General features: G+C 61.9%; 49 protein-coding genes and 1 tRNA gene. 16 read left to right on the top strand and 34 right to left on the bottom strand.

Annotation, left to right across the window (positions count from 1 at the left end):
• Positions 1–78: 78 nt before the first annotated feature.
• The 4 genes from R8871_RS34840 to R8871_RS34825 all read right to left on the bottom strand — a co-directional run bounded on the left by R8871_RS34840 (position 79) and on the right by R8871_RS34825 (position 5,485).
• Complete coding sequence (locus tag R8871_RS34840) at positions 79–3,084, bottom strand: ribonucleoside-diphosphate reductase subunit alpha (protein ID WP_175054471.1); 3,006 nt, start codon at positions 3,082–3,084, stop codon at positions 79–81.
• A 529-nt stretch (positions 3,085–3,613) separates the two neighbouring features.
• Positions 3,614–4,210, bottom strand: a complete 597-nt coding sequence (gene ampD, locus R8871_RS34835) for a 1,6-anhydro-N-acetylmuramyl-L-alanine amidase AmpD (protein WP_175054470.1) — start codon at positions 4,208–4,210, stop codon at positions 3,614–3,616.
• A complete protein-coding gene (locus tag R8871_RS34830; RefSeq protein ID WP_154558133.1) occupies positions 4,207–4,548 on the bottom strand; it encodes a PP0621 family protein in 342 nt (113 codons plus the stop codon). Before R8871_RS34830 ends, ampD begins: the two co-directional genes overlap by 4 nt.
• Positions 4,549–4,558: 10 nt before the next feature.
• Positions 4,559–5,485 (bottom strand): cytochrome C assembly family protein, encoded by a 927-nt coding sequence (locus R8871_RS34825; RefSeq protein ID WP_175054469.1) that lies wholly within the window; start codon positions 5,483–5,485, stop codon positions 4,559–4,561.
• 81 nt (positions 5,486–5,566) lie between these two features.
• Between R8871_RS34825 and ffh the strand changes: the two genes are divergently transcribed.
• Complete coding sequence (ffh, locus tag R8871_RS34820; protein ID WP_175054468.1) at positions 5,567–6,934, top strand: signal recognition particle protein; 1,368 nt, start codon at positions 5,567–5,569, stop codon at positions 6,932–6,934.
• Between the two features lie 143 nt (positions 6,935–7,077).
• Complete coding sequence (locus R8871_RS34815) at positions 7,078–7,629, top strand: hypoxanthine-guanine phosphoribosyltransferase (protein ID WP_012434394.1); 552 nt, start codon at positions 7,078–7,080, stop codon at positions 7,627–7,629.
• A gap of 142 nt (positions 7,630–7,771) precedes the next feature.
• On the opposite strand, the gene R8871_RS34810 is transcribed toward R8871_RS34815, so the two are convergent.
• Positions 7,772–8,371, bottom strand: a complete 600-nt coding sequence (locus tag R8871_RS34810; RefSeq protein WP_175054467.1) for a MarC family protein — start codon at positions 8,369–8,371, stop codon at positions 7,772–7,774.
• A 12-nt stretch (positions 8,372–8,383) separates the two neighbouring features.
• Positions 8,384–10,120: a proline--tRNA ligase gene (locus R8871_RS34805; RefSeq protein WP_175054466.1), complete on the bottom strand. Its 1,737-nt coding sequence runs from the start codon at positions 10,118–10,120 to the stop codon at positions 8,384–8,386.
• Between the two features lie 372 nt (positions 10,121–10,492).
• Between R8871_RS34805 and R8871_RS34800 the strand changes: the two genes are divergently transcribed.
• Together R8871_RS34800 and R8871_RS34795 are read left to right on the top strand one after the other, a co-directional pair.
• A complete protein-coding gene (locus tag R8871_RS34800; RefSeq protein WP_175054522.1) occupies positions 10,493–11,236 on the top strand; it encodes an RNA pyrophosphohydrolase in 744 nt (247 codons plus the stop codon).
• Positions 11,237–11,312: 76 nt separating this feature from the next.
• Entirely contained in the window at positions 11,313–11,864 is a 552-nt protein-coding gene (locus tag R8871_RS34795) for a CNP1-like family protein (RefSeq protein WP_175054465.1), read from the top strand.
• Positions 11,865–11,978: 114 nt separating this feature from the next.
• On the opposite strand, the gene proB is transcribed toward R8871_RS34795, so the two are convergent.
• The 4 genes from proB to rplU form a co-directional block, all read right to left on the bottom strand.
• Positions 11,979–13,097 (bottom strand): glutamate 5-kinase, encoded by a 1,119-nt coding sequence (proB, locus tag R8871_RS34790; protein ID WP_175054464.1) that lies wholly within the window; start codon positions 13,095–13,097, stop codon positions 11,979–11,981.
• Between the two features lie 73 nt (positions 13,098–13,170).
• On the bottom strand, positions 13,171–14,292 hold the full coding sequence (gene cgtA, locus R8871_RS34785; protein WP_175054463.1) for an Obg family GTPase CgtA: 1,122 nt from the start codon (positions 14,290–14,292) through the stop codon (positions 13,171–13,173).
• 229 nt (positions 14,293–14,521) lie between these two features.
• Positions 14,522–14,785, bottom strand: a complete 264-nt coding sequence (gene rpmA / locus R8871_RS34780; protein WP_007180330.1) for a 50S ribosomal protein L27 — start codon at positions 14,783–14,785, stop codon at positions 14,522–14,524.
• Positions 14,786–14,810: 25 nt separating this feature from the next.
• The gene (gene rplU, locus R8871_RS34775) at positions 14,811–15,122 is read right to left on the bottom strand and encodes a 50S ribosomal protein L21 (protein ID WP_007180329.1); all 312 of its coding nucleotides are present in this window, start codon (positions 15,120–15,122) and stop codon (positions 14,811–14,813) included.
• 239 nt (positions 15,123–15,361) lie between these two features.
• On the opposite strand from rplU, the gene R8871_RS34770 reads away from it, so the two are divergent.
• The 9 genes from R8871_RS34770 (at position 15,362) to R8871_RS34730 (ending at position 23,478) form a co-directional block, all read left to right on the top strand.
• Positions 15,362–16,354 carry a polyprenyl synthetase family protein gene (locus R8871_RS34770; protein WP_054040757.1) on the top strand — a complete coding sequence of 331 codons (993 nt, stop codon included), beginning with the start codon at positions 15,362–15,364 and terminating at the stop codon, positions 16,352–16,354.
• Positions 16,355–16,392: 38 nt separating this feature from the next.
• A tRNA-Pro gene (locus tag R8871_RS34765) sits at positions 16,393–16,469 on the top strand.
• A gap of 203 nt (positions 16,470–16,672) precedes the next feature.
• Positions 16,673–17,977: an HlyC/CorC family transporter gene (locus R8871_RS34760; RefSeq protein ID WP_175054462.1), complete on the top strand. Its 1,305-nt coding sequence runs from the start codon at positions 16,673–16,675 to the stop codon at positions 17,975–17,977.
• A 132-nt stretch (positions 17,978–18,109) separates the two neighbouring features.
• Positions 18,110–19,423, top strand: coding sequence for a GspE/PulE family protein (locus R8871_RS34755; RefSeq protein WP_175054461.1), 1,314 nt, complete (start codon positions 18,110–18,112; stop codon positions 19,421–19,423).
• Positions 19,420–20,649 (top strand): type II secretion system F family protein, encoded by a 1,230-nt coding sequence (locus R8871_RS34750; protein ID WP_175054460.1) that lies wholly within the window; start codon positions 19,420–19,422, stop codon positions 20,647–20,649. Before R8871_RS34755 ends, R8871_RS34750 begins: the two co-directional genes overlap by 4 nt.
• 26 nt (positions 20,650–20,675) lie before the next feature.
• On the top strand, positions 20,676–21,617 hold the full coding sequence (locus R8871_RS34745) for a prepilin peptidase (RefSeq protein ID WP_175054459.1): 942 nt from the start codon (positions 20,676–20,678) through the stop codon (positions 21,615–21,617).
• 3 nt (positions 21,618–21,620) lie between these two features.
• Positions 21,621–22,223 carry a dephospho-CoA kinase gene (gene coaE / locus R8871_RS34740; protein ID WP_175054458.1) on the top strand — a complete coding sequence of 201 codons (603 nt, stop codon included), beginning with the start codon at positions 21,621–21,623 and terminating at the stop codon, positions 22,221–22,223.
• A gap of 199 nt (positions 22,224–22,422) precedes the next feature.
• Positions 22,423–23,178, top strand: a complete 756-nt coding sequence (gene zapD, locus R8871_RS34735) for a cell division protein ZapD (protein WP_030100922.1) — start codon at positions 22,423–22,425, stop codon at positions 23,176–23,178.
• A 102-nt stretch (positions 23,179–23,280) separates the two neighbouring features.
• Entirely contained in the window at positions 23,281–23,478 is a 198-nt protein-coding gene (locus tag R8871_RS34730; protein WP_093645243.1) for a DNA gyrase inhibitor YacG, read from the top strand.
• Positions 23,479–23,577: 99 nt separating this feature from the next.
• Here R8871_RS34730 and R8871_RS34725 read toward each other — a convergent pair whose 3' ends face one another.
• The 4 genes from R8871_RS34725 to secA form a co-directional block, all read right to left on the bottom strand.
• Entirely contained in the window at positions 23,578–24,003 is a 426-nt protein-coding gene (locus tag R8871_RS34725; RefSeq protein ID WP_175054457.1) for an NUDIX domain-containing protein, read from the bottom strand.
• Positions 24,000–24,869, bottom strand: a complete 870-nt coding sequence (locus R8871_RS34720) for an ATP-binding protein (RefSeq protein ID WP_175054456.1) — start codon at positions 24,867–24,869, stop codon at positions 24,000–24,002. Before R8871_RS34720 ends, R8871_RS34725 begins: the two co-directional genes overlap by 4 nt.
• A 43-nt stretch (positions 24,870–24,912) precedes the next feature.
• On the bottom strand, positions 24,913–26,154 hold the full coding sequence (argJ, locus tag R8871_RS34715) for a bifunctional glutamate N-acetyltransferase/amino-acid acetyltransferase ArgJ (protein WP_175054455.1): 1,242 nt from the start codon (positions 26,152–26,154) through the stop codon (positions 24,913–24,915).
• A gap of 151 nt (positions 26,155–26,305) precedes the next feature.
• On the bottom strand, positions 26,306–29,116 hold the full coding sequence (gene secA, locus R8871_RS34710) for a preprotein translocase subunit SecA (protein ID WP_175054454.1): 2,811 nt from the start codon (positions 29,114–29,116) through the stop codon (positions 26,306–26,308).
• Positions 29,117–29,407: 291 nt separating this feature from the next.
• Here secA and R8871_RS34705 point away from each other — a divergent pair, with 291 nt between their 5' ends.
• The gene (locus tag R8871_RS34705; RefSeq protein WP_054040773.1) at positions 29,408–29,893 is read left to right on the top strand and encodes a DciA family protein; all 486 of its coding nucleotides are present in this window, start codon (positions 29,408–29,410) and stop codon (positions 29,891–29,893) included.
• Between the two features lie 80 nt (positions 29,894–29,973).
• Here R8871_RS34705 and lpxC read toward each other — a convergent pair whose 3' ends face one another.
• The 18 genes from lpxC to coq7 all read right to left on the bottom strand — a co-directional run bounded on the left by lpxC (position 29,974) and on the right by coq7 (position 50,394).
• Positions 29,974–30,891, bottom strand: coding sequence for a UDP-3-O-acyl-N-acetylglucosamine deacetylase (gene lpxC / locus R8871_RS34700; RefSeq protein WP_175054453.1), 918 nt, complete (start codon positions 30,889–30,891; stop codon positions 29,974–29,976).
• A gap of 291 nt (positions 30,892–31,182) precedes the next feature.
• Entirely contained in the window at positions 31,183–31,686 is a 504-nt protein-coding gene (locus R8871_RS34695; RefSeq protein WP_175054452.1) for a peroxiredoxin, read from the bottom strand.
• Positions 31,687–31,947: 261 nt separating this feature from the next.
• Positions 31,948–33,144: a cell division protein FtsZ gene (gene ftsZ / locus R8871_RS34690; protein WP_054040778.1), complete on the bottom strand. Its 1,197-nt coding sequence runs from the start codon at positions 33,142–33,144 to the stop codon at positions 31,948–31,950.
• Positions 33,145–33,276: 132 nt separating this feature from the next.
• Positions 33,277–34,509, bottom strand: coding sequence for a cell division protein FtsA (ftsA, locus tag R8871_RS34685; protein WP_007180311.1), 1,233 nt, complete (start codon positions 34,507–34,509; stop codon positions 33,277–33,279).
• A gap of 27 nt (positions 34,510–34,536) precedes the next feature.
• Positions 34,537–35,289, bottom strand: coding sequence for a cell division protein FtsQ/DivIB (locus R8871_RS34680; RefSeq protein ID WP_054040781.1), 753 nt, complete (start codon positions 35,287–35,289; stop codon positions 34,537–34,539).
• Between the two features lie 35 nt (positions 35,290–35,324).
• Positions 35,325–36,266, bottom strand: coding sequence for a D-alanine--D-alanine ligase (locus R8871_RS34675; RefSeq protein WP_054040783.1), 942 nt, complete (start codon positions 36,264–36,266; stop codon positions 35,325–35,327).
• A gap of 1 nt (position 36,267) precedes the next feature.
• On the bottom strand, positions 36,268–37,671 hold the full coding sequence (gene murC / locus R8871_RS34670; RefSeq protein WP_175054451.1) for a UDP-N-acetylmuramate--L-alanine ligase: 1,404 nt from the start codon (positions 37,669–37,671) through the stop codon (positions 36,268–36,270).
• On the bottom strand, positions 37,668–38,786 hold the full coding sequence (gene murG, locus R8871_RS34665; protein WP_054040787.1) for an undecaprenyldiphospho-muramoylpentapeptide beta-N-acetylglucosaminyltransferase: 1,119 nt from the start codon (positions 38,784–38,786) through the stop codon (positions 37,668–37,670). Before murG ends, murC begins: the two co-directional genes overlap by 4 nt.
• A complete protein-coding gene (gene ftsW, locus R8871_RS34660) occupies positions 38,783–40,072 on the bottom strand; it encodes a putative lipid II flippase FtsW (RefSeq protein WP_175054450.1) in 1,290 nt (429 codons plus the stop codon). The genes murG and ftsW overlap by 4 nt, the downstream gene beginning before the upstream one ends.
• Positions 40,069–41,583: a UDP-N-acetylmuramoyl-L-alanine--D-glutamate ligase gene (gene murD, locus R8871_RS34655; RefSeq protein WP_175054449.1), complete on the bottom strand. Its 1,515-nt coding sequence runs from the start codon at positions 41,581–41,583 to the stop codon at positions 40,069–40,071. Before murD ends, ftsW begins: the two co-directional genes overlap by 4 nt.
• A gap of 23 nt (positions 41,584–41,606) precedes the next feature.
• Entirely contained in the window at positions 41,607–42,776 is a 1,170-nt protein-coding gene (gene mraY / locus R8871_RS34650; protein WP_175054448.1) for a phospho-N-acetylmuramoyl-pentapeptide-transferase, read from the bottom strand.
• Positions 42,777–42,793: 17 nt separating this feature from the next.
• Positions 42,794–44,206, bottom strand: coding sequence for a UDP-N-acetylmuramoyl-tripeptide--D-alanyl-D-alanine ligase (locus tag R8871_RS34645; RefSeq protein ID WP_175054447.1), 1,413 nt, complete (start codon positions 44,204–44,206; stop codon positions 42,794–42,796).
• Positions 44,203–45,750 (bottom strand): UDP-N-acetylmuramoyl-L-alanyl-D-glutamate--2,6-diaminopimelate ligase, encoded by a 1,548-nt coding sequence (locus tag R8871_RS34640; RefSeq protein ID WP_175054446.1) that lies wholly within the window; start codon positions 45,748–45,750, stop codon positions 44,203–44,205. The genes R8871_RS34645 and R8871_RS34640 overlap by 4 nt, the downstream gene beginning before the upstream one ends.
• Entirely contained in the window at positions 45,747–47,612 is a 1,866-nt protein-coding gene (locus R8871_RS34635) for a peptidoglycan D,D-transpeptidase FtsI family protein (protein WP_175054445.1), read from the bottom strand. The genes R8871_RS34640 and R8871_RS34635 overlap by 4 nt, the downstream gene beginning before the upstream one ends.
• Positions 47,609–47,959 carry a cell division protein FtsL gene (ftsL, locus tag R8871_RS34630; RefSeq protein ID WP_115781101.1) on the bottom strand — a complete coding sequence of 117 codons (351 nt, stop codon included), beginning with the start codon at positions 47,957–47,959 and terminating at the stop codon, positions 47,609–47,611. Before ftsL ends, R8871_RS34635 begins: the two co-directional genes overlap by 4 nt.
• Positions 47,956–48,909, bottom strand: coding sequence for a 16S rRNA (cytosine(1402)-N(4))-methyltransferase RsmH (gene rsmH, locus R8871_RS34625; protein ID WP_175054444.1), 954 nt, complete (start codon positions 48,907–48,909; stop codon positions 47,956–47,958). Before rsmH ends, ftsL begins: the two co-directional genes overlap by 4 nt.
• Positions 48,910–48,924: 15 nt before the next feature.
• Entirely contained in the window at positions 48,925–49,353 is a 429-nt protein-coding gene (gene mraZ, locus R8871_RS34620) for a division/cell wall cluster transcriptional repressor MraZ (RefSeq protein WP_025647927.1), read from the bottom strand.
• A gap of 408 nt (positions 49,354–49,761) precedes the next feature.
• A complete protein-coding gene (gene coq7, locus R8871_RS34615; protein ID WP_175054443.1) occupies positions 49,762–50,394 on the bottom strand; it encodes a 2-polyprenyl-3-methyl-6-methoxy-1,4-benzoquinone monooxygenase in 633 nt (210 codons plus the stop codon).
• A gap of 302 nt (positions 50,395–50,696) precedes the next feature.
• On the opposite strand from coq7, the gene R8871_RS34610 reads away from it, so the two are divergent.
• On the top strand, positions 50,697–51,881 hold the full coding sequence (locus R8871_RS34610) for a porin (RefSeq protein WP_175054442.1): 1,185 nt from the start codon (positions 50,697–50,699) through the stop codon (positions 51,879–51,881).
• A 224-nt stretch (positions 51,882–52,105) separates the two neighbouring features.
• Here R8871_RS34610 and R8871_RS34605 read toward each other — a convergent pair whose 3' ends face one another.
• Complete coding sequence (locus tag R8871_RS34605; RefSeq protein ID WP_175054441.1) at positions 52,106–53,779, bottom strand: long-chain fatty acid--CoA ligase; 1,674 nt, start codon at positions 53,777–53,779, stop codon at positions 52,106–52,108.
• A 147-nt stretch (positions 53,780–53,926) separates the two neighbouring features.
• A complete protein-coding gene (locus R8871_RS34600; protein ID WP_175054440.1) occupies positions 53,927–56,005 on the bottom strand; it encodes a molybdopterin-containing oxidoreductase family protein in 2,079 nt (692 codons plus the stop codon).
• Between the two features lie 178 nt (positions 56,006–56,183).
• Here R8871_RS34600 and R8871_RS34595 point away from each other — a divergent pair, with 178 nt between their 5' ends.
• Entirely contained in the window at positions 56,184–57,380 is a 1,197-nt protein-coding gene (locus tag R8871_RS34595) for a M20 aminoacylase family protein (protein ID WP_175054439.1), read from the top strand.
• The last annotated feature ends 291 nt before the right edge of the window (positions 57,381–57,671 follow it).

Raw genomic sequence — 57,671 nt, 5'->3', positions numbered from 1 at the left:
GGGTCTTTACCTACAACCCGTTTAGCAAGCAGCGATCCTGCCGCCTGCTTCATGCTTACCCGGTAGTTGCGAGGCTTCTTACTGGCAAGCTTCGCACTCGTCGAAACCAGCATCGCCCGGACGCATCATGCACACCGGACCATCTGCTTCCGGCGCTGCTTCGACCGCAATTGCCGGCGCTGCCGCCGCAACCTGGATGCCGCCCGAAGCTGCACCGCCGCTCGCGCCGAAGCCACCTGCCGCGCCGCCGCCGACACCACCCGCACCGCCCGATCCTTCGCCGCCACCCGAGCTCACCGCGTTCAGCGCGCCGTGCGCCACCGTCGACTTCTCGACGTGCGTCGCCGCCATCGTGCGGAGGTAGTAGGTCGTCTTCAGACCGCGCACCCATGCGAGCTTGTAGATCTCATCGAGCTTCTTGCCCGACGCGCCGCCCATGTAAATGTTCAGCGACTGCGCCTGGTCGATCCACTTCTGACGACGCGAAGCCGCCTCGACCAGCCACACCGGATCGAGTTCGAACGCGGTCGCGTAGATCGCGCGCAGGTCGGCCGGGATGCGGTCGATGCGCGAGAGCGTGCCGTCGAAGTACTTCAGGTCGGCGACCATCACTTCGTCCCACAGACCGCGTTCCTTCAGGTCGCGCACCAGGTAGTCGTTGACCACCGTGAATTCGCCCGACAGATTCGACTTCACATACAGGTTCTGGAACGTCGGTTCGATACAGGCCGACACGCCGATGATGTTCGAGATGGTCGCCGTCGGAGCGATGGCGACGCAGTTCGAGTTGCGCATGCCGTAGGTGGCGATACGCGAACGCAGTTCGGTCCAGTCCATCGATTCGCTCGAATCGACTTCGACATAACCGCCGCGCGCTTCGGCCAGCAGCTTCACCGAGTCTTGCGGGAGGATGCCGCGATCCCACAGCGAGCCGCGGTAGCTGGAATAACGGCCGCGTTCCTGCGCCAGTTCCGTCGACGCGTAGTAAGCGTAGTAGCAGACCGCTTCCATCGACGTATCGGCGAACGCAACCGCCTCTTGCGACGCGTACGGCGTGCGTAGCAGGTGCAGGCAGTCCTGGAAGCCCATGATGCCCATGCCGACCGGACGGTGCTTCAGGTTCGAGTTACGCGCCTTGGCGACTGCGTAGTAATTGATGTCGATCACGTTGTCGAGCATGCGCATCGCGACGCTGACGGTGCGCTTCAGCTTCTCGTGGTCGAGCGCCAGGGTGCCGTCGGCCTGTTCCTTCAGGTGAGCGACGAGGTTCACGGAGCCCAGGTTACAGACGGCGATTTCGGCGTCGCTGGTGTTCAGCGTGATTTCCGTGCACAGGTTCGACGAGTGGACGACACCGACGTGCTGTTGCGGCGAACGCACATTGCACGGATCCTTGAACGTGATCCACGGGTGGCCGGTTTCGAACAGCATGCCCAGCATCTTGCGCCACAGTTGCGCCGCCGGGATCTTCTTGAACAGCTTGATCTCGCCGCGCGCGACCTTGTCTTCGTAAGCCGTGTAAGCCGTTTCGAATTCCGCGCCGAACAGGTCGTGCAGGTCCGGGCAGGTGGACGGCGAGAACAGTGTCCAGTCGCCGCCTTCCATCACGCGCTTCATGAACAGGTCGGGAATCCAGTTCGCCGTGTTCATGTCGTGGGTGCGACGACGGTCGTCGCCCGTGTTCTTACGCAGCTCGAGGAATTCTTCGATGTCCAGGTGCCACGTTTCCAGGTACGCGCAGACCGCGCCCTTGCGCTTGCCGCCCTGGTTCACGGCGACAGCCGTGTCGTTGACGACCTTCAGGAACGGCACGACGCCTTGCGACTTGCCATTGGTGCCCTTGATGTGCGAACCCAGAGCACGCACGCGCGTCCAGTCGTTGCCCAGACCGCCGGCGAATTTCGACAGCAGCGCGTTTTCCTTCAGCGCTTCGTAGATGCCGTCGAGGTCGTCGTCGACCGTGGTCAGGTAGCACGACGACAGTTGCGAGCGATGCGTGCCCGAATTGAACAGCGTCGGCGTGGACGACATGAAGTCGAAGCTCGACAGGATGTTGTAGAACTCGATGGCGCGCGCTTCGCGATCGATCTCGTTCAGCGACAGGCCCATTGCGACACGCATAAAGAATGCCTGCGGCATTTCGATGCGCACGCCGTCGTGATGCAGGAAGTAGCGGTCATACAGCGTTTGCAGACCGAGGTAGCCGAACTGCAGGTCGCGGCTGTTGTCGAGCGCGGCGCCGAGGCGCTTCAGGTCGAACTGCTGGAGCTTGTCGTCGAGCAGGCCGGCGCCGATGCCGCGCTTGATGAACTGAGGGAAGTACTCGGCATAGCGGTCGGCCATTTCCGTTTGCGTGACTTCCTCTTCGAGGATCTCGCGGCGGATCGTGTGCAGCAGGATGCGTGCGGTGACCTGGCTGTATGCCGGGTCCTTTTCGATCATCGTGCGGGCAGCCAGAATTGCCGAGTCGTATACCTGGGCCATCGGCACGCCGTCGTACAGATTCTTGACCGTTTCCGCGATGATCGGATCGGCGCTCACGGCGTCGCCCAGGTTCGAGCAAGCCAGTTCGATGATGCCGCGCAGCGCAGCCATGTCGAGCGGACGCGTCACGCCGTTGTCGGTAACGTTCAGACCCGGCGTGCTGGCGACGATCTGGTCGTCATGACCGCGCGCCTGGGTGCGCTTCTCGCGGTACAGCACGTACGCACGCGCGACGTTGTGTTCGCCGCCGCGCATCAGCGCGAGTTCGACCTGATCCTGGATGTCTTCAATATGGAACGTGCCGCCGTTCGGACGGCTGCGCACGAGTGCGCGCACCACGTTCTGCGTGAGTTGCTCGACCAGTTCGCGCACGCGAGCCGACGCCGCGCCTTGACCACCGTTGACGGCCAGAAATGCCTTCGTCACGGCGATGGCGATTTTCGACGGCTCGAACGACACCACGCTGCCGTTACGACGGATCACCTTGTAGTCGGCGTAGGTCACTTGCGGCGCGAGCGCCTGGGCGCCTTGTGTCTGGCCGAAGGCCTGGCCAGCCGGTGAACCCTCGTACCGGGTCGTCGCGTTGTCGGTGGTTTGCATGTGCAAAGCTCCTGGTCTTGGAAATGTTGCGGAGGTAACCGCGGATTAAAACGAACGCTGCGCCGCCGCGTGCGCAAGCGATGGGGTGCAGGAAAAAGGCCGGCTGAGCCGGGTGGCGGGATGCGACAGCGGTGAAGCCTGGTTCGAATTGATAACGGTCTTCACCATGTGTGTCGCGATCACTTGCTATGCCCTTTTCCTGAATGCTTCTGGACGCTGCCGGTTCTCTCGACCGGCCACGCCGCAGGAATATTTTTCGCTGCCCGGAATGCTTGCGGCGCCGTGCTCAGGAAGCGGGGCGCCGCAGACTTATGCACTCAGTTATGCACAGAGTTATACACACTGGACACAAGATATAGTGCGAAACTGAATTTCTGGCACCAAGTATAGTGTAGTTTCAAGACAGGTCAAATCGTTTTATTTGCTTTCAAAGGCTTGACTTTTGCATAGCGCGACGCGAAGCCGACTCCCCGGAGAACAAGGCGGCGCCTTGTTCTCCTCGCATCACGCGAGGTTGCGCGAAGGGTCGTTACAGCGTTTTGGAAAACTTGAGATAGGGGAAGTACTGATCCGCCAACGCGGTGTCGCGTTGCAGACGCTGCCACTCGAAATGGGGCCCTGGATCGGTCTTGCGACCGGGGGCGATGTCAGAGTGACCTGCGAGCCCTTCGACCGGATAGCGAGCCTTGAGCGCCGTCACAAGTGTGCCGAGCGTGCGGTATTGCGCCGCTTCGAAAGCAGTCGTATCGCTGCCCTCAAGCTCGATGCCGATCGAGAAATCGTTGCAGCGCTCGCGGCCGAAAAAATTCGACGGCCCGGCGTGCCATGCCCGCTCGTTGCAGGACACGAATTGCTCGAGCGCGCCGTCGCGATGAATCACGAAATGCGCCGACACCCGCACGCCGCGCAGATGCGTGTCGTAGTACGGGTGAGCGTCGCAGTCGAGGGTATTCAGGAACAGTTCGGCGATCGCCGTGCCGCCGAACTCATTGGGCGGCAAGCTAATGTTGTGGACGACGATAAGCGTCGGCACGGCCCCTTCGGGCCGCGCTTCGAAATTCGGCGATGGCAGCTTGCGTGCGGCGGTGACCCAACCGTCTGCATCGACGGTGAACTCGACGCTCATCGGGCGTCGCGGCCCGAGGGACGCGCGCCATGACGCTGCGCGTGCGCGGCGCTGCAGAAAGGCTGCCCCGCCACCACCACGGAGTCGCTCTTCGGCGCGTGCACGCCGCACTCGGCACAACGGATCATCGGCTCGGCGAGCTGGGGCTGCGCTTGCGGCGCATTGGGCCCACGCGCGCCGCCATTCGGACCGCTCTGGCCTCTTGCACCGCCGGCACCCGCGGCGCCATTCGCACCGGCGCCGGTGCGTTGCGACGCTTGCGCGTCATGACGACGCAGCGCTTTGACCAGCCACTGGCCAACAATGAACAACAGGATCAGCAGAAAAATTTGTCGCATAGCAGGACACTCACACTACAGCACGGTGCAACAGCACCTCGAATACGAAACGGCTGCCAACGTACGCCAGCAACAGCGCGACGAACGACGCCAGCACCCAGCGCAATGCCGCACGGCCGCGCCAACCGGAAACCTTGCGCGCGGTCAGCAGCGCGCCGAACATCACCCACGAGAGAATCGCGAAGACGGTCTTGTGGTCGAGCCGCAAGGCGCGGTCGACCAGTTGCTCGCTGAACAGAATGCCCGATACCAGCGTCAGCGTGAGCAGCACGAAGCCGGCGCCGATCAGACGGAACAGCAGCTTTTCAAGTGTCAGCAGCGGCGGCAAGGTGTCGAGCCAGCTTGACAGCCAGCCGTTGCCCGCCGCAGCCGCATTGCGTTGCGACATGCCGCCGCGCATGGCATGCAGGCGCCGCTCGACCAGCAGCATCAGAACCGCGTGCAGCGCCGCGATCGCGAACAGACCGTACGCGATATTGGCGATCAGAAAATGCAGCTTGAACATCGGCGCGGCCGAATACGGCAGCACGCGCACGCCGTTGAACGCCAGCGGCAATAAAGAAGCGACGCAGGCGAGCGGCAACACCAGCAGGCGCAAGCCGTCGAGTGGAAAGAAAAAGCTCTCGATCCAGTAGATGCCGGCGCCGAGCCAGAACATCGCCGACAGCGCGAACGCGAAACCGAACACCATCGCGTTCTGGGGAAAGATGGTGGTGTGCAGCAGCACGCCGTGGGCCAGCAGCGCGACAAACAGCAGCGCGCGGCCCGAGGTGCTCATGCCCGAAGCGGCCGATGAGGCCGGGATGCCCGCGGAGACGGGCACCGGCGGCACGCTCTCGAGCATGGGGCGCAAGGCGGCGTGCCGGTGCGAGCGCCAGCCGGCCACGGCGAGACCGCCGTAGAGGAGCGCAGTGAGGGCATACAGTACAATATCCATATTCGAAGTTTACACTAGGCCCCTGCTCCGCGACGTCTCCCGCATCGCGCCCCGCTCCGGCCGCACTGTTCATCGCTCCCCATGCTCGACAATCTGACTCAACGGATGGCGCGCGTCGTCAAGACGCTGCGCGGCGAAGCCCGGCTCACCGAGGCGAACACCCAGGAAATGCTGCGCGAAGTGCGCCTCGCGCTTCTCGAGGCGGACGTGGCGCTGCCCGTCGTGCGCGAGTTCATCGCCAAGGTGAAGGAAAAAGCGCTCGGCGAAGAGGTGATCAGCAGCCTGTCCCCGGGCCAGGCGCTGGTCGGCGTGGTGCAACGCGAGCTGACCGCGATCATCGGTGGCGACTATGAAGGCAAGGCAGTCGAGCTGAATCTCGCCGTCACGCCGCCGGCCGTCATCCTGATGGCGGGTCTGCAAGGCGCCGGTAAGACGACCACGGTCGGCAAGCTCGCCAAGCTCCTGCGCGAGAAATACAAGAAGAAGGTCCTCACCGTTTCGTGCGACGTCTACCGCCCGGCTGCTATTGCGCAGTTGAAGACGGTGACCGAGCAGGTCGGCGCGGACTTCTTCCCGTCGGAACCGGATCAGAAGCCGGTGGATATCGCGATCGCCGCGGTGGATTGGGCCAAGCGCCACTACCACGACGTGCTGCTGGTCGACACGGCCGGCCGTCTCGGTATCGACGAAGCGATGATGGCCGAAATCGCCGCGCTGCACAGCACGCTGAAACCGGCGGAAACGCTGTTCGTCGTCGACGCGATGCTCGGCCAGGATGCGGTCAACACCGCGAAGGCCTTTAGCGACGCATTGCCGCTCACCGGCGTCGTCCTCACCAAGCTCGACGGCGATTCACGCGGTGGCGCGGCGCTCTCCGTGCGTCACGTGACGGGCAAGCCGATCAAGTTCGTCGGCGTCGCCGAAAAGCTCGATGGCCTCGAAATTTTCTATCCGGATCGCATGGCGAACCGGATTCTCGGCATGGGCGACATTCTCGCCCTCGTTGAAGAAGCGCAGAAAGGCGTAGACGTACAGGCCGCGCAGAAGCTCGCCGACAAGGTCAAGAAAGGCGGCGACTTCGACCTCAACGATTTCCGCGCGCAGCTAACCCAGATGAAGGGCATGGGTGGCCTGTCGTCGCTGATGGACAAACTGCCGGCCCAGTTCCAGCAAGCCGCCGCCGGCGCCGACATGGGCCAGGCCGAAAAGCAGATGCGCCGCATGGAAGGCATCATCAATTCGATGACACCGCTCGAGCGCGCCAAGCCCGATCTGATCAAGGCCACGCGCAAGCGCCGCATTGCCGCCGGCGCGGGCGTGCAGGTGCAGGAAGTCAACCGCATGCTGAATCAATACGACCAGATGCGCACCATGATGAAGAAGCTGAAGGGCGGCAATCTGCAGAAGATGATGCGCGGCATGAAGGGCATGATGCCCGGCATGCGCTAAGCTTTAGCAAGACGGCGGCGCGCGTGTCCCCGTGTGTGAATTACGGCACGCGTGGCTGACTCCGGATTTCTGCGGGTTTATTCTGTACCGCACGCCGCCGTTCTCACCCACACTATGTATACAGTTACCGCCCGTCAGACGTCATGAACCGCGAAGAAGCTCTCCATATTTTTAGCCACTCCGAAGAAATCGTTTCGGCCGACGACGTCAACGCGTCGATCAGCGGCATGGCTGCCGCCATCCGCAACGAGATGAGCGAGGACTTTCCGCTCGTACTTTCGGTGATGGGCGGGGCGGCGGTGTTCACCGGCATGCTGCTGCCGCACCTCGATTTCCCGCTCGAGTTCGACTACATCCACCTGACCCGCTATCGCAACACCACCAAGGGTGGCAACGAGATGCAGTGGCGCGTGGCGCCGGCCGAGTCGGTAAAGGATCGCGTCGTGCTGGTGCTCGACGACATCCTCGACGAAGGCGAGACGATGGCCGCGATCCGCGATCGCATCCTCGCGATGGGCGCTAAGCGCTTCCTGAGCGCGGTGCTGTGCGAAAAGATCATTCCGAAGGCGAAGCCGCTGCGCCCGGACTACTGTGGTTTCGAAGTGCCGGATCGCTACGTGTTCGGTTGCGGGATGGACGCCAAGGGCTACTGGCGCAACCTGCCGACCATTCGGGCGTTGACCGAGGGGGCTTAAAGCCTGGTTGTTCTGCCGGCGCCATTTACGGCGCGCATCGGCGTAAAAAAAGCGGCCTACGGCCGCTTTTTGTTTTTCAGGCTGGTGGTTGATAGCACTGCTGCGCCCACGTGGCCGTGCTGAACCCCGCACCAGACCTCACTCAAAGTTGATGCACAAAAGAGCGGATACCGCCGAGCATCATCTCAACTGAGATCGCCACCAGCACCAATCCCATCAGCCGTTCGAAGGCCATCATGGCACGCTCGCCGAGCCACGCCTGAATGCGCTCCGCCAGCATCAGCACGATCGCGCAGACGACCATCGTGACGGTCAGCGCGCCGATCCATTCGAACATCTTGCCGGGTGCCTGCGACGTCAGCAACATCACCGTCGCCAGCGCCGAGGGACCCGCCAATGCCGGAATGGCGAGCGGCACGATGAGCGGCTCGCCGCCTCGCGTGTCGCCACCGAACGGGCCGTCCGGATGCGGAAACACCATTCTGAGTGCAATCAGAAACAGCACAATCCCGCCGCCGATGCGCAAAGACTGGTCGGTCAGACTCATCATGCGCAGAAAGCGGTCGCCGACCACCATGAAGATCAGCAGGATCGCAAAGGCGATCGCCACCTCACGGAGAATGACGATCGTGCGCCGCTTGGGCGATACGCTCCGCAGACAACTGATAAAGAGCGGAATGTTGCCTAGCGGATCAGTGATCAGAATCAGCAGGACGGTCGCAGATACGAAGGTGTACTCCACCGTCCGCTCCGCTTATTGCGCCAATGCAGCGCGAACCTTGCCGATCACCGTTTGAGCGGCGTCTTCGACCGGCAGCAGCGTCGCTTCAGCGTCGCGGCGGCCTTGATACTCGAGCTTGCCGTCCTTGAGACCACGATCGCCGATCACCAGACGATGCGGCACGCCGATCAGCTCCCAGTCGGCGAACATCACGCCCGGACGCTCACCGCGATCATCGAGGATCACATCAATGCCCGCTTCGACGAGTTCCGCGTACAGCTTGTCGGCCTGCTCACGCACGGCTTCGCTGCGGTCGTAACCCATCGGGCACAGCACGACTTCGAACGGTGCGATCGACTCCGGCCAGATAATGCCCTTGTCGTCGAAATTCTGTTCGATCGCCGCGCCCAGAATACGCGTGATGCCGATGCCGTAGCAGCCCATTTCCATCGGCTGCGGCTTGCCGTTCTCGTCGAGACAGGTCGCGTTCATCGCTTCCGAGTATTTCTTCCCGAGCTGGAACACGTGGCCGACTTCGATGCCACGGCAGATGTCGATCACGCCCTTGCCGTCCGGCGACGGATCGCCCTTCTTCACATTGCGGATATCAGCGACGACCGGCTCCGGCAGATCGCGGCCCCAGTTCACGCCGGTGGTGTGGTAATCCACTTCGTTCGTGCCCACCACGAAGTCGCTCATGTTCGCGACCGTGCGATCCGCGATGACCTTGATCGGCTTCTTCGTGTTGATCGGGCCGAGGTAACCCGGCGGCGTGCCGAAGGTCTCGATGATCTCGGCTTCGGTCGCCATGCGGAAGTCCGCCAGACCCGGCAGCTTGCTTGCCTTGATCTCGTTCAGCTCGTGATCGCCGCGCAGCATCAGCAACCAGATGGTCGGTTCGGCGCCTTCGTTTTCCGTGGCGAGGATGATCGACTTGATCGTGCGCTCAAGCGGGATGTTCAGCAGCTCGGCGACGGCCTCGCACTTGGCTTTCCCCGGCGTTGCCGTCTTCTTCATCTCTTCGGTCGGCGCTGCGCGTTCCGCGTACAGCGGCAACGCTTCGGCCGCCTCAACGTTCGCGGCGAACTCCGAGGTCGGGCAATACGCGATCGCGTCTTCACCGGTGTCGGCGATCACGTGGAATTCATGCGAACCGCTGCCGCCGATCGAACCGTTGTCTGCTGCCACTGCGCGGAAATCCAGACCAAGGCGCGTGAAGATGCGCACGTACGCGTCGTACATCTTGCGATACGACTCGCGCAGGCCTTCCGCGTCTTTGTCGAACGAGTACGCGTCTTTCATGATGAATTCGCGGCCACGCATCACGCCGAAACGCGGACGAATCTCGTCGCGAAACTTCGTCTGGACCTGATAGAAGTTGACCGGCAACTGGCGGTAGCTCTTGATCTGGCCGCGCGCGATGTCCGTGACCACTTCTTCGTGCGTCGGTCCGAGCACGAAATCGGATTGCTTGCGATCCTTGAAGCGCAACAGTTCAGGGCCGTATTTTTCCCAACGGCCCGATTCCTGCCACAGTTCAGCCGGCTGCACCGAAGGCATCAACAGTTCGATCGCGCCTGCCCGGTTCATTTCTTCGCGCACGATGGCTTCCACCTTGCGGATCGAACGCAGGCCGACCGGCAGGTAGTTGTAGATGCCACCGGCAACGCGGCGGATCATGCCGGCGCGCACCATGAGCTTGTGGCTGACGATCTCGGCGTCGGCGGGCGCTTCTTTCAGTGTGCCGATAAAGAAACGGGAAGCTTTCATTCAGATTTTCCAAAAGCGGCGGCTCCGGAGGGACCGCCCGAAAGGTGAAAACGGTGGGGAAACCGACACAGACCCGGCCTCACGCCGGCACGGACGCGCCGCATATCCGGCCAAAGTCTGACCAGGAATTCGGCTCAGACCCGGCAAACAGCCTGCGCATACCAGGCAAAACCCCGGCAAAACCGGCCCGATCGCGGCGCCGAAGCCGCCGCGCAAAGCCTTTGCAGCAAGGGATAAGGCACGGAAAGACTGACAGGCTACCGCAAACGCGGGCCTTTTGCGGCGAATCGTTCCAATCTGGTGCGAATCGGTGCGTCGGGTCCGTTATCTGTTTATAATCAAAGCAATTTTAAAGGATTCGAAGGTGGTTGTATGCTGGATCGTGAAGGCTTTCGCCCGAACGTCGGCATCATCCTCTTGAACGCGCACAACGAGGTGTTTTGGGGCAAACGGCTCCGTGAACATTCCTGGCAGTTTCCGCAAGGGGGCATCAAGTACGGAGAGACCCCCGTGCAAGCGATGTATCGGGAGTTACACGAAGAAACCGGGCTGCTTCCTGAGCACGTCAAGGTGATCGGTCGCACGCGCGATTGGTTGCGTTATGAGGTGCCTGACAAGTTCATCAAGCGCGAAGTACGCGGTCATTACCGCGGCCAGAAACAAATCTGGTTTTTGCTCCGGATGGTTGGACGCGATTGCGACATTTGCTTGCGCGCCACCGACCACCCTGAGTTCGATGCGTGGCGTTGGAACGAGTACTGGGTGCCGCTCGACTGTGTGATCGAGTTCAAGCGGGATGTGTATCAGTTGGCGCTGACGGAGCTATCCCGTTTCATGCGCCGGGCTGCGCCGCGTGCGGAAAAACCTGGCGGGCACCATGGGCCGCGTTATCCCCGGATAGCGTCGTCAATGGAAAGTCCGCCGGATTCGACGATGATGACGGTCACCACCTCGGTGACCACACTCAGCATCGAAACGTCGATTCACACGACGATCGTGTCTGATTGCGGTCCGGGTTCCGGGTCGGTTGCCGAAGTTGGCTCCGCGTCGGAACACGAAGACGAATCGGAACGCGAAACCGCCGGCTCGCTGTTCCGACCTGGCGTGCGCAATTAACAATTCTGTGCGGCTGTCCACGCCGCCTCTGCTGGTGCGGTTCAATGAACCGCACCAGTGTTTCGAGGAAACCATATTGAAAGCACTTGCTCTCGTCGTGGCGTGCGTCGCCACCGGCGCCCTGCTGGCTGGTTGCGCCAGCAAACCCTCAAATAAAGACGACAGCGCGTTTGCCTATCTGCTGGACCGGCCGAGCACCTGGGTGGAAAACAAGGTGGACGCCTTGCCGCCGCTGCCGCAAGACTCGAATCTTCTACCCTTCGAGGTTTCGGGCAATACACCGCTGCATTTTGCTATCGATAGAAATTCGCTTACTGTCGGCACCGACGGCGTCGTGCGCTACACCGTCGTTGTAACGAGCCCGAGCGGCGCGCACAACGTGAACTACGAAGGCATTCGCTGCGACACATATGAATGGCGCCAGTATGCGGGGCTGAACGCCGATCACGACGGCTGGGACCAGACCGTCGCTAACGACTTCAGGCGCATTGAAAATGGCACGCTGAACGCCTATCAGGCAGCGCTGTATCAGGACTACCTGTGCGCGAACAAGATGCCCACGGGCAACGCCAAGCAGATTGTCGAGAACATCCGCTACAAGCGCACGCAGACTTCGTTGGTTCACTAAGGCAGTTTTCGCGCGCTGACTTCTTCGAAAGTGGAAGCCGTCGTGAATATGAAAAAGCCGTTCCAGCTTGCGCTGGAACGGCTTTTTTTCTGTCGTGCGAACCGTGCCCGGGAGTCAGACCAGCACAAGATTGTCGCGGTGAATCACCTCAGGCTCCAGCATATAGCCGAGCACCGATTCAATGTCGCCGCTCGGACGCCGCTGGATCAGCTTGGTTTCCGCGCTGCTGTAGTTCGTCAGGCCGCGCGCTACTTCACGCCCTGCCGCGCTCAGGCAAGCGATCACTTCGCCGCGCGCAAATGCGCCCTGCACACCGACGATACCGATCGGCAGCAAGCTCTTGCCGCCCTCGGTCAGCTTTTGGACTGCGCCGTCGTCGATCACCACGTGGCCACGCACCTGCAGGTGATCGGCCATCCATTGCTTGCGCGCCGCCATGCGTGCAGTGCGCGCGATCAACTGCGTGCCGATCGCCTCACCCGAGGCGAGCCGTGACAACACGTCAGCTTCACGCCCGCTCGCGATCACCGTATTGGCGCCGCTGTGCGCCGCGCGTTTAGCGGCAAGAATCTTGGTCAGCATGCCGCCTCGGCCCAAGCTCGAACCCGCGCCGCCTGCCATTGCCTCGAGCTCCGGCGCACCGGCATCGGCCTGCTGAACGAGCGTTGCGTTCGGGTCTTTGCGCGGGTCGGCGGTAAAAAGCCCCTGCTGATCGGTGAGGATGATGAGCGCGTCGCCTTCGATCAGATTGGCGACCAGGGCGCCTAGCGTGTCGTTGTCACCGAACTTGATCTCGTCCGTAACGACCGTGTCGTTCTCGTTGATGATCGGCACGACACCCAGACGCAGCAGCGTCAGCAACGTGGAACGCGCGTTCAGATAGCGTTCGCGGTCGGCCAGATCGGCGTGGGTCAGCAAAATCTGTGCGGTCTGGATCGAATGCTCGGCAAAGCGGCTTTCGTAGACTTGCGCGAGACCCATTTGACCGACAGCCGCGGCCGCCTGCAATTCGTCGATTTCGCGTGGCCGCTTGGTCCAGCCGAGCCGCTGCATCCCTTCGGCAATGGCGCCCGAACTGACCAGCACTACTTCTTTGCCCTGCGCGCGCAGCGCGGCAATCTGCGTGGCCCAGCGACCGATCGCAGCATGATCGAGGCCGCGCCCGTCATTCGTAACGAGGCTCGAACCGACTTTCACTACCAATCGCCGTGAATCTGCGATGACGGAACGCATTGTGCGCGGTCTCCCAAGATGACGCGTGATGCATGCCGGCAGCCCGTGCAGGCGCCGGCGCTCAGGCTTGTTTTTACTGCGGGTCGACGCTCGAGTCGTCCGACGCGGCGGCCGGTGCGTCCGGCTTTGCGCGGAAGCGCACGTCGGCAGCGAGATCTTCGGCTTCCGCCGCGCGCTGCGCGTCCGAATGCGCGGCGATGTGGTCATACACCGCGTAGCAAAGACTTTCGCAGCCCTGGCCGGTCAGCGCCGAGATTTCGAACACCGGGCCTTCCCAACCATAGCCCTCAAGGAATGCCGACACGCGCGCTTCGCGCTCGTCTTCAGGCACCATGTCGAGCTTGTTGAGCACGAGCCAGCGCGGCTTCTCATAGAGCAGCTCGTCGTACTTGCGCAGTTCGTTGACGATCGCCTTGGCTTCCGCGACGGGATCGACGGCTTCGTCGAACGGTGCGAGGTCGACGATATGCAACAGCAAGCCGGTCCGCTGCAAGTGGCGCAAGAACTGGTGACCAAGGCCTGCGCCTTCCGCCGCGCCTTCGATCAGGCCAGGAATGTCGGCAATCACGAAGCTGCGGCTCGGCCCGACACGCACCACGCCGAGATTCGGCGCGAGTGTTGTGAACGGGTAATCGGCGATCTTCGGCCGCGCGTTCGATACCGAGGAGATGAAGGTCGACTTGCCGGCGTTCGGCATGCCGAGCAGACCGACGTCGGCCAGCACCTTCAGTTCGAGGCGCACCATGCGGCGCTCGCCGGGCTTGCCGTCGGTTTTCTGACGCGGCGCGCGGTTCGTACTGGATTTGAAATGCAAGTTACCGAGACCGCCCGCGCCGCCTTGTGCGATCTGCACACTCTGGTTGTGCTCGGTCAGATCGGCGATCAACTCGCCGGTTTCCATATCGCTGATGGTCGTGCCGACCGGCATGCGCAGCGTGATGTCGTCGCCGCCCTTGCCGTAGCAGTCCGCGCCGCGGCCGTTTTCGCCGTTGCGCGCCAAATGTTTTTTCGCGTAGCGGTAGTCGATCAGCGTGTTGATGTTGCGGTCCGCGACCGCGATCACGCTGCCGCCCCGCCCGCCGTCGCCGCCATCCGGGCCGCCGAACGGAACGAATTTCTCGCGGCGCATCGACGCGCTGCCATCCCCTCCGTCGCCGGCGATGACTTCAATCCTCGCTTCGTCAATGAACTTCATGCGTAACTCCGTCCCGTGGTGTGCTGCTAGATGGTGCTGCTGGGTTGATGCTTTCAGATGCTGCTATTTTGCCGCGCTCGCCGTACGGTGGGCAATCAGCCGATCGGCTAACCGCGCCGATTTGGCCGTGCAATCCGCCGATTCTTCGGACAAAAAGCGCTGCAATAAAAAAAGCCCCGCGAACTTCGCGGGGCCTTTTTCCGGTCCTGAAGCCCGTGCCTGAGTAAACTCAGACTGCTGCCGGGACGACGTTGACCATGTGCTTCTTCGCTGCGCCCTTCGTCGAGAAATTGACGTGGCCGTCCGTCAGCGCGAACAAGGTGTGATCCTTGCCGATACCGACGTTTTCGCCCGGGTGCATACGCGTGCCACGTTGGCGAACGATGATGCCGCCAGCGTTGATGGCTTGACCGCCGTAGACCTTGACGCCGAGACGCTTCGATTCAGAGTCGCGGCCGTTGCGGGATGATCCGCCTGCCTTTTTGTGTGCCATTTGATTTGCTCCTTAACCGTTGCGCTTACGCGTTGATCGCGTCGATGCGCAGTTCGGTATAGTTCTGGCGGTGGCCGCCATGCTTCTGGTAGTGCTTCCGGCGACGCATCTTGAAGATGGTCACTTTTGCGTGACGACCTTGCGACACGACGGTAGCCTTGACGGAAGCCCCACTGACCAGCGGCGTACCGAACTTAATCGATTCGCCTTCGCCCACTGCGAGAACCTGGTCGAGCGTGATTTCAGCGTCAATGTCTGCCGGTATCTGTTCTACTTTAAGTTTTTCGCCGACGGCAACTTTATACTGCTTGCCACCGGTTTTTATGACCGCGTACATTGAGAACCTCACTCTGTGTTCATTTTTCCCACGCACCGCGCGCGGAAATCCGTGATTATACATAGAGTTAGCTGCTCGGTCAAAACTCATTGATAGTCGCCGCGCGCACCGCCCGGCGCCTTGCCGTCCAGCCCCGGCACACGGCGTGGCCGTTGCCTCCGTCGCGCCGTGCCGCAGCCTGCGACCCGGAACTGTCGCGATTCGCCTTATAATTCGCGGCACTACCCAATTCAGCCATCATGTCGTCGACTGCCACCCCCTCCTCCAACGCCGCCAGCCTGCTCGCTCCGATCGCCGAAGACATGCAGCAGGTCAATCGCGTCATACGGCACCGTCTGGCGTCCGACGTGATGCTGATCAATCAGATCTCCGAGTACATCATCAGCGCCGGGGGCAAGCGGCTACGGCCCGCTCTCCTGCTGCTGGTGGCGGGCGCGCTGGGCGAAACCACCGGGCATCGGCACGAACTCGCCGCGGTCGTGGAATTCATCCACACGGCCACGCTGCTGCACGACGACGTGGTCGACGAATCCGACCTGCGGCGCGGCCGCCAGACGGCCAACGCGCTGTTCGGCAACGCTGCGAGCGTGCTGGTCGGCGATTTTCTCTACTCCCGCTCGTTCCAGATGATGGTTGGCGTGGGCAAGATGCGCGTGATGGAAATCCTGTCGGAGGCGACCAACATCATCTCCGAGGGCGAAGTGCTGCAGTTGCTGAACATGCACGACGCCGACGTGGACGAAGCGCGCTACATGCAGGTGATCCGCTACAAAACGGCCAAGTTGTTCGAAGCCGCCGCTCAACTCGGCGCGGTGCTGGCCGGTTCAGACGCAAAGACGGAAGCCGCTGCCGCAGAATTCGGCCGCCGCATCGGCACAGCGTTCCAGATCATGGACGACTGGCTCGACTACACGGGCACGGCTGAATCGATGGGCAAGAACGCCGGTGACGATCTGCGCGAAGGCAAACCCACGCTCCCGCTGATTTATCTGATCGAACGCGGCACGCCCGAGCAGTCGGCGCTCGCGCGGGAAGCCATCGAGCAAGGCGGCACGGACCGTTTCGACACCATTTTCGAGGCGATCACGCGTTCCGGCGCGCTGGATCACACACTCGAGTGCGCGAAGCAGGAAGCGATGGCCGCAGCTGCAGCAATTTCTTCATTTCCGGATTCCATTTTCAAAGATAGCCTGCTAGAATTATGTTCTTACTCGACGGCAAGACAGTCTTGAACGGGACTGAAACACCGTATGAGTCCAGCAGTACAGATCGGGGTGTAGCTTAGCCTGGTAGAGCGCTACGTTCGGGACGTAGAGGCCGGAGGTTCGAATCCTCTCACCCCGACCAGATTTGCCTTGTTAGTTCAAGGCTCGAAAAACCGCCCAGCTTGCTTGGCGGTTTTTTGTTTTGGGCCGCGATTTTTTGTGTCCCGCTGACACGTTTGCCACTACGTACGATTTATCCCAAGCGTCATAGACCATCCGCGGAGGCGGCTCGCCTAGCCCCCTCTGCTATATTCTCTCCATCCCGTCCCCTATCCTTCACTACGCGTGGAACAACTTCCCTTATGGGCGCAGATCGGCGCCGTCTTTCTGCTGCTTATCTGCTCCAGCTTCTTTTCGATTTCCGAAACGGCGATGATGGCGATCAACCGCCATCGCCTGAAACACCTTGCCAACCAGAATGCGCTCGGCGCAAAGACCACTCAAGGCCTGCTCGCGCACACCGACCAGCTGTTGAGCGTGGTCCTGATCGGCAACAATCTGTTCAACACGATCATTCCGGTGCTCACCACCTCGATCGCGCTGCATACCTTCGGCCGTAACAATGTGGTGCTGTCGATCGCGACCGGCATCGTCGCGTTTCTGATTATCGTGTTCGCGGAAATCACGCCGAAAATCGTCGGCGCAACGTTCCCCGAGAAGATCGCCCTGCCGGCCAGCCTGCTCATCGCACCGATGATGCGCGTCGGCAGGCCGCTCGTCTGGTTCGTCAATCTGTTCGCGAACACAATCTTGCGCGTGCTGCATATCAATACCAAAGGCGCGCACGATCAACGGCTGTCCACTGAAGAACTGCGCACCATCGTGCTCGAATCAGGCAGCTTCATGCCGACCAAGCACCGAAGCATTCTGCTAAACCTGTTCGACCTCGAGAACATCTCAGTAGACGACGTGATGATCCCGCGCCGCCGCATCGAAGCGCTCGACTTCGACGCGCCGTTCGAACAAATCCTGCATCAGCTGGAAACCTGTTATCACAACAAGCTGATCGTCTATCAAGGCGACATCGACCGGGTGCTCGGCGTGCTCCACGTGCGAAAGACACTGGCCGCGCTGCACAACCAGGAACTCGAGCGCGAGACGCTGCGCGAATTGCTGGCCGAGCCGTACTTCGTGCCGAGCGGCACGCCGGTATTCCAGCAACTACAGTACTTCCAGGAAAGCCGTCACCGCACGGCGCTGGTCGTGAACGAATACGGCGAGTTGCAGGGGCTGGTCACGCCGGAAGACATCATCGAGGAGCTGATCGGCGAGTTCACCACCTCGATTCCGCGTAGCGCCAATTCGCGCGGCGGCTGGAACGAGAACGGCGAATGTATCGTGGCGGGCAGCATGCCGCTGCGCGAACTGAACCGTTGGCTCCATCTCACGCTACCGACCGACGGACCGAAAACGCTCAACGGTCTGATCCTCGAGATTCTCGAAGAGATTCCGGACGGCGACGTCTGCGTGCAGATTGGCGAGGTGAAACTCGAAGTGATGCGCAGCGACGACCAGGCGATCCGCACTGTCAAGCTGTTCAAACCGCCCGTTCGCGCGGGCGCGAAAGCCGTCAAGGCTGTCCGCGGTTAAGCCCTGCACGCCACACAGCGTCGCACATCGGCACGACGCGCACCATTAGCCGATTGGCTGAATGGCGGTGCCCGCGGCCTTACCGGATGATGAAGTCGTCGTGTTCTACAGGCGGCTCATCACCGGTCTCTCATGCAAGATTCTTTTCAACGCGCGGCCTCGTTGCGGCCTGTCGTCGTCGATGGCGAAAGCCCAGTCAAACCCAGGCATAACGCGTTTGCAGCGAACGCCAATGCAAGTGTTAGCAGCAACGCAAGCGCGAATCTCGCCGACTCTGACAATGCTCCTGCAGTACGCCTGCTGACCGACACCTTGCAGGAGGCAACCCGCCGCAATGCGTCGGACCTACACATCGAACCGGCGGAGCACGGCTGGCGCGTGCGCTTGCGTATCGACGGCGTATTGCATGAAATCCCTCAGCCCCCAGCGCATCTGCGCGACGCGTTCATCACGCGTGTGAAAGTGCTGGCGCGCATGGATATCGCCGAGCGGCGCGTGCCGCAGGACGGGCGGCTGCGGATTGCCACGTCGCCCGGCCGCGTCGAAGACTATCGTGTCAACTCGCTGCCTACGTTGTTCGGCGAAAAGCTGGTGTTGCGCAGGCTCGACGCACTACCCACCGACTTGTCGCTCGACTCGCTCGGCCTCGATTCACAGCAACGTGAAGCCGTCGATGCAGCGATTCGCGCGCCGCACGGCCTCGTGCTCGTCACCGGGCCTACCGGCAGCGGCAAGACGCTGTCGCTGTATTGCTTCCTGCACATGCTCAACGACGAGGCGCGCAATCTGTGCTCGGTAGAAGATCCGGCGGAGATTCAACTGGCGGGTATCAATCAGGTAAGCGTGCGCGAAAAGGCCGGCCTGACGTTCGCGGTGGCGCTGCGTGCATTTCTTCGTCAGGATCCCGATGTGATCATGGTCGGCGAAATCCGCGACGACGAAACCGCCGATGTTGCCGTGAAAGCCGCACAGACCGGCCACCTGGTGCTGTCCACGCTGCATACGAACGACGCGCCCGCTGCCGTCGCGCGCCTGATCGACATCGGTGTCGAACCGTACAACCTGGCCGCCGCGCTAAGAATGGTGACTGCACAGCGGTTAGTGCGGCGGCTCTGCGTGGCATGCCGCGCACCCGCGCAGCAATCTGCCGCGGCGCTGCGAGCAGCGGGTTTCGCCGACGATCATCTTGAGAGCTGGCAACCATTCGCCGCCACCGGATGCGAAGCCTGCCACGGCATCGGCTACCGCGGCCGCGTCGGGGTTCACCAGGTGATGCCTGTCTCCGACGCGATGCGCGAGTTGATCGTGGCGCGCGCGGGCACTCACGAGCTGGCCCGGCTCGCGCAAACCGAACGCGTGGGCACCTTGCGCGACGCAGCACTGGCGCGTGTACGCGACGGCACGACAAGCCTCGCCGAGGCGCTGGCCGCCACCGAGGTCGCATGAACACCGCGACGACTCACCCACCGCCAGCAGCCGAGATGCGCTTCAGATGGCGCGGCGTCGATGCCGACGGCGTACGGAAAACCGGTGCGCTCATTGCGCCGGACGTCAGCACCGCACGAGCCATACTCAAACGCGAAAAGCTGTTCATAGTCGAACTCGCTGCACGCGGCAATGCGCCAAGCCCTCACACTCGCACCACCGACGTCACTGTGTTCACCCGGCAGCTCGCCAGTCTCCTGCGCGCCGGTTTGCCCCTCGCGCCATCGCTGGAACTGCTGGCGCAAGCGGATGGTTCGCGCCGGCAAGGCATGCCGCGGATCGTCGGCGCGCTGGCACGCGACATTACCGGTGGCCTGCGCTTTTCCGCAGCATTGCAGCGGCATCCTGCGCAGTTCAACGCACTGTACTGTCAGCTTGTCGAAGTCGGCGAAGCAGCCGGCGCGCTGCCTGCCGTCCTTGCCCGAATCGCGGACGACCGCGAACGCGCCGCCGCACAGCGTGCCAAGGTGCGCGCGGCGCTCACCTATCCGGTCGCGATCCTGTTGCTTGCGATCGCAATAACCGCTGCGTTGCTGGTGTGGGTCGTGCCGACTTTCAAGCAGATCTTCGACGGCTTCGGCGCGAAACTACCCGCGCCCACGCAGTTCGTGCTGGCCTTATCGGCGGGTGCAGCGCGCTGGAGCATTCCTCTGGTCGTCATGGTTTTCGCTGCAAGCTCGGCTATGACGTTTCTGCTACGACGCTCCGAAGCAGCGCGCATCCGGTTCGCCCGCTTATCGCTGACAATGCCAGTCGCCGGTCCGTTGCTGCGCACCTTGTGCGCGGCGCGCTGGAGCCGCGCACTCGGTACCTTGCTGTCCGCCGGCACACCGCTCGCGGACGCGTTCGATTCACTGACTCACGCCACCGGCAACGCTTTCTTCGATCGCGCCACTGTGGAGATTGCCGCGCGGCTGCGGCGCGGCGAACGGCTTGCCGCCGCGATGCGCGCGGCCCACTGTTTTCCACCGGAGGTCGTGCAGCCGGTTGCGGTCGCCGAGGAGTCCGGGGCGCTCGACACAATGCTGATCGATGTGGCGTCGCTCGCCGATCGTCAGGTAGACGAAAAGATCGGCACGCTTTCGAGCTTGTGCGAACCGCTTGTGATCATTGTGCTGGGCACGCTGGTCGGGGGCCTGGTGATCGCGATGTATCTTCCCATTATTCAACTCGGCAACGTGGTGTAGCATCGCAGCCGAATCCCACCCTTTATATGCAGGCTACCCTTCCGCTCGTGTCAGATACCTATTCCAGCCTGTTTTCGGGCCTACTGTCCGGCCACGTCGCAACCGGTCTCGGCCTCGCATTCGGCAGCTTGCCCAGCGGCCTGCAAATTGCATTCGCGATCGTGTTCGGGCTGGTGATCGGCAGTTTCCTGAACGTGGTCGTGCATCGAGTGCCGATCATGCTGGAGCGTGCGTGGCGCGAGGAAATCAGCGAGGCCACCGAACAGGCGCCCGAAGACGACGGCTTGCCCGCCCGCTACAACCTGTGGGTGCCGCGCAGCGCGTGCCCTCATTGCGGCCATGTACTCAGCGCGTGGGAGAATCTGCCGGTGCTGAGCTATCTGCTGTTGCGCGGGCGCTGCTCCGCATGCAAGACACACGTAAGCCTGCGCTACCCGCTGCTCGAAATTGCCAGCGCCACCTTCGCGGCCGGGGCGCTCGCGCTGTACGGACCGACCGGCATGGCGCTCGCCGCCTTCGGACTCTGCGCCGCCTTGCTCGCAATGAGCGCGATCGATATCGACACGCATCTGCTCCCTGACTCCATGACACTGCCGCTCCTGTGGGCCGGCTTGATCGTCAACTTCAACGGCATGTTCGCGAGCCTGCACGATGCCGTGCTGGGCGCGATCTTCGGCTATCTGGTGTTGTGGGTAGTCCACTGGCTGTTCCGGCTGGTGCGCGGCGTCGAAGGTATGGGTTATGGCGATTTCAAACTGCTGGCAGCACTCGGCGCTTGGCTCGGCTGGGCGGCGTTGCCGCAAATCGTGTTGATCGCAGCAGTCGCCGGCGCGGTGGTCGGCCTCGCGGCGACGTGGCGCGGCCGTATGCGTTTCGAAGAACCGCTGCCGTTCGGGCCGTTTCTCGCTGCAGGCGGTGCTGTTACGCTATTCCTCGGCACACCGCTTTATCTGGCGTTGGGAGGCTGAAGCATGTTTGCTGTGGGACTGACCGGCGGCATCGGCAGCGGCAAATCGACCGTGGCTGACCTGTTCGCCGCGCACGGCGTGCCGCTTGTCGACACAGACCTGATTGCGCACCGCATCACGGCGCCGCACGGCATTGCGATGCCGCAGATTGCCGCAGAGTTCGGCGATTCGTTCGTCGCGGCAGACGGTTCGCTCGACCGCGCCCGCATGCGCACGCTGGTATTCAGCGACGACGGCGCGCGCAAACGCCTAGAAGGCATCACGCATCCATTGATTCGTGCGGAAACCGAACGCGAGCAGCGCGAGGCGCAAGGGCCGTACGTGATCATCGTGGTACCGCTGCTGGTGGAGTCGGGCAGCTGGAAGACTCGCGTCAATCGCGTGCTGACAGTCGATTGCAGCGTCGAGACACAAATCTCGCGCGTGATGAGCCGCAACGGCTTTAGCCGCGAACAGGTGCTCGCGATCATCGCCCGCCAGGCGACACGCGAAGCACGCCTCGCCGCAGCCGACGACATCATCGACAACGACAACGCGCCGCTCGACGCACTCAAGGCACAGGTCGACGCGCAGCATCGCGTCTATCTGTCGCTAGCGGCCACATGAGAACACGCTGACGCGGCTTGCTGCCTGCGTGGTTTGCTCAGCCATGCCGCGGCAAGCACGCAAGGCACGCGCCAAACCGCCTGAAACACGTGAAAAAAGTTGCGAAAGCGCGCTGAAAAAGTGCGTGATTGCTAGGGTAGTCTCACGGCATTAGAATGTTCTGCATTCCCGTCACCGACCACGCCCGAGGCGAGCCCGCTTGATCCTTTACGAGTATCCCTTCAACGAGCGAATCCGGACGCTATTGCGCCTCGAAGATCTGTTCGAGCGCTTCACGTTCTTTCTGACTCAGGAAGACGCCAGGGAACATCACGTCGCACTGACAACGTTGTTCGAAATCTCAGAGGTTGCGGGTCGCGCGGATCTGAAGTCCGATCTGATGAAGGAGCTCGAGCGCCAACGGCAAACTCTGGCTCCGTTTCGGGGCAATCCAGGGATCGAGCAGAACGCGCTGGAGGCTGTGCTGGGAGAAATCGAGCAGACCTTGTCCGGGCTTTCGCAGATGCAGGGCAAGACCGGCCAGCATCTGGCGGACAATGAGTGGCTCGCCAGCATCCGCAGCCGCGCAATCATCCCGGGCGGCACCTGCAAGTTCGATTTGCCTTCGTACTACGCGTGGCAGCAAATCCATCCAGATCAGCGCCGGCAGGATATCGCCAAATGGGTCACGCCGCTGCTGCCCTTGCGCGATGCGGCAACCATCGTGTTGCGCCTCGCGCGCGAATCGGGTCAGGCGTCCAAGGTCATGGCAATGCAGGGCAGCTATCAGCAGATGCTGTCAGGCCGTTCATACCAGTTGATGCAGGTACGGGTGGCACCAGAATTGCGGGTGATCCCCGAAGCCAGTGCCAACAAGTACATGCTATGGGTGCGATTCACGGTGCAGGATGGCGATTTGCGTCCGCGCGCGGTGGATGTCGACGTGCCGTTCCAGCTTACGCTTTGCAGCTTGTAACGCTTGCCCTGTAGAACTGAATCGCGGGGCCGCGCCTTTAAAGCGGCGAAAAATGCCCCTATATTCGTAACTTGTTCCGTTTCCGATTGACTGCCTGACCGTATGCCTACCGTCGTCAAATGCCCGACTTGCGGCAAGGATGTCCGCTGGACTCCAGAAAGCCGCTTCCGCCCGTTCTGCTCTGACCGCTGCAAGCAGACCGACCTCGGCGCCTGGGCCGCTGAGAAGTACAAGATAGGCGGCACGGAGGAAGAAACGCCGTCGGATGAATCGCCCGGCGGAGACTACAACCCGCATTGAGTGCTGCAGGCTATAGATGCACACCGTTTACGCGGCGTACTACAGCTACTCGGAACGGCGCCGCTCACGCAGCGCCGTTTAAAACCGCCGATCATTTCTCTAGTTTTTCTCAGCCGCGAGCCATTCCAGCACGGGAATCGTCGCCGGCAACAGTGGCGAGACATCCGCCGGCAGCGCCTGCCAGACAAATGCCTGGCCTTCGCGGCCGTGGGGTTCGCCCGACCACTGCGTCACCTTGCAGAAGAACAGCCGCACGTAGGCGTGCGGGTAGTCGTGTTCGAGCGTGTGCCAAAGATGGCTCGCCTTGACGTCGATACCCAGTTCCTCGTGTAGCTCGCGGGCTAGCGCGGCCTCGACCGACTCGCCCGCTTCCAGCTTGCCACCTGGAAACTCCCAGTACCCCTCGTACGGCTTGCCTGCCGGGCGCTGCGCCAGCAGATAGCGTCCGTCAGGCTGAATCAGCACGCCAACGGCGACTTCAGTCACCGGGCGGCCAGCTACGTTCTTCTGCGCATCGCCGCTCATGCCGGGGTCTTCCGTCCTGACCAGTCGCGAGCGAATTGCCACGCGACGCGCCCCGAGCGCGACCCGCGCTCCAGCGCCCACACCAGCGCATCGCCGCGCGCCGCTTCGACTTCCGCGTCGTCGCAGCCGAAATGGCGCAGCCAGTGGCCGATGATCGACAGGTAGTCGTCCTGCTTGAACGGATAGAAGCTGACCCACAGGCCGAAGCGCTCGGACAGCGAGATCTTTTCTTCGACCAGTTCGCCCGGATGAATCTCGCCGTCGGACGTGTGCTTGTACGTCTCGTTGTCGCTCATGTACTCGGGCAACAGATGCCGGCGATTGGACGTTGCGTAGATCAACACGTTGTCCGATTGCGCAGCGATCGAGCCGTCGAGCGCGACCTTCAGCGCCTTGTAGCCCGACTCGCCATCTTCGAACGACAGGTCGTCGCAGAACACCACGAAGCGCTCCGGCCGCTGCGCGATCAGATCGACGATGTCGCCGAGATCGTGCAGATCGTCCTTATCCACTTCGATCAGGCGCAGGCCGTCTTTCGCATAAGCGTTCAGGCAAGCCTTGATCAGCGACGACTTGCCGGTGCCGCGCGCGCCCGTCAGCAGCACGTTGTTGGCCGGCTGCTTGCGCACGAACTGAAGCGTGTTCTGCTCGATCAACCCTTTCTGGCGATCGATGTTTTGCAGGTCGCCGAGGGTGATCGAAGAAATGGCGGGCACCGGCTGCAGATAGCCGCGCCCCTGGCGCTTGCGCCAGCGAAAAGCGACCGCCGCCGACCAGTCGATCTCCGGCGCAGCAGGCGGAAGCATTGCTTCGAGGCGGACGAGCACGGCTTCGGCCCGGGTCAGAAACTGTTCGAGTTTGTCCATGGCTGTGAGATAGGCGGCCTTAAGCGCCGCGTAATAAACCTGGTTACGAACGATAGTCGGCGTTGATGCTCACGTAATCGTGCGACAGATCGCAAGTCCAGATCGTGGCTTGCGCATTACCGCGGCCGAGTACGACACGAATGCCGATCTCGCTCTTTTTCATGACGCGCTGACCGTCTTCCTCACGGTAGGCCGGATTGCGGCCACCGGCGGTGGCGACCAGCACGTCGTCCAGATACAGATCGATCTTGCCGACGTCGAGATCGTCCACGCCGGCATAGCCGATGGCCGCGAGAATGCGGCCGAGATTCGGATCCGATGCATAGAAGGCTGTCTTCACGAGCGGCGAGTGGCCGATCGCGTAAGCGATCTGGCGGCATTCGCCGACGCTCGAGCCGCCTTCAACATGCACGGTCATGAATTTGGTCGCGCCTTCACCGTCGCGCACGATCAGCTGTGCGAGGGTCTGGGCGACTTCGGTCACCGCGTCGCGCAGCGCTGCATAAGCGGGCGAATCGGTGGACGTGATCGCCGGCAGGCTCGATTTGCCCGAGGCGATCAGGATGAAGGAATCGTTGGTCGACGTATCGCCGTCGATCGTGATGCAGTTGAACGAGCGGTCAGCCACGTGCTTGACCAGCGCGTCGAGCACCGGTTGCGCGACGGTAGCGTCGAAAGCGAGGAAGCCGAGCATGGTCGCCATGTTCGGCTTGATCATGCCGGCGCCCTTGCTGATGCCGGTGAGCGTAACCGTGTGGCCGTCGATCGTAACCTGGCGCGAGGTGGCTTTCGGCAAGGTATCTGTGGTCATGATCGCCTGGGCGGCGTCGTACCAGTTGGCTTCCTTGCGGTTCGCCAGCGCGGCGGGCAGACCCGCCTTCAGACGATCGACTGGCAGGGGCTCCAGAATCACGCCCGTCGAAAACGGCAACACCTGTTCCGGCGCGATGTCCACGAGACGCGCGAGCTCGACGCAGGTTTCGCGCGCGGCCACGAGGCCCGGTTCTCCGGTACCTGCATTTGCGTTACCGGTGTTGATCACGAGCGCTCGAATCGGCTTGCCGCCCGCACGCACGCGCTCCAGATTCTCACGGCACACCGTGACAGGTGCGGCGCAAAAACGGTTCTGCGTGAACACGCCGCCTACCGTCGCACTTTCGTCGACGGAAATGACCAGCACGTCCTTGCGGTTCGGCTTGCGGATATTCGCCTCCGCCCAGCCCAGCGTGACGCCGGCGACAGGGTGAAGTTGAGCGGGATCGATCGAGGGGAAATTGACAGCCATGGTCGCGACCTGTCGAAGAAAATGCCGGCGTGGCGCCGGCATCGAGGGATCGGTAACTGATGGCTCGAGCCTGTAGCCGAACCACCGCGAAATCATCAACAAAACATCATCTAAAACGAAGCGGCGCGCTCAAAGCGCGCCGCTTTCGGCATTATGCGATCTTGCCGTGACACTGCTTGTACTTCTTGCCGCTACCGCACGGGCACGGGTCGTTGCGGCCGACCTTCGGCACGTTGTCCACGCTCACGTCCGACCCAATGGCGTGCGAGGCGCCGTGGCTCATCGCGTCGCCGATCATGGCGGCGGTTGCCGCTTCCGCAGCGGCAGGCGCTGCTGCTGCCGCTTCGGCGAATTCGGCGTGACGGAACTCGACGTTTTCGAGGTGGCTGCCTTGCTCTTCGAGTTGCTCGGCGGCCTGTTCCAGCTGTTCCGGCGACTGGATCTGCACGTTCATCACCACGCGGGTGACTTCGAGCTTCACAGCGTCGAGCATCGCGGCGAACAGTTCGAACGCCTCGCGCTTGTATTCCTGCTTCGGATTCTTCTGCGCATACCCGCGCAGATGGATACCCTGGCGCAAATGATCGAGCGCGGCCAGATGTTCGCGCCAGCTACGGTCCAGCGTTTGCAGCATGATCGAGCGTTCGAACGCGCTGAACGATTCGCGGCCGACCTGTTCGACCTTCGATTCGTACGCTTCGTCTGCGGCGGCTTCGACCGCTTCGAGAATCTCGTCCGCGCTGATCGAGTTCGACTCGTTGATCATTTCCTGGATCGCGAGGTCGAGCTGCCATTCGTTGCGCAGCACTTCCTCCAGCTCAGGCACGTCCCACTGCTCTTCGATACTGCCGGCCGGCACGAACTGGTGAACGATATCGGCGATCACGCCGCCGCGCATCGCGCCGATCGTTTCGGTGATGTCATTCGCTTCGAGCAATTCATTGCGCTGCTGGTAGATCACCTTGCGCTGATCGTTCGACACATCGTCGTATTCGAGCAATTGCTTGCGAACGTCGAAGTTGCGCGCTTCAACCTTGCGCTGCGCCGATTCGATCGAACGCGACACGATGCCCGCTTCGATCGCCTCGCCTTCCGGCATCTTCAGGCGGTCCATGATCGCGCGCACACGGTCGCCCGCGAAAATGCGCAGCAGCGGATCTTCCAGCGACAGATAGAAGCGCGACGACCCCGGGTCGCCCTGACGGCCAGCACGGCCGCGCAACTGATTGTCGATCCGGCGTGATTCGTGACGCTCGGTGCCGATGATGTGCAGACCGCCCGCGGCCTTCACCTGATCGTGCAGCGCCTGCCATTCGTCGTGCAGCTTCTGGATTCGGGTTTGCTTCTCTGCGTCAGAAAGCGTTTCGTCCTTTTCGATGAAGGACGCCTGCTTTTCAGCGTTACCGCCGAGCACGATGTCAGTACCGCGACCGGCCATGTTGGTGGCGATCGTGACGCGCTTCGGACGGCCCGCTTCGGCGACGATTTCAGCTTCACGCGCGTGTTGCTTGGCGTTCAGCACTTCGTGCGGCAACCCGGCCTGCTTCAGCAGATGCGACAGCAACTCCGAGTTTTCGATCGAGGTCGTGCCGACCAGCACCGGCTGGCCACGCTCATGGCAATCGCGGATGTCGCGGATCACCGCGTCATAGCGTTCCTTCGCGGTCTTGTAGATCTGATCCTGCTTGTCGATCCGTTTCGGCGGACGGTTGGTCGGGATCACGACCGTTTCGAGACCATAGATCTCGTTGAACTCATACGCTTCGGTATCGGCCGTGCCGGTCATGCCGGACAGCTTCGCGTACATACGGAAGTAGTTCTGGAACGTGATCGACGCGAGCGTCTGGTTCTCGCTCTGGATCTTGACGTGTTCCTTCGCCTCGACGGCCTGGTGCAAGCCGTCCGACCAGCGGCGGCCCGACATCAGACGGCCGGTGAATTCGTCGACGATCACGACTTCGCCGTTCTGCACGACGTAGTGCTGATCCTTGAAAAACAGCGTGTGCGCGCGCAGTGCAGCGTACACGTGGTGCATCAGCGTGATGTTCTGCGGCGCGTACAGGCTTTCGCCCTCGCCGATCAGGCCCCACTCGGCGAGCAGACGCTCGGCCTTTTCGTGGCCCGATTCCGTCAGGAAGACCTGGCGGCCTTTTTCGTCCAGCGTGTAGTCGCCCGGCTTTTCGACGCCGGTGCCGTCCGCTTTCTCTTCGCCGATCTGGCGTTCGAGCAGCGGCGGCAGCGCATTCATGCGCACGTAGAGTTCGGTGTGATCTTCGGCCTGGCCGGAGATGATCAGCGGCGTACGGGCTTCGTCGATCAGGATCGAGTCGACCTCGTCGACCACCGCGAAATTCAGGGCTCGCTGCACGCGCGCGTCGGTCTCGTAGACCATGTTGTCGCGCAGGTAGTCGAAGCCGAATTCATTGTTGGTGCCGTAGGTGATGTCAGCGGCGTACGCTTCCTGCTTCGCGCCATGATCCATCTGCGACAGGTTGATGCCGACCGAAAGACCCAGGAAGTTGTACAGACGCGCCATCCATTCGGCGTCGCGCTGTGCGAGGTAGTCGTTGACCGTGACGACGTGCACGCCGCGGCCGGACAGCGCATTCAGGTACACCGGCAGCGTAGCGACGAGCGTCTTGCCTTCGCCGGTGCGCATTTCGCCGATCTTGCCGTAATGCAGGACCATGCCGCCAATCAGCTGCACGTCGAAGTGGCGCATTTTCAGCGTCCGCTTGCTGGCCTCGCGGCACACCGCGAAGGCCTCCGGCAGGAGCTTGTCGAGCGACTCGCCACTCGCGACGCGCTGGCGGAATTCACCCGTTTTGGCGCGCAGTTGGTCGTCCGTCAATTGCTCGATCTGCGGCTCGAGCGCATTGATCGCCGTGACGGTCTTTTGATATTGCTTGACTAGCCGCTGGTTGCGGCTGCCAAAAATCTTCTGTAGAAAACCGGTGGTCATCGGATCGGTGTCTGCGTCGCGGCTTCGGCTGGTTCGCGGCGTGCAAGTTCATGCACGTGCGCTCCGGGGTCGGAAGGGCCTCGGCGGCTTAGTCCAAGAGTGAATTCGAATCGGGCATTTTAGCACGCGCCCCCGGCCGCGCCTGTGTCAGCCGTGCGACGTTGGCAGGGCACAGAAAGCCCGCCGCAGCGACGTCCGACGGTACGCATTGAGGCGGGTCCACGTGCATCCCGCGCGGTACAATCGCGGCGTGAACGCGCATAGGGTGCGAACACGCCGTCACTATCGAACATGAGCCGTATTCCGTCCTTTTCAAGGCCGCCGCCCAAGCAGTTCAAAGCTCGCCGCCCGCAGCCCGTCGCCGAAGTGCTCAATCGCACCGACGCATTCGTGGCCCTGCGCGCGGGCGTCGAGCAGATTGCGGCGCTGGAAAAGGATCTGCGTGAACTGCTGCCGGACTATCTGGCCACGAGCGTTGAACCCAGCTTCATCAAGGAAGGCGTGCTGGCCCTATTTGCCGCGCACAATGCGCTGGCCGCCCGCCTGCGCCAGATCGAGCCGAGGTTGCTGTCGGATCTGCAGCAGCGCGGCTGGCCGGTCAATGCGCTGAGAATTCGCGTGCGGCCGCAGCCTTTGAAGGAGCCGCCGCCGGTCAAGCAGGCGCGCATGACGCCGGTCGGCGCGGATGCGCTGCACGCGCTCTCCCAATCGCTTGCGCCCTCGCCGTTGCAGGAAGCTTTGGCGAAAATGGCAGCGCGGCATCGGAGAAATCGCTGAACAAAAAATAAGCGGCCCAGATGGGCCGCTTATTTTTCATCCATTCGTTTCGGACGTTTCATCCGAAGGCGCTATACCGATCAGGCAAACGCCGTCTGCGTTTCGTACGCGAAGCCGCGCGGCGCCTTCTGCGTGTCGTCGAACGTGACGATTTCGTATGCATCTTCATGCGCCAGCAACTCGCGCAGCAGCGCGTTGTTCAGGCCGTGGCCCGACTTGTATGCCGTGTAAGAAGCCAGCAACGGATGGCCGATCACGTACAGATCGCCGATCGCGTCGAGCATCTTGTGCTTCACGAATTCGTCGTCGTAACGCAGGCCGTCGTTGTTCAGAATGCGGTATTCGTCCAGCACGATGGCGTTATCCATGCTGCCGCCGCGTGCCAAACCGAGTTCGCGCATCATTTCCACTTCATGCGCAAAGCCGAACGTGCGCGCGCGGGCAATTTCCCGCACATAGGACGTATTGGCAAAATCCACTTCCAGCGCCTGGCCGGTTTTATCCACAGCCGGGTGACGGAAATCGATGGTGAATTTGAGTTTGAAACCGAAAAACGGATCGAGACGCGCGAATTTATCGCCGTCACGAATTTCCACGGGCTTGGTGACCTTGATGAATTTCTTCGGCGCGTTCTGTTCTTCAATACCGGCCGACTGAATCAGAAACACGAACGAACCCGCACTACCGTCCATGATCGGAATTTCTTCAGCGGTGACGTCGATATAAAGATTGTCGATGCCGAGGCCTGCGCATGCGGACATCAAATGCTCGATGGTCGACACGCGCGCGCCGTCTTTCTGCAGTACCGAAGCCAGACGCGTATCACCAATCGCCATTGCCGACGCAGGGATATCCACCGGCGTGGGCAAATCCACCCGCGAAAACACAATGCCGGTGTTCGCCGCCGCCGGGCGGAGCGTCAGTTCGACTTTGCGGCCGGAGTGCAGGCCGATGCCGACTGTCTTGACGATTGATTTGATAGTGCGCTGCTTCAACATGGTGATCTTCTATTCGATTGAAAATCCCAATCGGGACTTTTTATTCCATAGCGCGAAGTATACTCCAATACCCTAAGGAGCGTCGTTACACGGAACGTATCAATCTGTTTCGCTGCATTACCCGAAGCGCGCCCGTCAGGGAAAGCGTGACGGGCCGATGTCCGGAACGGAGGCGTTTCCGGTCATCGGCCCGAGTAACGGCCCGTCACAAAAGCGTCTTATACGCCGTTGCCCTGATACAACGCGGTAACCGCGCCGGCCCGAGGCAAAGTGCATTGAACGCGATCGCGCCTAGCTCAACGTAGCGAGGATACTCCCTGCATCGCTGACTTCGAATTTGCCGGCAGCCTCGACGTTCAACGTCTTGACCACGCCGTCGTCGACAACCATCGCGTAGCGCTGGGAACGGATTCCCATGCCGCGCGCCGACAAATCCTGCTCAAGACCGAGCGCCCGCGTGAAAACCGCACTGCCATCCGCCATCATGCGCACCTTGCCCGAGGCGTGCTGATCGCGTCCCCACGCGCCCATTACGAACGCGTCGTTGACGGACACGCACCAGATCTCGTCGATGCCAAGCGCGCGCAACTGCTCGGCGTGCTCGACGTAACCCGGTACATGTTTGGCTGAACAGGTCGGCGTGAACGCACCGGGCAACCCGAAGATCACCACGCGCTTACCCGCCGTCTGCTCGCGCACGTCGAAGCTGTTAGGCCCCAGCGTGCAACCCGCCCGCGTGTCTTCAACGAATTCGAAGAGCGTCGCGTCGGGTAGCTTTTCACCTACTTGAATCATGCTCAGTCCTTTGCATCGATGCGAAGCACACTCGCACGCCATCGTGTCGTAGTGAATTTCAGCGTCTGCCTAACTGCAGGCTCCGCCATCCGGCGACAGTTGCCCCATCCGCTTCGCGAATCCGAAGAGGGCACTTGTCCTTGCCGCGAATCAGACGATACGCGGCTTGTTCGCCGTTCACCCGCCACGCTCGTGCATTCGTCCGCCAGCGCTGCGCTGTTGTATAACCAGCAACGCGGCAACGAAAGCCTGCTCGTGCGCTCAGTCCGCCTGCTTGCGCAGGAATGCCGGAATGTCGTACGTGTCGACGCCCTTTTCCTGCAGCGCCTGCACATGCGAAGCCGCCGTATCGCGCGACGTGCGCCACACAGCCGGCGTATCCAGCGCGCCGTAGTCGGCCGTGCTTGCATGCGACTGCGACGGTGCGTAAGCAGCGTGCGCGCTGATCGGCTGATTGTCCGTGCCGGTGCGCAGCAGCGTCATCGGTGCCGATTGCTGCTTCTTCGCCGCACGGCCCAGACCCGTTGCCACGACCGTCACGCGCAGCGCGTCGCCCATTGCATCGTCGTACACCGCACCGAAGATCACGGTTGCGTCTTCAGCAGCATAGCTCTTGATGGTGTTCATCACTTCGCGCGTTTCCGACAGACGCAGCGAACGGCTCGACGTGATGTTGACCAGCACGCCACGCGCGCCCGACAGATCCACCCCTTCCAGCAGCGGGCTGGCCACAGCCTGCTCGGCAGCCAGACGCGCGCGATCGACGCCGGCAACCGTCGCCGTGCCCATCATCGCCTTGCCCTGCTCGCCCATCACCGTCTTCACGTCTTCGAAGTCGACGTTCACCAGACCGTCAACATTGATTATTTCCGCAATGCCGGCAACTGCGTTGTTGAGAACGTCGTCTGCGCACTGGAAGCACTTGTCCATCTCGGCGTCATCGCCCATCACCTCGAACAGCTTGTCGTTCAGAACGACGATCAGCGAGTCGACGTGATCCTCCAGTTGCTGCGATCCTGCTTCTGCTACACGCATGCGCTTGCCGCCTTCGAATTCGAACGGCTTGCTGACCACGCCAACAGTCAAGATACCCATTTCCTTGGCGATCTGCGCGACCACCGGTGCTGCACCCGTACCCGTGCCGCCCCCCATGCCTGCCGTGATGAACACCATGTGCGCGCCGCGCAATGCGTCGGCGATGCGCTCACGTGCTTCTTCTGCTGCGGCGCGGCCCATTTCCGGCTTGGCGCCAGCGCCCAGACCCGTGTTGCCGAGCTGGATCACCGCGGAAGCGCGCGAACGCGACAGAGCCTGTGCGTCCGTGTTCATCACGATGAAGTCGACGCCTTGCACGCCTTTGTTGATCATGTGCTGAACGGCATTGCCGCCAGCGCCACCTACTCCGATCACCTTGATGATGGTGCCGTTCGTTTCGGTTTCCAGCATCTGGAATTCCATGTTGCCTCCGTCAAGATAAAAAATTGCAGCCACTTCGGCCGTTATTCGGCAGGAGATCGGGCAACCCCCTGTCGCGCGCCGGCCGCCGGCACCAGCGCGTGTTTAAGTAAAACCGTTCAAAACCAGAATTCGTTAGAAGTTGCCGAGGAACCAGTCTTTCATTCGCGTGAAGACCTGACCCATCGACCCCGACTGCACTGCGACCTTGCGGCCGCGCATTCTTTGCGAGCGTCCTTCGACGAGCAGACCCATCGCCGTCGAATAACGCGGGTTACGCACGACGTCCGCAAGGCCGCCCGCGTATTCCGGCACGCCAATACGCACCGGCTTCAGGAAAATGTCCTCGCCGAGTTCGACCATGCCGAGCATCATCGACGCGCCGCCGGTCAGCACCACGCCGGAGCTCAGCAGTTCCTCATAACCCGACTCGCGCACCACCTGCTGCACGAGCGAAAACAGCTCTTCGACACGCGGCTCAACCACTGCCGCCAGCGCCTGGCGCGACAGCGTGCGCGGACCGCGCTCACCGAGACCCGGCACTTCGATCATTTCGTCCGGATCGGCCAAGGCTTGCTTTGCAATGCCGTAGTCGACCTTGATGTCTTCCGCGTCCGGCGTCGGCGTGCGCAAAGCCATCGCGATGTCGCTCGTGATCTGGTCGCCGGCAATCGGAATCACCGCCGTGTGCCGAATCGCGCCTTCGCTGAAAATCGCAATATCCGTCGTGCCGCCGCCGATATCGACCAACACCACGCCGAGTTCTTTTTCGTCTTCCGTCAGCACCGCAAGCGACGAAGCGAGCGGCTGCAGGATCAGATCGTTCACTTCGAGCCCGCAGCGGCGCACGCACTTCACAATGTTCTGCGCCGCGCTCACCGCGCCGGTGACGATATGCACCTTCACTTCCAGGCGGATGCCGCTCATGCCGATCGGCTCGCGCACATCTTCCTGACCGTCGATGATGAATTCCTGCGTCAGGATGTGCAGCACCTGCTGATCGGTCGGGATGTTGATTGCTTTCGCCGTCTCGATCACGCGCGCAACGTCCGTCTGCGTAACTTCCTTTTCCTTGATCGCCACCATGCCGCTCGAATTGAAGCTGCGGATATGGCTGCCGGCGATCCCGGTAAACACGTTCGTGATCTTGCAGTCGGCCATCAGCTCGGCTTCCTCGAGCGCGCGCTGAATGGACTGCACGGTGGCTTCGATGTTCACCACCACGCCCTTCTTGAGCCCCTTCGATTCGCTCTGGCCGAGGCCGATCACCTCGTAGTGGCCCTCGCCCTTCAACTCGGCGACGATAGCCACTACCTTCGACGTCCCAATGTCGAGGGCGACCAGCAGATCTTTATAGTCTTTACTCATAGCGTGCTCATTGCGTGTGATGTCCGTTTACTTCTTGCCCTTGTCGGGTTCGCTGATGAAGCGCATGCCAGCGGCACGAATCGCGAAACCGTTCGGATAGCGCAAGTCCGCATACTCGATATCCTTTCCCCAACGTTGCGTCACCGCGTTCCACGCCGCGGTCAGGCGCTTGCTCCGATCGAGCAATGTGTCCTGATTGCGTTCGCGCCCAAGTTCCACCTGCATGCCGTTCGACAGCTTCACCGTCCACGCGTAACGCGGCGACAGCGTGACCTCTTCGGGCGTCGCGCCTAAGGGCGCAAACCACTTCTTGAAATCGCTATAACGCGCGACGACTTCTTTTGCCGTTCCGTCCGGACCGTCGAACGCGGGCAGTTCCTCTTCGAGCTCGCCCTGGTTCGCGGTGAACAGTTCGCCGTCCACGCTCACCAGTTGATCGCTGCCCCACGTTCCAAGCGGTTTGTACTCTTCAAGCGTGACAGCCAATGCATTCGGCCAAACCCGCCGCACACTCGCGTGACGCACCCATGGCATCTGCTCGAACGCCTGCCGCGCGACGTCGAGATCCACCGTAAAAAAGTTGCCTTTCAAGCGCCCTACTACACCCGCGCGCACCGTCGGCGAATTGATGTGCTCGGTGTCGCCGTCGATCTGGATTTCGCGCAACGCGAAATTCGGACGCTGGATGAGCCAGTAACCGCCTGCCGCCAGCAGCACGAGCACCAGCAACGCATGCAATGCGTTGGCGGCGAGATTGAGCTGGCGAACGTTGTTCCACATGGAGTTGCTTTCGGGTTGCCCCGGTTAGTCCTTTGTTAATCCTTGAGCGTCAGCGCCAACACGCCGACCACCAGTTCCTGATAACTGATGCCCACCGCACGCGCCGCTTTCGGCGGCAACGAGTGATCGGTCATCCCAGGCGCCGTGTTCACTTCCAGGAAGTACGGGTTGCCGTCGGCGTCGAGCATGAAATCGGCGCGACCCCAATCGGTGCAGCCGAGTACATCAAACGCGCGGCGCGCCAGAACTTTCAGGCGTGACTCTTCGTCAGCCGCCAGACCGCACGGAATCAGATACTGCGTGTCGTTCGCGATGTACTTCGCGTGGTAGTCGTAGAACTCGCCGGCCGGAATGATGCGGATCACCGGCAGATCCAGATCGCCGGCAATGCACGCCGTAAATTCGCCGCCGCCCTCAATGCTCTTTTCGACCACGACGATCTTGTCGTACTTGACCGCTTCGAGCAGCGCTGCCGGCAATGCGTCGGCGCTCTTCACCTTGATCACCGCGACGCTCGAGCCTTCACTCGCCGGCTTAACGAACAGCGGCAAGCCGAGCTTCGCGACGATGTCTTTTGCGCGTGCTTCGTAGTCGTCGCCGCGCAGAACAGCCTCGAACGGCGGCGTCGGAATGCCGAGTTGCTGCCACACGAGCTTGGTGCGGAACTTGTCCAGACCCAGCGCCGAGCCGAGCACGCCGCTACCCGTGTAACGAATGCCGTAGAAATCGAGCGCGCCCTGAATCTGGCCGTTCTCGCCATAGCCGCCGTGCAGTGCGTTGAACGCGCGCACAAAGCCTTCGTCTTTCAATGCGGCGAGCGGACGCTCGGCCGGATCGAACGGATGCGCGTCGATACCGGCGTCGCGCAGACCTTGCAGCACGAGGCGCCCGGAATTGAGCGACACCTCGCGCTCGGCGGAATCCCCACCGAGCAGCACTGCTACTTTGCCGAATTGTTTTGGATCGATGCTGCTCATCTCACACCTTCGTCTCTTGCGCGAGGCGTCCCGGCACACCGCCGATCGAACCCGCGCCCATCGTGATCACCACATCGCCGTCGCGCACCACTGCTGAGAGCGCGTCCGGCACTTCATCCACCGTATCGACAAACACCGGTTCGACCTTGCCCGCCACGCGCAGTGCTCGCGCGAGAGCGCGGCCGTCCGCGGCGACGATCGGCGCTTCGCCGGCCGAATAAACTTCGGTCAGCACGAGCGCGTCGACGGTCGACAACACCTTCACAAAATCTTCGAAGCAATCGCGCGTGCGCGTGAAGCGATGCGGCTGGAAGGCCAGCACCAGGCGCCGCCCAGGAAACGCACCGCGCGCCGCCGCCACCGTCGCTGCCATTTCAACCGGGTGATGACCGTAGTCGTCGACCAGCGTGTACGCGCCCGCCGGTTTGCCTTCCGACACGACCGGGACTTCGCCGTAGCGTTGAAAGCGTCGGCCCACGCCGTTGAAATCCGCCAGCGCTCGCTGGATATCGGCATCTTTCACTTCAAGTTCAGTCGCAATTGCAATTGCGGCCAAAGCGTTTTGCACGTTGTGCTCGCCCGGCAGGTTCAAAACGATGTCGATCGGCGCCGCGTCTTCACGCATTGCCGTGAAATGCATCTTGCCGCCGCGCGCTTCGACATTGACCGCGCGCACTTGCGCGTCCGGCGCAAAACCGTAGCGGATGATCGGCTTCGACACGAACGGCAGGATCTCCTTCACGTTCGGATCGTCGACGCACAGCACCGCTATCCCATAGAACGGCAGACGATGCGTGAATTCAATGAACGCCTGCTTGAGCCGCGCGAAGTCGTGCCCATAGGTGTCCATGTGATCGGCGTCGATGTTCGTGATGACTTCGATCACCGGGAACAGATTCAGGAACGAGGCATCCGACTCATCCGCTTCGGCGACGATGAAATCGCCCGTACCCAACCGCGCATTCGCACCCGCGCTGATCAGGCGGCCGCCGATCACAAACGTCGGGTCGAGCCCGCCCGCCGCCAGCACGCTCGCCACCAACGAGGTGGTCGTGGTCTTGCCGTGCGTGCCGGCAATCGCGATGCCCTGCTTCAGGCGCATCAATTCCGCGAGCATCACCGCGCGCGGCACGATCGGAATGCGGCGATGACGCGCGGCCAGCACTTCCGGGTTGTCGCTGCGCACTGCCGTGGAAACAACCACAGCGTTCGCACCTTCGATGTTCTCTGCCGCGTGACCGATCGCGATGCGCGCGCCGAGCGCAGCGAGACGATCGGTAATCGGGTTGCTCGTGAGATCCGAGCCGCTCACCTGATAGCCGAGGTTGACCAGCACCTCCGCGATGCCGCTCATGCCGACACCGCCGATGCCGACAAAGTGAATATGTTTGACGATGTGTTTCATTGCTTTCCTTCTGGGCTCGCGCCCGAAATCGAACCCGCCACAGTCGCGCAAATCTGCGCGACCTGTTCCGTGGCGTCGGGTTTCGCGAGCGAGCGCGAACGCTCTGCCATCTCTGCGAGGGTCTCTCGCGTCTGGCTGCGCAACCAGTCGGCGAGCATTTCCGCCGACAGATCGCGTTGCTGCACGACCAGCGCCGCGCCGTTATCGGCGAGGAACGCTGCATTAGTGGTTTGGTGATCGTCTACTGCAAATGGGAACGGCACGAAGAATGCCGCCACCCCTACTGCTGAAATCTCCGACACCGTCATCGCACCCGACCGGCAGATCACCAGATCCGCGTTCGCGTACGCGCTCGTCATGTCGTCGATGAAAGGCACAAGTTCTACATCGGCACCGGCCTGCAGGCCCGCTGCCGCATAGTTCTCACGCAGTGCTTCAATATGCTTCGCGCCCGCCTGATGCACGATGCGCGGACGTTCATTCGGCGCCAGCAGCGCAACCGCGCGCGGCACCACTTCATTCAACGCCGCCGCGCCCAGACTGCCGCCCACCACCAGCACATTCAGCGGACCGCTGCGCGCTGCGTAGCGTGCTTTGGGTGCAATTGCGCCCGCAAGTTCCGCACGAATCGGGTTTCCAGTCCATTCGCCGTGCGGCAGCGCATTGGGGAATGCAACCAGCACGCGTTTCGCGACTTTCGCGAGCACCTTGTTGGCGAGACCCGCAATCGAATTCTGTTCATGCAGCACCAGCGGACGGCCGCTCAACGCGGTCATCAAACCGGCCGGAAACGTGATGTAACCGCCCATGCCCAGCACGACGTCCGGCTTCACGCGACGCAGCACACTCAAACTCTGCGAGCAGGCGCGCAGCAGATTCAGCGGCAACATCAGCTTGGTCTTCAGACCCTTGCCGCGCAGTCCGCCAAAGCGCACGTATTCCATCGGGATGCCGTGCTTTGGCACCAGCGTGGCTTCCATGCCCGCAGGATTGCCGAGCCATACGACCTTCCAGCCCCACGCCTGCATCAGGTGCGCGACCGCGAGCCCCGGGAACACATGTCCCCCGGTGCCACCGGCCATCACCATCAGCGTGCGTTGCGGGAGAGCGGTCATACCTTCCCTCCACGCATCAACACCCGGTTCTCGTAATCCACGCGCATCAACACCGCCACCGCCACGCAGTTCAGCACGATGCCCGAGCCGCCGTAGCTAACGAGCGGCAACGTGAGGCCTTTCGTCGGCAGCAGGCCGAGGTTCACGCCCATGTTGATAAAGGTCTGCGCGCCGAACCAGATGCCGATACCCTTCGCGACCAGCCCGGCAAAGGTGCGGTCAAGTGCGAGCGCCTGACGGCCGATCTCGAACGAACGGCGCACGATCCAGTAGAACATCAGGATCACGACGAGCACACCGACAAAACCTAGCTCCTCGCCGATCACCGCGAGGATGAAGTCGGTATGCGCTTCCGGCAGGTAGTTGAGCTTCTCGACACTGCCGCCCAATCCCACGCCAAACCACTCGCCGCGCCCGAACGCGATCAGCGAGTGCGTCAGTTGATAGGCCTTGCCTTGCGCGTAACGGTCGTCCCATGGATCGAGGTAAGCGAAGATCCGCTCGCGACGCCACGGCGACGCCCACACCAGCAAGCTGAAAGTACCAACCGCAGTCGCCACAAGACCGCCGAACAGCTTGCCGTTCACGCCGCCGAGGAACAGCACGCCCATCGCAATCGCGGCGATCACCATGAACGCGCCCATGTCCGGCTCGAGCAGCAGCAACGCGCCGACGAGACCCACGGCAACCGCCATCGGCAGAAAGCCCTTGGCGAAGCTGTGCATGTATTCCTGCTTGCGCACCGTGTAGTTCGCCGCGTAAATCGTCACGGCGAGCTTCATGATTTCCGACGGCTGCATGTTCGTGATGCCGAGCGGAATCCAGCGACGCGCGCCGTTCACGCCCTTGCCGACATGCGGGATCAGCACGATCACCAGCGCGGCCAGCGAAATCAGGAACAGCTTCGGCGCGTACTTATCCCACGTCGAGATCGGAATACGGAACGACACGACGCCGATCACCGAGCCCATCACCACGAAAATGATCTGGCGCACGAGGAAAGCGTAGTCGCGATACGACGCGTACTTCGGCGAATCGGGCATCGCGATCGACGCCGAATACACCATCACGACGCCGAGCCCAAGCAAGGCGACGACCACCCACAGCAGCGAGTGATCGTAGTCGAGCATCCGCGAGCGCAGCGGACGCACGCCGTTCACGGCGCTCGCAAGACCACTGCCGCCCGAGCGACCGGAGGCGCGACCCGTGCTACCCGCGCCGCTTGTATCACCATTGCCGGCACGGGAGCCGGCCAGGCGCGAACCGAAGCGTTCCGACCAGCTCATATCATCGTCCCCCGTTCAGCCGCGATGTCTTCCACCGTGCTGCGAAACACCTGCGCGCGATGGGCGTAACCCTTGAACATGTCAAAGCTCGCGCAAGCCGGCGACAGCAACACGGCGTCCCCGGGTTGCGCCAATGCGGTGGCGGCCCGCGTCGCTTCTTCGAGCGTCGCGTGGTCGGTCATCGCGATACCGGTGTCTTCCAGCGCGGCGCGGATCTGCGGCGCGTCGCGGCCGATCAGCATCACGGCGCGGCACCATCGCATCACCGGCTCGGCGAGCGGCTCGAAATCCTGACCCTTGCCGTCGCCACCGGCGATCAGGACCGCACGTTGAGCGAGGCCGTCGAGCGCGGCAACCGTTGCGCCGACATTGGTGCCCTTGCTGTCGTCGACATAATCGACGCCTTCGATCGACGCAATCAATTCCACCCGATGCGGCTCGCCACGGTATTCGCGCAGGCCGTGCAGGAGCGGCGCGCCAGGCAGACCGATCGCGCGCGCCAATGCATACGCGGCCAATGCGTTGGCGGCGTTGTGCAGGCCGCGGATACGCAATGCATCCGCCGGCATCAGGCGTTTGAGCGCGATGTTCTTCGGTGCCGCCACTTCGTTCTTGCGACGGCGCGTCGGCACGGGTTCGTCGCTCACGTCGCGATCGTGCGCTTCGACCAGCCAGATCATGCCGTTGTCGCGCAGCAGACCATAGTCGCCGTCGTTCTTCGGCTCGGTCACGCCGAAGGTGACCATCGCGGCATCGTTATCGGCCGAGGGCGCGAGCGCCATCACGCGGGCGTCGTCACGATTCAGCACGCGCACGGTTTGTGTACCGAAGATGCGACCCTTCGCGGCAGCGTATGCATCGAGGCCGCCGTGCCAGTCCAGGTGATCTTGCGTGATGTTCAGAACGACCGCCGCATCCGGCGCAAACGTGTGTGCGGTTTCCAGCTGGAAGCTCGACAGTTCCAGCACCCACACGTCGGGCAACGCGGTGTTGTCGATCGCTTCGCTGAGCTTGTCGAGCGCGGCCGGGCTGATGTTGCCTGCCACCGCGACCTTCTTGCCGGCGCGTTCGCACAAGAGGCCGGTGAGGCTCGTCGTCGTGGTCTTGCCGTTGGTGCCGGTGATCGCAATCACCTTCGGCGCGTAACCGCTTTCGCCAAGCGTCTTCAATGCTTGCGCGAAGAATTCGAGTTCGCCCCAGACAGGGATGTCCCGCTCACGCGCCGCCGTGATGAGCGGCAGCAAGTCAGCGGCGAGCGGCGACAAGCCCGGGCTGATCGCCACGAGTTCGACACCTTCGAGCAACGAAAGCGAGAACGGGCCGCCGACGAATTCAGCATCGACGCTGTGCGCTTCCAAGGCGGACAGGTTCGGCGGCACCTCGCGCGTATCGGCCACACGCAGCCGACAGCCGTGCCGCGCGCACCAGCGCGCCATCGCGAGACCGGATTCACCGAGTCCCAGCACGAGCACCATCGGCTTTTGCCGATCCCGAAACTTCTCGCCAAACATCGCCTGCTTCCCCTAAATACGACTTAACGCAACTTGAGCGTGGACAAACCGAACAGACACAACATCAAGGTGATGATCCAGAAACGCACCACCACCTGCGTTTCCTTCCAGCCCGACAATTCAAAATGGTGATGCAGCGGCGCCATCTTGAAGAGACGCCGGCCTTCGCCGTAACGGCGCTTGGTAAATTTGAACCACGTCACCTGCAACATCACGGAGAGTGTCTCCGCGACGAAAATGCCGCCCATGATGAAGAGCACAATTTCCTGACGCACGATCACGGCGACCGTGCCAAGCGCGCCGCCGAGCGCGAGCGCCCCGACGTCGCCCATGAACATCTGCGCCGGGTGAGTGTTGAACCAGAGGAACGCGAGCCCTGCCCCACCCATCGCAGAACAGAAGATCAGCAACTCGCCGGCACCGGCGATATGCGGAAACAGCAGGTATTTCGAATAGACCGAACTACCCATGACATAAGCGAACACACCGAGCGATGCCCCGACCAGCACGACCGGCATGATCACGAGGCCGTCGAGGCCGTCGGTGAGGTTCACCGCGTTACTCGCGCCGACGATCACCAGATACGTCAGTACGATGAAGCCCCACACACCGAGCGGATAGCTGATCGATTTGACGAACGGCAGCATCAGGTCGGCGCGCGCCGGCAAGCCCATCGACAAACCGCTGCGCACCCACGCCATGAACAGGTCGAACACGCGCACGTTGCTCGCTTCGGACACGCTGAACGCGAGGTACACCGCTGCGAACAGTCCGATCACCGACTGCCAGAAATACTTTTCGCGCGACGACATCCCGCGCGGGTCCTTGTAGACCACCTTGCGGTAATCGTCGACCCAGCCGATCACGCCAAAACCGAACGTGACGAGAATCACGATCCAGATGAAACGGTTGGTCAGATCGGCCCACAGCAACGTTGCCACGGCGATACCGAGCAGAATCAACACGCCGCCCATCGTCGGCGTGCCGGATTTGACGAGGTGCGTTTGCGGCCCGTCTTTACGAACGGCCTGACCGACCTTCATCGCGGTCAGCTTACGGATCACGGCCGGGCCACAGAAGAGCCCGATCAACAGCGCAGTGATGGTGGCCATCACTGCACGGAAAGTCAGATAACTGAACACGCGCAAGAAGCTTGCGTCATTCTGCAGCCATTGCGCCAGCGCCAGTAGCATGCTTCGGTCCTTCTATTTCAATGTGCAGCGGGCGCATTGCCCGCTGCGTTGGGTTGTGGACTCGTTACGGCGTCCACCACGCGTTCCATTTGCATGAAGCGCGAGCCTTTCACGAGAAGCGTTGCAGCGGCGCCAAAACCCGCCTGCTGCAATTGCGCGACCAGCGTGCCGACATCGGCCACGTGATGCGCGCCCGTGCCATACGCCGTGCAGGCGTCGCGCGAGGCGTCGCCCATGGCGTACAACACGTCGATACCGCGTTCTTTGGCGTAGGCACCGATTTCACGGTGAAACGCTGGGCCGTTGTCGCCGACTTCGCCCATGTCGCCCATCACCAGCACGCGCGGCGATGCGCGCGACGCGAGCACGTCGATCGCTGCGCGCATCGAATCAGGGTTGGCGTTGTAGGTGTCGTCGATCACGGTTGCGCCGGCGAGTGTGCCGAGCGCAGCGCGCTTCACCTGCAGACGGCCTTTCACGGCGCCGAACGATTCGAGGCCGCGCTTGATCGCGTCGAGCGATACGCCTGCGGCGAGCGCAGCCGATGTCGCGGCCAACGCGTTGTGCGCGTTGTGATCGCCGAGCACTTGCAGCGTGACGTCGACGTGGCCTTCCGCTGTGTCGATGCTCAGAACATTGCCGGTGAACGTGCCGGTTACTGCGGCTTCGGTCACGCGCTCGGCGGTGTTCAAAGCGAAGTCGATGATCCGATTGCCGGTTGCCGCGACACGCCAGATGCTCGCGTAGGCATCATCGGCCGGGAACACGGCGACGCCTTCCGGCGAGAGCGCGTGAATCACGCTGGCGTGTTCGAGCGCAACGGCTTCGACTGTCGCCATGAATTCCTGGTGCTCGCGCTGTGCGTTGTTCACCACCGAGACCGTCGGCTCGGCGATCTTCGCTAGCAGCGAGGTTTCGCCCGGATGGTTCATGCCGAGTTCGACCACCGCCAGCTGATGCCCGGCGTGCAGACGGAACAGCGTGAGCGGCAAGCCGATATCGTTGTTGAAGTTGCCAGCAGTTGCGAGGCGTGCGTCGGCGCCGACCGCGGCAGCGAAGATCGACGCGGTCATTTCCTTGACCGTCGTCTTGCCGTTGCTGCCCGTCACGGCGACGAGCGGCATGCTGAATGTGCGTCGCCAGCCGCGCGCAAGTGCGCCGAGCGCGACACGCGTATCGGCTACGCGCAAAGCAGGCACATGCCAGTCTTGCGGCGTGCGCGTCACCAGTGCCGCCGTGACGTTGCGCGATGCGACGTCCGGCAGGAAATCGTGCGCGTCGAAACGCTCACCCTTGATCGCGACGAACAGATCGCCCGGACCGGCGCTGCGGCTATCGGTCGAAACGCGGTCGAACGTGACGCTGTCGTCACCCAGCACGGTGGCGCCGGGGATCAGTGCAGCAGCTTCACGCAGCGAGAACATGGTCATTCGCCACCTCCGCGTACGTGCGTTGCCCGTGCGGCGAGCGCAAGGCGAGCATGGTCCTGATCGGAGAAAGCGCGCTTCTTACCCATGATTTCCTGTGTTGCTTCATGCCCCTTGCCGGCCAGCACGATGACATCTTCGCGCGCGGCGCCGCGGATCGCTTGCAGGATCGCGCTCGCGCGGTCCTCGATACGACGAGCCTTCGACGCGTCTTTCATTCCTGCGGCGATCTGCTCGATGATCGACTGCGGATCTTCGCTGCGCGGGTTGTCGCTGGTTACGACCACGCCGTCGGCGAGCTTCTCGGCGATGGCGCCCATCAACGGACGCTTGGTCGCGTCGCGATCGCCACCGCAGCCGAACATGCAGATCAGTTCGCCGCCGCGTGCGGCCGCCATCGGGCGTAGTGCTTCCAACGTCTTTTCCAATGCGTCCGGCGTGTGCGCGTAATCGATCACGACGAGCGGCTCGTCGTTCTGCAAGCGGCCGCCGAGACGTTGCATGCGGCCATTTACCGGTTCGAGTTTCGCCAGTTCGGCAAGCGCGGCGTCGAACGGCACATCGGCTGCAAGCAATGCGCCGAGTACGCCAAGCAGATTGCTGACGTTGAAAGCGCCGAGCGTTTGCACTTCGACGTCGGCGTTGCCCCAGTCGGATGTGGTCAGGTGAAACGCGGTGCCGGTGGCGGTGGCGCGCACGTTCGAGGCGAGCAGCAGCGCGTCGGCTTGCGGCGCGTCTTTGAGCGTTTCGTCGAGACCGTAGGCGATCGTGCGAGCATGGCCCTTCGTGCTCGCGAGCAGCCGACGACCGGTGGCATCGTCACGGTTGATCACCGCCGCGCGCAGCTCCGGCCATGCGAACAGGCGCGCCTTGGCAGTTTCATAGGCTTCGAACGTGCCGTGGTAGTCGAGGTGGTCTTGCGTGAGATTCGTGAACACGGCGATGTCGAACGCCGTGCCGTTCACGCGGCCTTGATGCAGCGCGTGGGACGACACTTCCATCGCCACCGCCTGGGCGCCGGCGTCGCGCAACTGCGCAAGACTGCGCTGCAATTGCGGCGCATCGGGCGTCGTGAAGCCGGTGTGCACGAGTTGCCCCGGCAGACCGGTGCCAAGCGTGCCGATGATTGCGCAACGCTTGCCGAGCGCGGTCAAGGCCGCCGAGATCCATTGGCTGCAGGAGGTCTTGCCGTTAGTGCCGGTGATGCCGACCGCCAGCATGCCGTCGCTCGGATCGTTATACCAGGCGCTCGCAATCGAACCGGCGAGTTCGTTCAACGCCGGCACGGCCAGCGTAGTGGACGAGTCGATCGCACCGCCAAAACCTTCGGGCTGAACCAGCACGGCCGCCGCGCCACGCTCGATCGCGCCATCGATGAACGGACGGTTGTCCGCACCATCAACCGCATAGGCGAAAAACGCGTCACCCGCCGCAAGCGAACGCGTGTCGGCGTGCAGATGCGCGCCTGGCTGCACGCGAGCGTGCAGCCAGTTGAGTGCGTCGGCAATTTGCCGGTGCGCTGGGTGCTTCTTACGCAGCGCGCTCATCGCACAACTCCGGGATGGCTTTTCGCGTTGGCGGCAATCGTCATTTTCTTCGCGCCTGCGCTGGTGGAAAGTTTCTTGACCGTTGCGGGCGAGGGCGGTGCGCTTGGCGCGGCAGGCGCCGAGTCGTCCGACACGACCATCTGTTTGACCGGCATATCCGGCGGCACATTCAGCGAACGCAGCGTATCGCCGACAATCGACGAGAACACCGGACCGGACACCTGACCGCCGAAGTGGCTGCCCGCTGTCGGTTCGTCGACCGACACGGCGACGACGATGCGCGGATTCGGCATCGGCGCCATGCCGACGAACGAAGCGCGGTACTTGGAGTGGTCGTAGCCGTGAGCACCATGCTTGTACGCGGTACCGCTCTTGCCGCCGACGCGATAGCCCGGCACGGCCGCATCCGGCGACGTACCGCCCGGCGCCGTGACGGTTTCGAGCATCGCGCGCACTTCGCGAGCGGTGGTGGGTGCAAAAATTTGCGGCCCCGTTGCCGGCTGATCGCCAGGCGTGCGGAAAATCGACACCGGCATGATCTCGCCGTCATGCGCGATTGCGGTGTAAGCACGGCCCAACTGGAACAGCGACACCGACAGGCCGTAGCCGTACGACATGGTCGCCTGTTCGATGCGGCGCCAGCTCTTCCACGGACGCAGGCGGCCCGCCGCCGCGCCCGGGAAGCCGACCTTCGGCGCCTGGCCGAGACCGATGCTGGTGTACATGTTCCACATCTCTTCGGGCTTGAGCTGCATGGCGATCTTCGTCGCGCCGATGTTGCTCGACTTCTGGATCACGCCGCCAACTGTCAGCACGCCGAACGCGCTGTCGTCGGTAATCGGCGCACCGTCGAGCACAAAGCGGCCCGGCCCCGTATCTACCAGTGTAGTCGGCGTCACGCGGTGCAGGTCGAGCGCGAGCGACACCGTGAACGGCTTCATGATCGAGCCCGGTTCGAAGGTGTCCGTGAGGATGCGGTTGCGCAGCTGGTCGCCCGTGAGGTGCGAACGGTCGTTCGGGTTGTACGTCGGGTAGTTAACCAGTGCGAGCACTTCGCCGGTCCGCACGTCGATCACCATCGCCGCGCCGGCCTTCGCCTTGAACTTCTCGACGGCTGCTTTCAGGTTCGTATACGCGATGTACTGGATCTTGCTGTCGATCGAGAGATCCACGTCCTGCCCGTTATGCGGCACGACCTGCTCATCCACATCTTCGATGATGTGGCCCATGCGGTCTTTAATGACGCGACGGCTGCCCGACATGCCGGCCAGCAACTTCTGGTCGCCGAGTTCGACGCCTTCCTGGCCTTCGTCTTCCACATTGGTGAAGCCGATCAGGTGAGCCGTGATCTCGCCTTCCGGATAGAAGCGCTTGTATTCGTCGCGCGCGTAAATGCCGGGGATGTCCAGTTCGGTGACTTTCTCGGCGACGTCGACCGGCACCTGGCGCTTCACATAAACGAAGTTCTTGTCCTCGGACAGCTTGGCGCGCAACTCCTTGTTCGTCATGCCGAGAAGCTTGCCGAGCTGGTTCAGCTTGTCGGCGCCGAGGTCGTCCGGCACCGAGTCCGGAATTGCCCAGATCGCGCGCACCGGCAGACTCGTGGCAAGCACGAGGCCGTTGCGGTCGAGAATCTTGCCGCGCGTGGCCGGCAGTTCGAGCCGGCGCTGATAGCGGATTTCACCCTGCTTCTGATAGAAGGCGTTGCCCGGCCCCTGAATCCAGAAGGCGCGCGCGGTCAGCGCCACAAACGCCATGAACAGCATGAAGACGACGAGTTTCGAGCGCCACATGGGCAGGCGCACCGACAGGATCGGGTTCGCCGAAAAGGCGACGCTTTTGCGAGTCGACGATTTTTTCATCGCACGCCTCCGCGACGGCTCGCGACCGGCGCCGACGCCGGCCCGGAAGTCGGGATCGGTGCGTCCTCAGCCTTGGCCGCGCCCGGGTCGAGCGTCAGGTACTGGGTGCGCCCGGTCGTGACCGATTGCATCTTCAGGGAATCAGTGGCGATCTGCTCGATGCGCGAAGTCTTCGACAACGCGCTCTGCTGATATTGAAGCTGTGAGTAATCCTGCTGCAGCTGGCGCTCCTGCGATTGCGCGCGTTGCAACTGGATAAAGATCTGACGCTGCTGATTGGTAGCGTTAACGACAGACAAAGCGCAGCCCATCACGATCATCAGCAGGAAGATATTGAGGCGGCTCATGGCGCGATCCGCTCCGCCACACGCATCACGGCAGAACGGGCGCGCGGGTTCGCGGCGACTTCAGCGTCGCTGGCGAACACGCGGCCAATGATTTTGAGCGGAGGGCTCGGCAGATCGACTGCACGAATCGGCAGACGGCGATCCACCGCGGGCGTACTGGCGTGCGCCTGCATGAATCGTTTGACGATCCGGTCCTCGAGCGAATGAAAGCTGATGACCACCAGCCGCCCCCCTTGCTCCAACAGCGACAACGCTGCTTCTAAAACGACTTGCAGCTCCGCAAGCTCTTGATTGATGTGAATCCGTATAGCTTGAAAGGTGCGGGTTGCCGGATCCTTGCCCTTCTCACGGGTTTTGACGACGTTAGCCACGATTTGGGCAAGCTCGCCCGTGCTGACGAGAGGCCCAAGACGGTCGGACTCTGCCCGGCGAGCAACAAGCGCCTTTGCAATCTGAAAAGCAAACCGTTCTTCCCCATAATCTCGTATCACCTCCGTCAGTTCCTGCACCGTGGCCCGCGCCAGCCAGTCAGCAGCAGACTCGCCGCGCGTCGGGTCCATCCGCATGTCGAGCGGGCCGTCGGCGCGGAAACTGAAACCCCGCTCCGGATCGTCGACTTGCGGCGACGACACACCCAGATCCAGCAAAACACCCGACACCCGCCCTACCCCGCGCTCCGCAATTGCGTCACGCAGTGAAGCAAAACTCTCGTGCACGATGCCAAAGCGCGGATCCGTAATCTGCTGAGCCGTGGCAATGGCGAGCGGGTCTTTGTCGAACGCGATCAGGCGCCCGGCTTCACCCAGCTTCTCCAGCACCAGACGGCTATGACCGCCGCGCCCAAACGTACCGTCCACATAAACGCCGTCCGCGCGCGTGACCAGCGCTTCGACTGCCTCTTCCAGCAGCACCGTGCGATGCTGCAATTCGTTTCCCATCGCAGGTGCCATATATGTAGTCCGCGATCAGAACGTGAAATTCTTTAACGCTTCGGGCATGCCCTCGGCGATCGCTGCCTGTTCCTTTGCTGCGTAAATTTGTGCGTCCCACAATTCGAAGTGACGACCCATGCCGAGCAGGTTCACTTCCTTTTCCAGCGAGCCGGCCGCGCGCAATTCCGGCGACACGAGCACGCGACCCGCACCGTCCATATCGACGTCCATGGCATTGCCGAGAAAAATGCGCTTCCACCAGGCCGCGTTCATAGGCAGCTTGTCGACCTTGTCGCGAAAGATCTCCCACTCCGGGCGCGGAAAGAGCAACAGGCAGCCGTCCGGGTGCTTGGTAATCGTCACCCGGCCCTCTGCCTGTGTTTGCAGCGCATCCCGATAACGAGAGGGAATCGACATCCGCCCTTTCGCATCGAGCGTCAGCGCCGACGCCCCTTGGAACACTTCGCTCTCCCTGTCGGCGTTTTTTCGCCGGCTGTCCGATTCGTGAAAATCTACCCGAAACCACCCGTGAGATCACACAAAAATACACTTTCTCACACTGTCTCCCACTTTAGAGTAACGCTAAACAGGGGTCAAGGGAGATACACGCTTTTCGAGCGAATTTTGTTTGTTAGAACAAGGACTTAGCGCGACTCCTTCACGTCAGACATAAAACGGAAAACCGTTATAAATGAATGAGCTAGTGAAACTTGTGAAGGTGATACGTGAAAAGTGCGAGGGAAAGGCGCGGAATGTAAGAGATCGTGAAGCGGGATCGGGAGGTGTTTGCTGGCGTTCCGGGTATTTCGGGCGGACGGCGCGCGAGGCGCCATCCCACTCTCAGGCGGTGCGTGAGCAGAAGTCTCGAACTTATAGGTAATAGGCGGTGCGGGTCATGACTTTCGATACTGCCCGCATCAGCGCGCGTGCGGGGAACGGCAACTCGACGCCACCTGCGTCCATAGCGGATTTACCGTGCTCCGCTTCATCTACGCGCATCTGTTCGACGATCGCGCGCGACTCGCGGTCGGCCGCGGGCAACTGATCCAGATGGCTATCCAGATGCTGCTCGACCTGGCGCTCGGTTTCGGCCATGAAGCCGAGACTCACCCGATCACCCATGCGGCCCGCAGCGAGGCCGATTGCCAGCGCACCTGTATACCAGAGCGGGTTCAACAGACTTGGGCGCGAATCGAGCGCCTCAAGGCGTTTGGCGGTCCACGCCAGATGATCCTCTTCTTCCATGGCAGCGTGATTAAACACAGCCCGCAAAGACGGCGACCTGGTTGCGAGTTTCTGAGCCTGGTAAAGCGCTTGGGCGCACACCTCGCCGACGTGATTTACACGCATCAAACCGGCCGCATGCGCGCGCTCCGCTGGAGAGAGCTCGACCGGTTCCGCCGCCGATTCTTGCGGAATGGGTAATGGACGGCTCATCCGCGACACGCCGGTCATTGAGCGTAAACCCCGATCAAACTCGCTAATCAACTCGTCCAGAAACATTCAGCACTCCCTGATTCGACAACCGCCCCGCCGCGCTGACCGGCCCACGCGACAAGGCTTTGCTGGGTAAACCCGGCTTCGCGAAGACCTTGAATTCAAACGATTCCGACGGCCAATTTCAGATTTTAGACCATGTTGCGTAAACGAAACAGGACTGGTCCTGGCCGTCTCCTTTTTCTTTGTGCCATGTATGCCTTTTGTTACATTACGTGCAACTTCTCGCGAAGTTGGACAAGCAAGGCCTCAACGCTAGACAAATATTCGCCTTGTACAAAAGATTCGTAATCCTTGGAGATCATTCGATGAAAAAGTCGCTTCTCGCTCTCGCAGCACTGGGCGCATTCGCAGGCGTCGCACATGCTCAGAGCAGCGTGACCCTGTACGGCATTATTGATGAAGGCTTCAACATCAACACCAACTCGGGTGGCAAGCACCTGTACAACCTGTCCAGCGGCGTCATGCAAGGCTCGCGTTTCGGCCTGCGCGGCACGGAAGATCTGGGCGGCGGTCTGAAGGCAATCTTCGTGTTGGAAAACGGCTTTGACGTGAACACCGGCAAGCTGGGTCAAGGCAGCCTGATGTTCGGTCGTCAAGCTTACGTCGGCCTGTCGAGCCAGTTCGGTACGGTCACGCTGGGTCGTCAGTACGACTCCGTCGTCGACTACGTCGGTCCGCTGGAAGCCGGTGACCAGTGGGGCGGCTACATCGCTGCTCACCCGGGTGACATCGACAACTTCAACAACGCGTACCGCACCAACAACACGGTCAAGTACACGAGCGCGAACTACGGCGGCCTGACGTTCGGCGGCACGTACAGCTTCGGCGGCCAAGCTGGCAACTTTACCGGCAACCAAATCTGGTCGTTCGGCGCTGGCTACAACAACGGTCCGTTGGTCTTGGGCCTCGGCTACTTGAACGCACGCACCCCGGCAGCTTCGGGTGGCCTGTTCAACAACGGTGGCACGGCAGCAACGAACACGGGCGCCCTGTCGAACTTCGCTGTGACGTCGCCGGTCTACGCTGGCTTCGCTTCGGCTAACACGTACCAGGTGATCGGTGCAGGCGGCGCGTATACGTTCGGCGCAGCAACGATCGGTGCGACGTACTCGAACATCCGCTTCGCCAACCTGGGCGTGGCGTTCGCATCGCCGTTCAAGGGCCAATCGGCTACGTTCAACAACGCAGAACTCAACTTCAAGTATCAGTTGACCCCGGCGTTGCTGGTCGGCGCAGCGTATGACTACACGCGCGGCGCGGAAATCAACGGCGCATCGCGTGCTCAGTACCACCAAGGTTCGGTTGGCGTGGATTACTTCCTGTCCAAGCGTACCGACGTGTACGTGATCGGTGTGTACCAACACGCTCTGGGCGAAACGCTGAGCGTAACGGGTGCTACGGTCAACGCAACGGCTGGCATCAACGGCCTGTCGGGTTCGCAGAACCAGAACCAACTCGCAGCTCGCGTTGGTATCCGTCACAAGTTCTAATAAGTCGTAATAAAGCAGTTTGCCTCAAAGGCGCCTTCGGGCGCCTTTTTTTATGGCTGCGCGCCGCGTCGCGCGGTCCGCTGCTTTGCATGAAATGCGGCGACTCAAAGAGAAAGGCCCGGCAGACTTCTGTCTGCCGGGCCTTTCTCTCTTTCTTTCACTCAGTGCATTACTTCGTGCCGGCTTTGGCCGCGGCGCCGATGAGCCTGATGCGCGCGACTCACTTACGCCCGGCCGTCGCGCAACTCGCGACGCAGAATCTTGCCGACGTTGCTCTTGGGCAGTTCAGTCCGGAATTCGACGATCTTCGGCCGCTTGTAGCCGGTCAATTGCTGTTTGCAATACGCGAAGATGTCCGCATCGGTAAGCGCCTGATCCTTCTTCACAACAAACAGCTTCACTGCTTCGCCTGAATGCTGATCCGGCACGCCGACCGCGGCGACTTCGAACACACCGGGCAGCTTGGCAACCACGTCTTCGATCTCGTTCGGATAGACGTTGAAACCGGAGACCAGAATCATGTCCTTCTTCCGATCGACGATCTTGACGAAGCCATTTTCGTTCATCAGACCGACATCGCCCGATTTGAAGAAGCCATCCGGCGTCATGACCTTGGCCGTTTCGTCCGGACGATTCCAGTAACCCGCCATCACCTGCGGGCCACGGATACAGATTTCTCCCGGCTGGCCGAGCGGCACCTCGTTGCCTTCGTCGTCGCGAATCGAGATTTCCGTCGACGGCAGCGGCAAGCCGATCGTGCCGCTATATTCCGTGACAGTGACCGGATTGCAAGTGACGCACGGCGAGGTCTCCGACAGACCGTAACCCTCGATGATCGGCGTGTGCGTGTGCTCGAACCAGCGCTTGGCGACCGCTTCCTGGACCGCCATGCCGCCGCCATTTGCTGCGATCAGCTTCGAAAAATCGAGTTTGTGGAAGTCCGGGCTGTTCAGCATCGCGTTGTACAGCGTATTGACGGCGGGAATCGTCGTGATCGGGTAGCCTTCGAGCGCCTTGATCATGCCGGGGATGTCGCGCGGATTCGGAATCAGCACACCAAGCCCCCCGGTACGGATCGTCAGCAGCCCGCAGACCGTCAGCGCAAAGACGTGGTAAAGCGGCAAAGCAACGACCGTGACGAACTGATCGATGTCCTTGCGATTAGCGCGAACCGGATCGAGCCAGATTTCCGACTGCAGTACATTAGCGATCAGGTTCCGATGCAGGAGCGTCGCGCCTTTGGCCACGCCGGTCGTGCCGCCCGTGTACTGGAGAAACGCGACGTCGTCCGGACCTTGTTGGACCGGTTTGAAGCTCTGGCGACCACCTTCGGTGATCGCGGTGTTGAATTTGACGTGACCCGGCAGACTCCACGCCGGCACCATCTTCTTCACGCGCCGAACGACAAAGTTCACCAGCGTGCCCTTCACGCCCATCAGATCGCCCATAGCGGCGACGACGACGTGCTTGACCGATGTATTGCGCACGATCGCCTGCAGCGTGACAGCGAAGTTTTCGAGCAGGATGATCGCTTCCGCGCCGCTGTCCTTGAGTTGATGCTCGAGCTCCCGCGGGGTGTAGAGCGGGTTCACATTCACCACCACGTAGCCCGCGCGCAAGATCGCCGCAATCGCGACAGGATATTGCAGCACGTTCGGCATCATGATCGCGATGCGCGCGCCACGGGCAAGGCCCTTCGACTGAAACCACGCGGCCAGCTTGCGCGAGAGCTCGTCGAGCTCGCCGTAGCTGATTTCCTTGCCCATGCAGACGAACGCCGGTTTGGCGCGGTGGTCGCGGAAGGCTTCTTCAAGCAGTTCGGCGACGGACGAATAGCGAGTCGGATCAATCTCTGCGGGAACGCCGGGTGGATAAGATTTCAGCCAGATTTTGTCCATGCAGCGTCTCCTCCTTTATTTTCGAATGGTCGTGCTAAAAACGCATCGTAGCATGGGCATCCCTGTGCTATCCGTGAAAAGCGGCCAGGTTAGACTGCAACCTCGAACCCGCTGCGAGCCATTGCGGCGAGATTTTTGAACGTGTTTTCAGGCGCGTTCGACTTCGACGAGGCAGTCGTAGAACGTGGCCGATCCACCCAAGTCAGTGAGGGCCTGGCTGGTGACCTGATTCGCGTTGCGGCCGTCGGGCGCGAGCTTCTTCCACCAGATCGACAGGCCGACCACGAGCCCTTTACGTGTCTTCTCGGTGACACGGGCGCGCGCCTGCATTGCGCCGCGATCGTTGAATATGCGCACCTGGTCACCGTCGGCGATGTTTCGCTGCTGCGCGTCGAACGGGTGGATGTCCAAGTGCGGCTCGCCCTCTGTCGAGCGCAGGCTTTCGATGTTCACAAAGGTGCTGTTGAGGAAGTTACGGGCAGGCGGCGAGATCATCGCAAGCGGGTAACGGGCGGCGAGCTCCGGTGCACCGTCTTCGGATTCGTAAGGCGGCAGGTAGTCGGGCAACGGATCGAGCCCTTGCTGCGCGAGGCGCTCGCTGAAGAACTCGCATTTGCCGGACGGCGTGCGAAAGCCGCCCTCGGCGAATGGCGCGTCAGGGAGGTTCAGCGCTGCCCAGCCGGTTTTCTTTAGCGAGTCCCAGTTCACGCCTTCCAAAGTTTTGTCGTTCCAGCGGAAAGCAGACTGCGCGATAGCGTCGTCGCTCTCGTAAAGCGCCGGTTCCTCTAGGCCCATGTGGCGCGCAAGGCCGCGGAAGATCTCCGTGTTCGGGCGCGCTTCGCCGACCGGCGCGATCGCCGGCAAATTGACCATCACGTGCGTGTGGCCGTACGACTTGTGCACGTCAAGGTGCTCCAACTGCGTCGTGGCAGGCAGAAGCAGATCGGCGTAGTCCGCAGTATCGGTCTGAAAGTGCTCGAGGACGATCGTGAACAGGTCTTCGCGTGCAAAACCAGCGGCGACCCGTTCCGAGTCCGGCGCGACCGCCACCGGGTTCGAGTTGTAGACGATGATCGCCTCGAGTTTCGGACCGAACGTGGTATCGCCCGGATGCAGCAGCGCATCGCCGATTGCGTTCATATTGATGACGCGCGAAGTCTTGGCGGGCCAGCCCGGCATCAGGTCCGGGCGCTGCAACGCGTGCGAATCCACCGGGGCCCATCCGCCCGATGACAGCAGCACACCACCCGCCCGTTCGCGCCATGCGCCTGTCAGCGAAGGCAGGCAGGCGATTGCGCGCACTGCGTTACCGCCGCCACGCACCCGCTGCAGGCCATAGTTCATCCGGATCGCGGCCTTTTTCGTGCTGCCGTATAGGCGCGCAAGATCGACGATCACTTGCTCGTCGACACCGCAGATTTGAGCAGCACGTGCCGGCGGATAACTGAGCGCGCGATCCTTCAGTTCTGCAAAGCCCAAGGTATGAGCCGCGATGTAGGCGTGATCGAGCAGATTTTCCGTGATCAACACGTTCATCATGCCGAGCGCCAAAGCGCCGTCGGTTCCCGGTTTCAGTGCAATGTGCTGGTGGCACTTTTCCGCCGTCAGCGACCGGTATGGATCGATCGCGATCAGCCTTGCACCGCGGCGCTTGGCTTCCTGGGCGCGCGTCCAGAAGTGCAGGTTCGACGCGATGGGATTTGAGCCCCAGATGAGGATGACCTCGCTTTCGCCAAAAAACTCGGTGAGCATGCCAATGCCCGCGCCGTAGGTGTATTTCAGCCCCGCCGCACCGGCGGCTGCACAAATCGTGCGGTCCAACTGCGATGCGCCAAGTTTGTGAAAAAACCGCTGCGCAATGCTGTCGCCCTGAACCAGGCCCATCGTGCCGGCGTAGCTGTAGGGCACGATGGCTTCAGGCGCACGGCTCGCGATCTCCGACAGGCGTGCCGCGGCGAGCTCAAATGCCTCATCCCAACTGATCGGCTCAAAACGGCCTTCGCCTTTGCGGCCGACGCGCTTCATCGGAGTCGTCAACCGATGCGGATGGTGCACCCGCTCGGCGTAGCGGCTGACTTTGGTACATAGCGCGCCTTGAGTCGGCGGGTGATCGGGATCGCCGACGACCTTGATCGCCCGTCCACCTTCGACGGTCACGCGCATCGCGCAGGTATCAGGGCAATCGTGCGGGCACACCGCGCGGGCGAATTCAGTCGGAGCATTCATCGGCGATCCGTCAAGGAGAGCAGTAAGCGATGGGGCAATCCCGAATTTTATTACTTCCGTGGCCCGTTGACCTGCATGGTGCCGCCAAAAACGCCTTCGGCGTAGAATCGGTTATCAACGTGCCCGGGCAATATGGCCCCGAGCGACTCCACGCAAAGCAAAGCACAAGTGCACCATCATGAAACTGATCCCAGAAATCCAGGCCGCTCACGGCGAAATCCAAACCCTTCGACGAACGATTCATGCCCACCCCGAGTTGCGTTACGAAGAAACGGCAACGGCGGATCTGGTCGCCAGGACACTTGAATCCTGGGGCATCGAAACTCATCGCGGATTGGGTAAAACGGGCGTAGTCGGCGTACTGAAGCGCGGCAACGGATCGCGCTCGATCGGACTGCGCGCAGACATGGATGCGCTGCCGATTCAGGAGCTAAACAGCTTCGACCATCGCTCGCAGAACGACGGCAAAATGCACGCGTGCGGCCATGACGGACATACCGCGATGCTGCTCGGCGCCGCGCGGCATCTGGCCAAACATAGCGAGTTTGACGGCACGATCGTATTCATCTTTCAACCAGCAGAGGAAGGCGGCGCCGGCGCGCAGGCAATGATCGACGACGGCCTGTTCACGACGTTTCCGGTCGATGCGGTCTTCGGCATTCACAACTGGCCGGGCATGCCGTCAGGCCACTTCGGCGTGACCGAAGGCCCGATCATGGCGTCCAGCAACGAATTTCGCATTGAAATCAAAGGCGTGGGTTCGCACGCGGCACTGCCGCACAACGGCCGCGACCCCGTGTTTACCGCGGTTCAGATTGCGAGCGGGCTGCAGAGCATCATCACGCGAAACAAGAAACCGCTCGATACCGCTGTATTGTCGATCACTCAGATTCACGCCGGCGACGCCCTCAATGTCGTCCCGGACGATGCGTGGATTGCAGGGACCGTGCGGACGTTTACCACCGAAACGCTCGATCTGATCGAAACACGCATGCGCAAGATCGCCGAGAGCACGGCCGAGGCTTATGACTGCTCGGTCGATATCCACTTCCATCGAAACTATCCACCGACCATCAACAGCAGCGAAGAGACCCGCTTCGCGGCGTCGGTCATGAAGGAAATTGTCGGCGCGGAAAATGTCGATGACTCAGTCGAACCGACAATGGGTGCCGAGGATTTTTCATTCATGCTGCTGGCGAAGCCGGGCTGTTACGCATTTCTCGGTAACGGCGACGGCGGTCACCGGGACTCAGGACATGGTGCCGGACCTTGCATGTTGCATAACGCGAGCTATGACTTCAACGACGAGTTGTTGCCAATCGGCTCGACGTATTGGGTTCGGCTGGCACAGCGATTTCTGGCGCAGGGGAAATAAGGCGGCTGAGCGGATCTGGTCGACGGCCTGTGTTTCGGCCGTTGCTGCTGCTGCGCGTATGTCGGCGCTATTGACGTTGGACCTGCGTATCTGGAACTGACAGGGTACGCGAACGCGCTGCGGATCGGGAAGGAGTGAGCGGTTTTCCTGACGGAATTTTCAGGGGCGCAGATTTGCGTTGGTAAACGCAGAAACCCCACCTTTATGGGGTGGGGTTTCTGATGCTGCAGGGGAGCCTGACGATTACCTACTTTCACACGGGAATCCGCACTATCATCGGCGTGGAGTCGT

Origin of the sequence: Paraburkholderia sediminicola (genome assembly GCF_902859805.1) — a bacterium.
Taxonomy (GTDB): domain Bacteria; phylum Pseudomonadota; class Gammaproteobacteria; order Burkholderiales; family Burkholderiaceae; genus Paraburkholderia; species Paraburkholderia sediminicola.
This window is presented reverse-complemented; position numbering and strand designations above follow the sequence as displayed.

What these genes read in the sequence shown, in the direction of transcription:
- R8871_RS34840 (WP_175054471.1), bottom strand. Translation starts at nt 3,084, where the DNA reads ATGCAAACCACCGACAACGCGACGACCCGGTACGAGGGTTCACCGGCT.
- ampD (WP_175054470.1), bottom strand. Translation starts at nt 4,210, where the DNA reads ATGAGCGTCGAGTTCACCGTCGATGCAGACGGTTGGGTCACCGCCGCA.
- R8871_RS34830 (WP_154558133.1), bottom strand. Translation starts at nt 4,548, where the DNA reads ATGCGACAAATTTTTCTGCTGATCCTGTTGTTCATTGTTGGCCAGTGG.
- R8871_RS34825 (WP_175054469.1), bottom strand. Translation starts at nt 5,485, where the DNA reads ATGGATATTGTACTGTATGCCCTCACTGCGCTCCTCTACGGCGGTCTC.
- ffh (WP_175054468.1), top strand. Translation starts at nt 5,567, where the DNA reads ATGCTCGACAATCTGACTCAACGGATGGCGCGCGTCGTCAAGACGCTG.
- R8871_RS34815 (WP_012434394.1), top strand. Translation starts at nt 7,078, where the DNA reads ATGAACCGCGAAGAAGCTCTCCATATTTTTAGCCACTCCGAAGAAATC.
- R8871_RS34805 (WP_175054466.1), bottom strand. Translation starts at nt 10,120, where the DNA reads ATGAAAGCTTCCCGTTTCTTTATCGGCACACTGAAAGAAGCGCCCGCC.
- R8871_RS34800 (WP_175054522.1), top strand. Translation starts at nt 10,493, where the DNA reads ATGCTGGATCGTGAAGGCTTTCGCCCGAACGTCGGCATCATCCTCTTG.
- proB (WP_175054464.1), bottom strand. Translation starts at nt 13,097, where the DNA reads ATGCGTTCCGTCATCGCAGATTCACGGCGATTGGTAGTGAAAGTCGGT.
- cgtA (WP_175054463.1), bottom strand. Translation starts at nt 14,292, where the DNA reads ATGAAGTTCATTGACGAAGCGAGGATTGAAGTCATCGCCGGCGACGGA.
- rpmA (WP_007180330.1), bottom strand. Translation starts at nt 14,785, where the DNA reads ATGGCACACAAAAAGGCAGGCGGATCATCCCGCAACGGCCGCGACTCT.
- rplU (WP_007180329.1), bottom strand. Translation starts at nt 15,122, where the DNA reads ATGTACGCGGTCATAAAAACCGGTGGCAAGCAGTATAAAGTTGCCGTC.
- R8871_RS34770 (WP_054040757.1), top strand. Translation starts at nt 15,362, where the DNA reads ATGTCGTCGACTGCCACCCCCTCCTCCAACGCCGCCAGCCTGCTCGCT.
- R8871_RS34755 (WP_175054461.1), top strand. Translation starts at nt 18,110, where the DNA reads ATGCAAGATTCTTTTCAACGCGCGGCCTCGTTGCGGCCTGTCGTCGTC.
- R8871_RS34750 (WP_175054460.1), top strand. Translation starts at nt 19,420, where the DNA reads ATGAACACCGCGACGACTCACCCACCGCCAGCAGCCGAGATGCGCTTC.
- R8871_RS34745 (WP_175054459.1), top strand. Translation starts at nt 20,676, where the DNA reads ATGCAGGCTACCCTTCCGCTCGTGTCAGATACCTATTCCAGCCTGTTT.
- coaE (WP_175054458.1), top strand. Translation starts at nt 21,621, where the DNA reads ATGTTTGCTGTGGGACTGACCGGCGGCATCGGCAGCGGCAAATCGACC.
- R8871_RS34730 (WP_093645243.1), top strand. Translation starts at nt 23,281, where the DNA reads ATGCCTACCGTCGTCAAATGCCCGACTTGCGGCAAGGATGTCCGCTGG.
- R8871_RS34725 (WP_175054457.1), bottom strand. Translation starts at nt 24,003, where the DNA reads ATGAGCGGCGATGCGCAGAAGAACGTAGCTGGCCGCCCGGTGACTGAA.
- R8871_RS34720 (WP_175054456.1), bottom strand. Translation starts at nt 24,869, where the DNA reads ATGGACAAACTCGAACAGTTTCTGACCCGGGCCGAAGCCGTGCTCGTC.
- argJ (WP_175054455.1), bottom strand. Translation starts at nt 26,154, where the DNA reads ATGGCTGTCAATTTCCCCTCGATCGATCCCGCTCAACTTCACCCTGTC.
- secA (WP_175054454.1), bottom strand. Translation starts at nt 29,116, where the DNA reads ATGACCACCGGTTTTCTACAGAAGATTTTTGGCAGCCGCAACCAGCGG.
- R8871_RS34705 (WP_054040773.1), top strand. Translation starts at nt 29,408, where the DNA reads ATGAGCCGTATTCCGTCCTTTTCAAGGCCGCCGCCCAAGCAGTTCAAA.
- lpxC (WP_175054453.1), bottom strand. Translation starts at nt 30,891, where the DNA reads ATGTTGAAGCAGCGCACTATCAAATCAATCGTCAAGACAGTCGGCATC.
- R8871_RS34695 (WP_175054452.1), bottom strand. Translation starts at nt 31,686, where the DNA reads ATGATTCAAGTAGGTGAAAAGCTACCCGACGCGACGCTCTTCGAATTC.
- ftsZ (WP_054040778.1), bottom strand. Translation starts at nt 33,144, where the DNA reads ATGGAATTCCAGATGCTGGAAACCGAAACGAACGGCACCATCATCAAG.
- ftsA (WP_007180311.1), bottom strand. Translation starts at nt 34,509, where the DNA reads ATGAGTAAAGACTATAAAGATCTGCTGGTCGCCCTCGACATTGGGACG.
- R8871_RS34680 (WP_054040781.1), bottom strand. Translation starts at nt 35,289, where the DNA reads ATGTGGAACAACGTTCGCCAGCTCAATCTCGCCGCCAACGCATTGCAT.
- R8871_RS34675 (WP_054040783.1), bottom strand. Translation starts at nt 36,266, where the DNA reads ATGAGCAGCATCGATCCAAAACAATTCGGCAAAGTAGCAGTGCTGCTC.
- murC (WP_175054451.1), bottom strand. Translation starts at nt 37,671, where the DNA reads ATGAAACACATCGTCAAACATATTCACTTTGTCGGCATCGGCGGTGTC.
- murG (WP_054040787.1), bottom strand. Translation starts at nt 38,786, where the DNA reads ATGACCGCTCTCCCGCAACGCACGCTGATGGTGATGGCCGGTGGCACC.
- ftsW (WP_175054450.1), bottom strand. Translation starts at nt 40,072, where the DNA reads ATGAGCTGGTCGGAACGCTTCGGTTCGCGCCTGGCCGGCTCCCGTGCC.
- murD (WP_175054449.1), bottom strand. Translation starts at nt 41,583, where the DNA reads ATGTTTGGCGAGAAGTTTCGGGATCGGCAAAAGCCGATGGTGCTCGTG.
- mraY (WP_175054448.1), bottom strand. Translation starts at nt 42,776, where the DNA reads ATGCTACTGGCGCTGGCGCAATGGCTGCAGAATGACGCAAGCTTCTTG.
- R8871_RS34645 (WP_175054447.1), bottom strand. Translation starts at nt 44,206, where the DNA reads ATGACCATGTTCTCGCTGCGTGAAGCTGCTGCACTGATCCCCGGCGCC.
- R8871_RS34640 (WP_175054446.1), bottom strand. Translation starts at nt 45,750, where the DNA reads ATGAGCGCGCTGCGTAAGAAGCACCCAGCGCACCGGCAAATTGCCGAC.
- R8871_RS34635 (WP_175054445.1), bottom strand. Translation starts at nt 47,612, where the DNA reads ATGAAAAAATCGTCGACTCGCAAAAGCGTCGCCTTTTCGGCGAACCCG.
- ftsL (WP_115781101.1), bottom strand. Translation starts at nt 47,959, where the DNA reads ATGAGCCGCCTCAATATCTTCCTGCTGATGATCGTGATGGGCTGCGCT.
- rsmH (WP_175054444.1), bottom strand. Translation starts at nt 48,909, where the DNA reads ATGGCACCTGCGATGGGAAACGAATTGCAGCATCGCACGGTGCTGCTG.
- coq7 (WP_175054443.1), bottom strand. Translation starts at nt 50,394, where the DNA reads ATGTTTCTGGACGAGTTGATTAGCGAGTTTGATCGGGGTTTACGCTCA.
- R8871_RS34610 (WP_175054442.1), top strand. Translation starts at nt 50,697, where the DNA reads ATGAAAAAGTCGCTTCTCGCTCTCGCAGCACTGGGCGCATTCGCAGGC.
- R8871_RS34605 (WP_175054441.1), bottom strand. Translation starts at nt 53,779, where the DNA reads ATGGACAAAATCTGGCTGAAATCTTATCCACCCGGCGTTCCCGCAGAG.
- R8871_RS34600 (WP_175054440.1), bottom strand. Translation starts at nt 56,005, where the DNA reads ATGAATGCTCCGACTGAATTCGCCCGCGCGGTGTGCCCGCACGATTGC.
- R8871_RS34595 (WP_175054439.1), top strand. Translation starts at nt 56,184, where the DNA reads ATGAAACTGATCCCAGAAATCCAGGCCGCTCACGGCGAAATCCAAACC.